We start from the raw sequence: 52,738 nt of genomic DNA, 5'->3' as shown, positions 1-52,738 counted from the left end.
TGCTGACTACAGAAAAGTTGCCAGATAACCATCACATCAAACAGCGCGTTTTCTCGAGCTGATATTTACATAATAAAGAGTCACTCTCAGCTGTTCGGGCTTGTTCAACACTTGGGATAAGGACGCAGCTTCGCGCGGCCTATCCTTATTTGTTAGCAGTTTACTCAGCCGAGCATACGACTCACAAAACCTTGAGTTTCTTCGCTAAAAAGTTGAAGCTTCTCGTCACTCAAAACACCATACTTTTTTAAAGAAACTATTTTCAACAACACATTGTTACGAGTCGGGTTATTAAACATTTCAGCTATTTTTGCATCTTCAGCTTCAATCAAACGATACAAGTCCAAATATGATTGATGCTCTTTACCAACTCGATCATTGGTTATATTTTCAACTTTCTTAAAGACTAAATCACAAGCTTTTGCAGTTAATTCCACTTGTAGCTTCCGAAATAATTTCCAATCTTTCTCTGGTACAGAAGACATATTAAATTCTCACTGACTGCTAACAGCTTATTGATTAATAACATCCTACATTTGCTAACTTATTGTTGTAAAGCAGTTTTATTTAGATCCTCTGGCAAATAAAAACGAGGTTGCTCGTTAAAAGTGGACCCAAGATTCTACAATAAATAAAAATCCATTTATTTCAGTGCATTAAAAAATAAAAAAATTATTTATCGTACTACTTTAGTTTACTTTTTAGCCGATTAAACTTAAAAAAGCTAAGAACCATTGCCGGGACGACGAGAAAGTAACTAACAAGCTTCTATCCAAAAATGAGTTAGATGCCTCAGCTTGAAATGCTTAAATTCAACTCTGAACTTGAGGCCGTTGAAGACTCTTTACAAGTAAATACGTGAGCTGGCATAAGTACAAAAGTACAAAAGTACAAAACAAACACCTGGATCCCGGCTCAAAAACATTGCCGGGACGACGAGCGGGTTGCAACAGGCCTTTTGGCCCGAGTAGAATTTAGCTGGACAAGCGGAAAGTAATTATTAAACAATAGCTTATAGGTATTATTTGTTTTTGTAAATGAATTTTCATTTCTTTAAAAATGCCTAAATTCAACTCCGAAATTGAGGCCGTTGAAGAAAATGACGTAAGCTAGCCATGGATGGCGAGCTAGCTTTAGAGGGGAAGGGACGCCCCATCTGAAGCGTTAGCATTTTCGAATAAGGCTGAAGAACACCGAAACGCGGTCAAAAGCTGGATTCAACCACGTCGCGAAATTATCGCTTTTCAGATAATTTTGATGTGGCGGCTGGGAGTTCCAAGAGGGAACAGCCGTTGGTTTCCTCTTGGTCTGGTGTGAGCGAAGCGCCACGACGTTAGTGGCCGTAGGCCATAAAACAAAAAATACCCACCAATTATTCAATTGACTCTATTCTATTGGCAATGCTGCATCTCCGCCCCACACCGCCCATGAGCCATCGTATAACGCGGCTTGATGATGGCCTGCTACATAAGAGGCTAAAATCAAAATACATGCGGTGATACCAGAGCCGCAAGTGAACACGCGCTGGGCATTATTACTGGTATCTAGGTTGGCAAAAATCGTGTGTAGCTCTTTAGTCGATTTCATTTTAAAACCCTTGAGTACCTGAGCAAATGGCAAGTTTAACGACCCAGGAATATGACCACTGCGCATGCCAACGCGTGGCTCGGGTGACGTACCATTAAAGCGCCCTGCTGCGCGGGCATCAATAATATCCACATTGGCATGGCCCAGGTGAGTTAATACAAATTCAGTGTCACATACTTTATGTTGTAATAAACGCCCTTTTATATCGCCAGCCTGAGTTGGGCTGGCAAATTGGCGTACTGTGTCTTTACCTTCTGCACGCCACTGCGGCAACCCGCCGTCAAGCACAAATACTTTTTCAAAGCCCATGGCTTTAAAGGTCCACCAGGCGCGTGGCGATGAATAAATACCTTGGTCATCGTAAATAACCACGGTGCTGTTATGAGTAATCCCTAAGATTTGTGCCGCCTCTGTAAATTGCTCTGGCGTTGGCATAGCATGAGTTTGTGGAGAATGATGATCAAAAAGTAGTTTATCAATTTGGCACGATACCGCACCGGGGATAACATAAAGCTCATCGTAAACGAGGGGTTCTTTACCTAGCACAACTTCCATGCTGGCATCGAGTATAACAAGGTCTGGATCTTCAAGATGTAACGCTAACCAATCTGTGCTCACTAAAGGAGAATTCACATTATACCTCTCTATTATTTACGATAAAACTCAGTCAAATTAATCCTAACTCAGGCTGTGACACCTCGCTTTTTGTCGAGAATGCGCTGAGTTAAGCAGCTTAAATAACTGAATAAAGTAATCCCTACAGCATCGGCAATTAAGTCGACGATATCTAATGTTCTTGATGGAATAAATCCCTGGCTGATTTCTTCACTCAAGACGAATATTGACACTAGCACAGCACCGTAATAAAGCGGAATACGTCCGAGCGAAAAGTGTCGACTCAGTAACGCTAAATTGGCTACATAGGTTAATAAACCAAATAACAACATATGGCCAACTTTATCGCCATAAGGAATATGACGGATTAAGTCGAAAAAAATACTGTTGCCGCCTGTGTTGGCTAAATAAATGATCCATAAAATAAAACCGAAAAAACCAGAGCTAATAAAGATGGCTAATCGAGAAAATAGAGTATGAGTCATGTAGCATCATCCATGCATAACGATTGAAAATTTAGGTTATGTTCGAAATTTCAGTGTACGCGAAGAGAGCAAAAAGAGGCGTTAATTTTACTTAATAAAAAAGCCCTTTATTGCTAAAGGGCTTTGTTTACATCACTGAGATAATTACCGTTATAAAGCAATCCAGGTGGCTTTTAATTCAGTGTATTTATCAAACGCATGTAATGACTTATCACGGCCATTACCTGACTGTTTATAACCCCCAAAAGGTGCGGTCATATCGCCGCCATCGTAGTGATTAATCCACACCATACCACTGCGTAATGCTTTTGCGGTTTTATGTGCTTTGCTTAAGTTTGAGGTCCACACTGCTGCGGCTAATCCATAAATGGTGTCGTTTGCAATCTTAATCGCTTCGTCCATACCATCAAATTCGATTACCGATAACACAGGGCCAAAAATTTCTTCGCTGGCGATGCGCATGTCATTTTTGACATTACTAAAAATAGTCGGCTGAACAAACATGCCGCCGGTTTCTGCCATCACCTGCTTGCCACCCTCAACGAGCGTTGCACCTTGTTCGGTACCCGTTTTAATGTAGTTAAGCACATTGGTTAATTGCTGCTGATCGACCACCGCGCCACACGTGGTATTAGGGTCAAGTGGATGCCCTGGCTGCCAGCCTTGCATTTCTTTGATAATAAGCTGAATGAGGTCATCTTTAACACCAGATTCAACTAATAAACGTGAACCCGCTGTACACACCTCTCCTTGATTAAAAGCAATGGCAACTGCGGCGGCTTCTGCAGCCGCTTTTAAATCAGGTGCATCGTTAAACACAATATTAGGGCTCTTACCGCCCGCTTCTAACCACACGCGTTTCATGTTCGATTCGCCCGCATAAATCATCAGCTGTTTAGCTATTTTGGTTGAACCGGTAAACACCAACGTATCAACATCCATGTGTAAGGCTAATGCTTTACCCACGGTATGACCAAAACCAGGCAGCACGTTTAATACCCCTGCAGGAATACCTGCCTCTAGCGCTAACTGCGCCATACGAATGGCCGTCAATGGCGACTTTTCTGAGGGTTTTAAAATCACACTGTTACCCGTTGCAAGCGATGGCCCAAGCTTCCAACACGCCATAATCATGGGGAAGTTCCACGGTACAATGGCCGCCACCACACCAACCGCTTCACGGGTGATCATGCCAATTTCGTTGTGTGCTGTTGGTGCAATTTCATCGTAAATTTTATCAATGGCTTCGCCAGACCAACGAATGGCGCGCGCGGCCCCCACAACATCAACGCCTTTTGAGTGTTGAATGGGTTTACCCATGTCTAGGGTTTCAAGCAGTGCAAGCTCGTCTGCGTTTTCTTCTAGCAAATCTGCAAATCGAATCATGATTTGCTTACGTTGTACCGGCGGCAGGTTAGCCCAGGTACCCGCCTCAAAAACTTCACGAGCATTGGCAACGGCTACGTTGGCGTCAACTAAGTCACAACTTGCCACTTTGGCTAATACTTTGCCATCAATCGGGCTAATGCAATCAAAGGTTTCACCAGATGCTGCGCCTTGATACTGACCATTAATAAATGCATTTCCATTAATTTGCAGACTGGCTGCCAATGCTTGCCAATCGCTAAGACTTGTTGGAGTACTCATTGTGACCTCGATTTAATAAATGGATTGATAAGCACCACTCCATGTGATGCCAAACAACGTAATTAGCTTGTGCTATTCAATATATTTACTGTGAATATTGTCACCTGATGAGGCTAAACAGCAAGAAGTTTTCAATATATTTTACAAAATAGTCTAATTTAGTATAAATAAATGCACACACCCCTTTTATGTTCATTATTTTTGACATAGCATAGCAAATATCAATCACTCATAATTTAACCATTATGATTTGGCCAACTGACTAATTTGTTACCTATGTAGAGTCTATTTATGAACGAAATTCAGCGCAAAGGAACGGGCGACTCATCGCAAACATGGCCGAATATGGCGCATTTTTGGATGCCATTTACTGCCAATAAGCAATTTAAAACAAATCCACGCTTGTTAGTGTCGGCACAAGGTATGTATTACACCGACATTGATGGTAACAAGGTGCTCGATGCCACCGCAGGATTATGGTGTTGTAATGCCGGTCATGGCAGGGCTGAAATATCTGAAGCGGTAAGCAAACAAATTAGCCAGATGGACTTTGCACCGTCTTTTCAAATGGGCCATCCATTGGCGTTTGAATTGGCCCACAAACTCAGTGAAATAAGCCCTGATGGACTGGACCATGTATTTTTTACTAACTCTGGTTCAGAGTCTGTCGATACCGCATTAAAAATGGCGCTTTGTTATCACCGCGCCAATGGTCAAGCGAGCCGTACACGCTTTATTGGCCGCGAATTAGGCTATCACGGTGTTGGTTTTGGCGGCATTTCGGTTGGCGGTATCAGTAATAATCGCAAATCCTTTAGCCAACAATTGCTACAAGGTGTTGACCACCTGCCCCATACACTCGACATTGCCAACAATGCCTTTAGTCATGGTCTGCCGCCACACGGTTTAGACAAGGCTGAAGTGCTTGAGCAGCTCATAACGTTACACGGCGCAGAAAACATTGCCGCTGTTATTGTAGAGCCCATGTCCGGTTCTGCTGGGGTAATTTTACCGCCAGAGGGCTACCTTAAACGCTTACGCGAAATCACCCAAAAACACGGTATTTTATTGATATTTGATGAAGTCATTACCGGGTTTGGCCGCGTTGGAGCCGCTTTTGCCAGTGAACGCTGGCAAGTGACGCCAGACATGATCACCACTGCAAAAGCCATTAACAATGGCGCTATTCCTATGGGGGCGGTATTTGTTAGTGATGCTATTCATAATACCTGCATGAATGGCCCAGACGAGTTAATTGAGTTTTTCCATGGTTACACTTATTCAGGTCACCCAGTTGCCGCGGCATCAGCCCTAGCAACCTTGTCTATTTATGAAAATGAACAGCTATTTGAACGCGCGCGCGAGCTTGAATCTTACTTTGAACAAGCAGTCCATAGCCTCAAAGGCCTGCCAAATGTGATTGATATTCGCAACACAGGTTTGGTTGCGGGCATTCAGTTTGCCCCAAGTGATAAAGGCGTGGGTAAACGTGGTTACGCCATATTTGACCATTGCTTTAGAAACGGCGCATTAGTGCGGGCAACGGCTGACATCATTGCCCTGTCGCCACCATTAATTGTCGAAAAATCGCAAATTGATGACATGGTAAATCAACTAACCGATGCCATTAACGCCGTGGATTAATTCATTTTTAGTTTATAAGAAAGGACTGCAAGCATGCTTAACATTACCCATTTTGTGGATGGACAACTGACTCAAACCAGCCAGCGCCAACAAACGATTTACGACCCAGCAACCGGTGAAGCCCGCGGCCAGGTGTCATTAGCCAGCCAGGATGAAGTCGCCACTGCCATTGCTGCGGCTAAAACCGCGTTTGACACTTGGTCACAAGTGACGCCACTCAATCGTGCTCGCGTGTTATTTAAATTTAAAGCGTTAGTCGAGCAGCATGTCGATAAATTAGCAGAACTGATTACCCTAGAGCATGGCAAAGTGCTTGATGACGCCAAAGGTGAAATTACTCGAGGCCTCGAAGTGGTTGAGTTTGCCTGTGGTATACCGCACTTATTAAAGGGCGAACACACCCAGCAAGTCGGTGGTGGTGTTGATGCTTGGTCTGTTAATCAAGCATTAGGTGTTGTAGCCGGTATTGCACCGTTTAACTTCCCGGTAATGGTGCCGATGTGGATGTTCCCGATTGCCATTGCCTGTGGTAACACCTTTATTATGAAACCGTCTGAAAAAGACCCTAGCTCGGTCATGTTCATTGCTGAGTTACTCAAACAAGCAGGCTTGCCTGACGGAGTATTTAACGTCATCAACGGCGATAAAGAAGCGGTAGACGCTTTGCTCACCCACCCAGATATTAAAGCGGTCAGCTTTGTTGGCTCAACTCCTATTGCGGAATACATCTACACCACAGCGTCTGCCCACGGCAAGCGAGTACAAGCATTGGGCGGTGCTAAAAATCATATGTTATTAATGCCAGATGCTGATTTAGATCAAGCTGTTAATTCTTTAATGGGTGCAGCATATGGTAGTGCGGGTGAACGTTGTATGGCTATTTCAGTCGTGCTGGCTGTCGGTGATGTGGGCGACAAACTGGTCGATAAATTATTACCACAAATTAGTGCCTTAAAAGTGGGTAGCGGTATCACCCCTGAAATGGACATGGGACCACTTATTTCAGCACAACATTTAGCCAAAGTGCGGGACTACGTTGAAGCAGGCATTAATGAAGGCGCTAAATTGGTTGTCGATGGTCGCGATATTAGTATTAGCGACCATCAGCAAGGCTACTTTTTAGGTGCCTGCTTGTTTGACCATGTGACACCGCAAATGAGCATTTACCAACAAGAAATTTTTGGCCCAGTGCTCGCAATCGTGCGAGTCGACAATTATGCCGACGCACTGGCGCTAATCAATCAACACGAGTTTGGTAATGGCACGGCAATTTTCACTCAAAATGGACAAGTGGCACGTCACTTTTGCCACCATGTAGAAGTGGGTATGGTTGGCGTTAATGTGCCCATCCCGGTGCCAATGGCCTTTCATAGCTTTGGTGGCTGGAAGCGTTCACTATTTGGTCCACTGCACATGCATGGTCCTGATGGCGTGCGTTTTTACACTAAGCGTAAAGCCATTACCGCCCGTTGGCCACAAGCTAAAGTCGACGCGAACGAACCGTCGGCCTTTATTATGCCAACCATGAAATAAGTGAGCATCATGAATAAAAGCATCAGTGATATCACCCTATTGAGTGGTCAATCTACCGAGGTTGAGTCGTACCACTTAGCCGATGAAAAAAGAATCACGGGTAACCCACTACAGTCGGTGCAAAATCATTTCGAAAGCCCTTGTAAGCAATTTAACGTTGGGGTTTGGCAAAGTGAAGCAGGCAGCTGGTCGGTGAGTTACAGCGAGTATGAGTATTGCGACATTCTAGAAGGCAGCAGCATTATTACCGACAGTAAGGGCCACAGTTTAACGGTTAAGGCTGGCGATAAATTTGTTATTCCATCTGGGTTTATCGGTACATGGGAGGTCGTTGGGTTTTGTAAAAAAATTTACGTTATGTTTGAAGAGCAAGCTTGAGCAAACATAGTGTTTAACCGCCATGCGGTACAGGTAAAACCTATTGGTTTTGACTCTGATAAATGGCATACGCAGTGACTGAATAGTGTAATAACGAGCCACTGTATTATATGTAAATGGAGATGATATCGTGTCGAACACATTAAAAAGAACGCGAATTGCACTGTTAAGCGGATTAACATTATCAGCTACCCTACTCGCTCCGTTAGCGACGGCAGAAGTCTCTGGCGCAGTGAGTGTAACTAATGATTACCGCTTTCGTGGTGTATCACAAACCGCTGGCGACCCAGCCCTACAAGCCAATATTGATTGGAGCCATGATAGTGGCTTCTTTGTGGGTGCTTGGGGCAGCAATGTCGACTTTGATGAGCCAGGTTATAACGGCCCAGACGTCGAAATAGATTTGTACGCCGGTTACTATGGTGAAATTAACGACGACACCAGTTATGACTTCACCTTGTATCGTTATAACTACCCTGGCGACAGTGAGTTAGATTATCTCGAAGTCAGCGCAGGTATCGATTATAGCGGCTTTAGAGCAGCGTATTGGTATACCGACGATTATGGTGGAAGTGATTTAGCCCTGCATTACACTGAAATTAACTACAGCTGGGGATTTGCCGAAGATTGGAGCCTAGATTTACATTATGGCTATAACTTTGGTGACGGCATTGACGATGGAGAAGGCTTTGACAGCTACTCAGATTATTCGATTGGCGTATCAACCGAGTTTAGTGGCTTTAGTGTTTCAATGGCTTATTTAGACACCGACATAGATGGTGATAATGAGGTTAATTCTGGGGTTTATAAAAACTCTGGCACCTTATTAGCTAGCGTAAGTTACGCATTTTAAATACTTAAAGTTTATAAACGGGCTTTAAGACCTAGCTTAGCGCTGGGGCGCTAAGTTATTAATCATAAAAAACCGCCGTTGGCGGTTTTTTTATTATCCGCAATGCCATAATAAGCTTGAACAATGCAATAGCATATACCGTAAAGAGCTTAAACAATGCTCAGCAAGGCTTTTAACAGTACAGTTTGATCAAGGATTAGACCTTGCTCATAGATTTCAACAAAATAGCGTTGCATACAAGCATGACCGGAGTATCTTAAAGCCATAGACTGTATAACATTAATCGCCACCAAGGAGTGCACCATGGCAGACAATATCATCAAAATACTGATCATTGTGGGGTTGTTTTTTCTCGCCTATAAACTGATTTTTACCAGCAGCCGTGGATTAACGATATTTGAAATGCACTTTAAAGATGGCAAGCTAACAAATCACAAAGGCAAAATTCCAGAACGCTTCGAACGCGAATGTCGGGCAATTGCAAAATCAAACAAACTGACCTGCACCATTAGAGCTGAAAAATCAGGTCATGTACGTCTGCATGTGTCCGCTAATGTGGGTGATAATTTAATTCAGCAAATTCGTAATCAATTTCCGTTTGAGTATTACGATAAAAAACAACAAGACTCATCAAAGTTGAAGGGTTAATCGTTATTGACCACCAACAAAAAATGGACTCATTCGAGTCCATTTTTTGTTATTGGATATAAGGTTAATTAGCTTGCTTAGAAATCACCAAAGTGACCTCGGCAACCGTAATACCAAACTTGATAATATCGCTTTTATTAATAATGGTATTTTGATCGACTAAAAACATCCAATCGTCAAAATGTACTTCATATTCGCTATCATCAACCGCCAATAGCATGTCGTAGCGCCAACGCAGTGCACTGCCTTTAGATTCACCTTGTGCGATACCTAAAATGTCATTCGCGGTGCCTAAATAACTGCCGTTACCTTGGTCGATAATGGTCCACACTCGAGTTTGTTTTTCACCATCATCATACACAAACCACTCGTTAATCACCCCTTGCTTACCTTGTGGGGTATCGCTCCAATGCGCCTCCATGGTGACGGTAAATTTACGCGTCACCTTGCCAGAGAAATCTTGCACTATGCCGGCTGCGGTTAATTTGCCATCAAAAAACTCGGCTAAATCAAGCTTTGGGTTGGTGTTGGCATAGTCATCAATTGATGCTGATGAGCATGACATTAACCCGAGAGCCAATAATGCCAGCACAACGGTTTTACCTAACGGCTTAAGCCCTTTTTTCAACAAGTGCCTTGCGGTAAATGCAGAGGATAATTTCGATAACATCGTTCAACCTTAGTTGGAGTTAGTTCATACCAATAAGCTGCTGGCGCAGTTTAGGACGGCTAGTATTTTCAGATAACCAAATCGCTAAAAAATCTTGCGGAAACTCGATATTACTCACTTGAAAATACGGTTTGTCATTAAACAAAAACTCAGCTTTTGCACGGTTGTTGACCATAAATGTTAGCCTGTCGCCCTCTTTTACATCGGGCCAGGCATTAACGAGCTGTTCACGGTATTGGTCAATTTGTTGCTCAGATAAACCCAGATGCAACCATTGGTCGACAGTGGCATCGATTAAGTCTTCAGCATCAATGTCACGGTGGTATTCAATTTCAAGCTTTAATGGCCATTGTTCTGCCTGATACTTACCGTCTATTGAATATAATGTTGCGCTGTAAATGTCGAACCACATCATGCTCATACTGGCTGAACCGACTTGAATCAGCGTTGCAGATGGCTGCGACATCGTTAAAGCCGGCAGTGCTTCAGTGCTGTGCGTTGTTGACGATTGATTGGCTAAAGCATCACTCATACTGAGCGTTAAAATCAGCATAACCACTGCCGCACCCACAACACCAAATGTGAGATCAACCAACCATTGATAAGCATTACTGCTGACGTTAACCGCCCGGTTTAGCGTTTTCATTGCCGACTCTCCTGGGTAACAACCCTAGTGTATTCGCCGCGACTTATCATTAACAATACGGGAAACAACACACTCCAGATCACTGCCAGCACAATTGCACTCACCCACTGACCGTAAGGCAAAACAACTGCATTAAACTCAGCACCCGCAATGTAACTTAAGGTACCAAACACCGCGCCAAATAAGGCTTGTAAGCTTACGGCTATCCGTTGAAAAAACACCAGACTGTATCTAAGGCTTAGGGCAAAGACTAACCATAACAACGCTAACCAATAAGGTGTGTCGGCAAATACAAACACACCAGCCCAAGTAAGCAAAGTGTCAACACTCATGCCAATCACGGCGCACAAACACATTAATTGAAAATCGAGTCGCTGCGATTGAGACAATAAAAAATGGCTCACCACCAGCACAATAGACAATAACAGCAGTTGGTTGCCAGCAAGAACGCCAGCCCACCACACTAATTGAAAAGATAACGCATTTAAGATGATAAATAGCTTTGGATTAGGCATAACTACCTCGTCGCATAAGCAAGCTTGCTCGCAGGATGCGAGCAACGCATCATGAGCGATATTGCGGTCTAACGGCAACCAGATGGACTGTACTCGTGGTTCGTTCTAAAAAGCCGCCTTCGCAGTAACTTAAATAAAACTTCCACATCCTTATAAAGTCATCGCCATAATTTAATGCTTTAATCTTGTCGTATGCCGCATCAAAGTTTTCATGCCAGTGCTTTAATGTCCGCGCATAGTCTTTGCCCATATCACTCACAGACCAGGTGACCATGTCAGTCTTTTTAGCGATGTGTTTGGTCATTTCACTAACCGAAGGCAGGCAACCACCAGGGAAAATATAACGCTGAATGAAATCAACGCTTTTGCGGTAGCTGTTATAACGCTGGTCGGCAATAGTAATCGCTTGAATGAGCATGCGGCCATTAGGTTTGAGTAAGTGCTGCAGCTTTTCAAAAAAGCCGCCCAAGTATTCATGACCTACCGCTTCAATCATTTCAATTGATACAACGCGGTCATATTCACCGGTGAGCAGTCGGTAGTCTTGCTTAAGTAAAGTAATCTTGTCTTCTAGGCCTTCTTGCTTAACGCGTGCAACGGCATAGTCGTATTGTGCGTCTGAAATGGTTGTGGTGGTGACATTAACGCCAAAGTGCTTAGCGGCATAAATGGCTAATGCCCCCCAACCGGTACCCACTTCAAGTAGGGTTTGCCCTGGCGTTAAATCTAAACGCTCACAAATAGTGTGTAACTTGTGGATTTGCGCCTCATCTAACGTACTGTCATCATTAGGATATAACGCACTTGAATACATCATTTCTGGGTCTAAAAACTGCTGGTACATGTCATTACCTAAATCGTAATGCGCTAAAATATTGCGTTTAGAACCCGCTTCAGAATTTCGATTTAATACATGCTTTAAGCGGCTAACACCATTGCTTAACCATGAAAAATACCGCTCAATATTGTCGAGTAATGCTAAATTACGCGCAAACACTTGCACAACTTTAGTTAAATCAGGGCTGCACCAGTGACCTTGAATATAGGCTTCACCGGCACCAATTGAGCCACCAAACACCACCTGGCGGTAAAAATTAGGGTGTATGACCTGCATCGTTGCATGGACATCACTTTTTACATTGCCAAACTCTGTAGTCTGGTTGCCGTCAACAATCGTTAAATGACCTTCTGCAAGATGTGCGAGTGCACGTAATAAAATTTTTCTTGCCAGACTGTCTGATAAACCAGCTTGAGCCATGCTACTTTGTGTGGCTGTATTATCCATTTTTTGTCTCCAGTTCATCACTGCGTAGGCTAAATCACCTTATTCACAGTCAATACGTTGCATCAGTCCATTTGGTTTACAATTGCTTTTACTTACTCGTTAACTATGTTGATTAGATGGCTTTGTCGGCTGCTTACTCACAAAGGGAATACGCTTAACAAACAGCTTGAGTGCTTGCCAATAAATACCCACCATAATATTGGCTGTCATGAGCGGAAAGTGCAGCATAAAACCTCGCATATTTTTCGCGCTGATCTCCTGGCGTTTAAGCACAACACCCGCATCAAACAGTTTATCGTTGCTCGCATTACGATTTTCAATAGTGACCTTTAGAAACTTAGCTGGCGCGGTAATTCGCCACAAGTAATGCATGTCTAAATTCATAAACGGCGACACATGAAACACCTTGTCGGTGTGGGTCGTATTGGCCATATCCACGAGATAGCAATGGCGTTCATTCCAGGGGGTATTACTGACCTCAGCCAGCATATAAACCATTTCGTCATTGTGATAACAAAAATAAAAATTCACCGGGCTAAAATAAAACCCACAATGGCGAATTTGCCCTGAAAAAATCACCTTATCGCACACTTGGTCTGCACCTAAATGCGCAATGGTGGCAAGCACCCGCTGTTTTAACGCGCTAGCGTCATCACCATGGCAGGCTGTTGGCAACACTAATGCATCAGCAAATTGCTTATCCAATTCATTTAAGTAGTCGCTAGGTTTAAATTTTAGTGGGGTAAATCGGTCTGTAGAAAACAATTTACTGGTGGCACATATGGCATCGACTTCGTCTAAATCAATTGCCATCATCGCCAGCTTGTAGCCAAAACTGTGCACTTTAGGCACGTGGCGACGATGGCTCACGGTGCCGGTATAAATGCCGCTATGTAAGGTCTGTGGCGATGAAGTTAATGTCATAAGGTGATCCCAAAAAGATTACACACGTCTACCGCGCTGCGCACGCCGTCTTCATGAAAACCGTTGTGCCAATATGCGCCCGCATAATAAGTATGGCGCTTGCCGTTGATTAGCGATTTTTTAGCTTGCGACTTCATGCTGGCGTCATTAAACACCGGATGGGCATAATTAAATTTACGTAAAATTTTAGTTTCGTCAATTAAATCAGTTTGATTTAAGGTGACACAAAAGGTTGGCGCATCTTTAGGTAAACGCTGCAAAATGTTCATATTATAAGTGACACTCGCAGGGCGCTGGGTGATATCAAGTTCATTTTCACCGTCTAAACGGTAGTTCCAACTGGCCCACGCGGCTTTGCGTTTTGGCAGCACATTAATATCAGTATGCAGTACGACCTCATTATTTTGATAAGCCATTGGGGCAAATATTTCTGTCTCGGCCTGGCTTGGATCGGTAAGCATAGCGAGTGCTTGATCGCTATGACACGTCAGCACCACATCATCAAACTGTTGCCACTCGCCATTAGACACCTGTACCTGCACGCCATCGTCACTGCGTTTAATCCCGGTGACAGGCGAGTTAAGATGAATACGCTCTTTAAAAGGTGCGGTTAATGCTGGAATGTAGCTGCGTGAGCCACCTTCGAGCACATGCCACTGTGGGCGGTCGTTAATGTTGAGTAAGCCGTGGTGCTGAAAAAAGCGGATAAAAAATCGCAATGAAAAGCCGCGCATGTCATCAATACTGGACGACCAAATCGCTGCGCCCATGGGCAAAATATAATGCTCACAAAAAAAGGCAGAAAAGTCATTTTGGTCTAGGTATTCACCCAGCGTGGAATTGGGGTATTTGTCGGCATCATAAATCGCTTTACAGCCGTTGTTAAACCGTACAATTTCGCCAAGAAATTTGTAAAAGCTGGGGCGAAATAAATTACGGCGCTGAGCGAACAAGCTCCATAAATTATGACCGTTATATTCAAGCCCGCTAATAGCGTTGTTCACGCTGAAACTCATTTCTGTGGGCATGGATTTAACCTTAAGCTGATCCATAAGTTTTTCAAATCGAGGGTAAGTACGGTCGTTAAATACAATAAAACCGGTATCAATTGCGTACGACTTGCCTGCCACTTCAACATCGACCGTTGCGGTGTGTCCACCAATATAATCATTGGCTTCAAACACGGTAACCTTGTGTTTACGGCTCAATAAATGTGCACAGGTTAAGCCTGAAATGCCCGTACCAATCACGGCGATATTTTTCATTTAATCATCCTTACTGAAAGCTATTTTAGTTATTTTTCTTTGCTAGCAAAGACACCAGCAATGACTCTGGTAATAACGAAGCCAATTTAAGTAGCCAGGTAAACTTACCTGGAAAGTGAATTTCATTACGTTGGCGTTGCATGCCGTTATAAATGGCCACTGCCGCTTGCTGAGCCGTAATTTGCATTGGCATCGCAAAATCGTTTTTATCGGTTAATGGTGTCTTAACAAATCCGGGGCATATGACACTCACGCCGATGTCGTGTTTAGCTAAATCCACCCGCAAACTGCGGCCTAAATAGCTGATGGCGGCTTTTGATGCACCATAGGCTTCAGCTCTAGGGAAGGGTAAATAGGTGGCACTTGAACTCATTAAGCCAAGTTGGGCACCACTACTGAGCAATGGCAAAAAATGTTCAAGACAATAACCCATTGCAACCACATTGGTGTTAATGACTCGGGCAAATAATGCCGAGTCAAAATGCAATGCATCGTCGATATATTCACAACTGCCCGCATTAAGTATCACCTGTTGTAATTGCCAGTGATTATCGAACAGCAGTTGTTTAAGCTCGGTAGCTGCGGTTTGCACTTGCGCACTGTCGGTAATGTCAAAATCAAGTGGCGTCGCGCCGCTAATGCCTTGCAGCGCCTCGCGGTTACGGCCACAGGCAATCACTTGCATGCCTTGAGCAAGATAATACTCGGCCAACGCAAGGCCGATGCCCGAACTGGCGCCAGTAATTAACACTGCCGGCGTTTTAGCGGTTGTCATTACCATTACTTGGCCGCCCGATTTTTTAACAAGCTAATCAAACCACCTAAAAACGGCACTTGCTCATACAACATTTGCCCAAGGTCAAAATAGTCTCGATGGGCATAGATTTTGTCGTCAAACTTGAGTTGTGACATGCCTTCTACCTGAATATGTTGGCCTTTATTTAACTTAGGGTGCGAGTAAGTCATGGTCCAATATAATGCTGCCTGGCTATTGCTGTGGCTCACGACCACTTCTTTAATATCAAACTCAATGTGGGTGACGTTAAGGTACATGTTGGCAAAGTAACGCGTGAGATCGTCAATGCCATTAACCTGATGCATAGGATCGCGAAAGCCAATATCGTCACGATATACTTGTTGTAGTAAATGTAAGTTATCTTTATTAAGTTGCTGATAAATATTAATAAATGCATCTACAATAGCAGGATGGTCATGGCTAGACGTTGTGTTTACGCCATTTGATGGTTCAGCTGAAGTATCAACTACCGACTGTGCACCTTGCATTAACGAACTCCTCTTATGCCTACTTTGTGAGCATAAAAACAACAATGCCTTATATCACAATAAGATAAAAGTGTTTCATGCTATCAAATTCAGACTTATTCAATTAAGAGATGATACGAGATAAGGTAAAATGCAGATCACTATGGTAGGTAAAAAGCAAAACGCCCAGGCTAAGGCCCGGGCGTTTGTGGTTCAATGGCTCAATAAAACAAATTAATAACCGGTTTTAGCCACCGGATGCCAATGTTTCTCCACTTCTTCTTTAATAAAGGCTTGCTTAGCTTTAACAGCGTCGGCCTCAACAAATCCAATGGCTGCATGGGCTTTTTCTTTAGTGCTGTAGTCTGGATATTCGACTTTTTCAACCGACAATTGGCTCAACACTCTGGCTAATGCTTCACGGCCATAAGTAATTTGTTCGGTTGCCATATCGAGTAACTCAACACCTTCTTTAGGGTTGTGGGCAAATAAACCGTGTGAAGCCATGGCAAAATCCCAACGCCACTGCGCATGGCGAATCGCCATAATAGAATCGTTCATTTGTGGCCATGTTGCACCCGCGTCCCAAGCCGCCTTAGCTTCATAATGGGCTTGAACTAATAAAGACTCTACATTGCGCGCTTTAGCATCAATATTGGCTTTGATTTTATCGAGTTTTGTGACCATAGCCGCTTTGCTACCATGACAACTAGAACAAGCTTGCTCAAAGTTATCCATGGCAGAAGCCACTTTATGATCGGTAAATGCATTACCTTGCTCGTCTTTGGTTTCTGGCATATGACAGGTTATGCAAGTCACGCCTTTTTTAGCATGAGTAGACCGGCTCCAGTGCTCAAATTCTGGGTGACGCGCTTTTAATATCGGGGTTTTCGAAATCGGGTGGATCCATTCGTAAAAACGACGGGTGTCATAATACTTTTCAATGGTGTCAGCGGTATTGCCAAAAATCCACGGGATATTAACCTTGTTATTATTTTCTGGTTGAAAATAATAACTCACATGACATTGCCCACACACTTGGGCGCCTTGCATGGTGCTGTCTTGTTTATCAAATGGCAGTTTAATTTTTGCCATCGCATCTTGAGCATGAGGACGAGGTAAAGCTAACTCCGCACTACCATCAACATGGCAATCACTACAATACACTACCGATTTTATCTCGCGGCCTAAGTCGACAAAATTAGCACCTGAATAACCTTGAATACCCATTTCTTTCATCAGTCTTGGGGCGTCTGGGGTTTTACAGGTCCAACAACTGGCAGATAGCCCTTTATCGCCTTCAGCTATTGCAACACCAGTACGTAAAGTATGAGTGACGTCGGCTACCGCGAACTGATGGCCACGCGGACTATGATATTCTTTTGCAAACGATGAGCCGGCCCACAAAATAATACTGGCAGGATATTGCGCCAACATATCTTCGCGCTCTTCCTGCTCTACGGTTGCCTCCCAAGAAGCAAATTGATTGGGAAATTTAATCTGATTAGGGTCAATTTCAGCGCTTTGCAGTGACCAGGAGGTCAGTGTCAATAATGCCAGTCCGCTAACAATAATACCTAAGCCCGTTTTACTGCGTAAAGGACGAGTGGCTTTCATCATCACGTCTATTATTGGATTAATCATATGCTTACCTTAAACAGAATTTACTCAAATCAAAAGAATGCTACCCAGGACGACCATCAAGTCTTGGGCGGGTTAAAATGGGGGCGTAAAACCACACAAACAAACCAAAGCCAATAAACCAAAACATCCCAGCAATCCATAACCACATTTGGGTGTGCTCAGGCATTAGCAGTGGCATAATCGCTCGAAATATTGCCGCGATCGCAATACTTAAAAACGCAAATGCCATATTGGGGCCTTGGTAAATATTACGACTAGTATGGCCAAGCGAAACACGAGAGATCATCGATAAACACAGTGCCGCTATGCCGCCTACGGCAAAGAGGTGCAATAACGTGCGATAAGCATATTCGTTATCAATGTTTATCGCCATTAAGACTAACGTGACAGGCAATGATAAATACGCCAAATGCAAAGACCATAACATGGGCTCTTTTAAGGTTTTATGCGCTTGCCAACGGGCAAAACGAATAAAATGCAATCCACCGGCCACAGCCAATAAAACTTGCTCAATCCCTTTAGGCATCCAATGAGTTATTGCTTGTATAAACAAGACTCCCATAACTAATAATAACGCATTTTCTAATATACTAATGGGATCTGGCTTAGGTTGTTGAATACGCATGGCGGTAAAAAATGGAATAACCCGACCACCCACAATGGTGATGATCATGGCAACCCACCAAATCATACCTTGCCATAACTGAGTTGAAAGCGAAAAGTCACGTTGTTGTAGCGCATAGTAACTTGCAAGATTGACCACTAATGCCACCACAAGTAACAACGGAAAGCCGATATTGCGCCACTGTTTTACTGGGTAAATACAGCGCCACAAGGCAAAAGCACTTAACCCTAAAAATAAGCTGTCAAATAACGCGGGCACTACTAGCGGAATGTTCATTGGCAATAACAGCGTTAATCGGGCAATGAGCCAACATGCAAAGGTGACAATCAAACTGCGGCCTTTAATGGTGGGTTGATTGGTCCACGCTTGCACTGCTGTCAGTAAAAAACCACACACGATAGCCATGGCAAAACCAAATAACATTTCATGCGGATGCCACCATAACGGCACGACATTGGCCCAAAACTCAGCGCTAAATAAACTATATTGTGGGGTAAACCAGCCCATTAGCCACAGCGGAATATACAAAGCCGCCACTACAGCGCCGCCAAGAAAAAACGGCCTAAAACCTAAACGCCAGATTGCAGGGGTGTTATCAATTTCAGCAGGGTCATCAATATTTAGCATAAGCAGCACACTCATTTAGTGAGTTAAGAGCAAGAAGATTTAAACATGCATAATAAATAAATCTTTAATTAAGGCTATTGTATGCTGCCCATCTTATTACTTCAATCATTACCCTTCGCTAATGCAAACCAAGCTCGCCATACTGTGATCTAACGCAAAAAAGCCAACACCGAATAACGGCATTGGCTTTTATGTAAAACAATATATTGAGGAGACTAACCGCGCTTTAACGCACTTAATACTTCAATGGCTCTTAAGCGCGCCATTTTGTGTTCAACAATCGGCTTGGGATAACCTTGATTATCCGGTTGGGCAAATAAGTCGTGTACGTTAACCGATTTAGGCTCATGGATATCTTTAAATGACCAAGTTGCCAGCTCAGGAATATAGCGTTTAATAAAGCTGGCATCGGGGTCAAACTTGCTGCTTTGGGTCATCGGATTAAACACCCTAAAGTATGGCTGGGCATCACAACCGGTTCCGGCCGACCATTGCCAGCCGCCGTTATTAGCGGCTAAATCACCATCGATCAATTGCTGCCTAAAGTAACGCTCACCCCAACGCCAATCGACCAGTAAATGTTTGGTTAAAAAGCTCGCCACTACCATGCGTAAACGATTGTGCATCCAGCCTGTTTGATTTAACTGACGCATTGCGGCATCCACTATTGGGTAGCCGGTTTTCCCTTCACACCAGGCTTGAAACTCATCAAGGTTATTACGCCATGCAATGCCATCGCCTAACTCATTAAAGTTATGTGCCATCGACAACTTTGGAAACGCCACCAGCAAATGACGATAAAACTCTCGCCAAATAAGCTCGTTAAGCCAGGTTTTCGCTGGGCAGGTATCATCAACTAATGCTTCAGGGTAGCGCGCTAAAATGGCGGCAACACATTGGCGCGAGCTTATCACCCCAAGGGCTAAAAAAGGCGATAAACGGCTGGTTCCTTCAAGGGCTGGAAAATCTCTATCGGTTTGATAGTCTGCCACTTGAGTTGCTAAAAACTGATCTAAAATCCGCTTGGCCGCACCCTCGCCTGCTGCCCATTGCTCACTACTGCGCTTGTTGCACTCAAAAACAATCGCCTCAGGTTGCATTAATGCTGCGGCGACAGGGGCCGGCGCTACAACTGGCACTATGGCTCGTTGGCTCGCAATGCTTTTCCATTTTTTTGAAAACGGGGTAAACACCTTATACACATCACCCGACAAGTTAAGCACCTGCCCTGGCGCTAGCAGGCAATCCTGATCAATAAGTGTCAGTGGTACCCCTTGGGCAATTAACAGGGCATCACGGCGCCGTTCGTTAATTTCGGGTTCGCTGCCAGCAAATACCGCATCAATGTGGTGTTGCTGTATATAGTCAGTTAATGCAGCCTCGGTATCAGTAAAAGAGTGTAAGTGCAGCACATCTAAAGCAATACCTAACGCCGCCAGCGACTGGGCTAACAAATTGACGTGCCGCTCAATAAAATCAATTTGGATTGGCGCAACATCATGCTGCGTCCATTGCGACGGTGTCACAATATATAGTGCCCTCACATTACCTTGATGTTGCTTAGCAAACTCACAAGCAGCCACCAACGCAGGGTTGTCGGCAACGCGCAAATCTTGTCTAAACCACATCACGCTATTCATAGTACTCATTGATACTCGACCTAGTAGGCATAACGAAGCTTAAGCGCTTCTGGATGCGGATTTAAATACACTTGCTCTTCAATATATGGTGTATGAAACTCACGAACATAGTGGTTAATTAAGGTGATTGGCACTAACAAAGGTAAGAGTCCTTGGCGATATTTTAAAATCGATTCGCTCAACTCTTCTTTTTGATCCGCACTTAATTGCTTCTTAAAATAACCTTGAATATGCTGCAATGTACTGGTGTGGTTTTTACGCGTAGCAATGATTTTAAGTGCCGTCATAAAGCCTTCAAAATACTGCTGTGCTGTGTGCTCTAAATCTTGAATGTCGGCCAACATTGGGCCTAAATCGCGATACCACTTTGGGCTGTGCGCCATGAGTAAGTATTTATAACGCGAATGAAACTGCATCAGCTTGTGCTTGGTTAAGCCCGACTGATTCATTATTCTCCAGTCGTTATAAGCAAATACCCGAGTAAAAAAGTTTTCTCGTAGTGCAAGGTCATGCAAACGCCCTTCTTCCTCTACTGGCAATAATGGGTAACGTTCCATTAACGCTTTGGCAAATACGCCCACACCGGTTTTAGAGCCATTATTGGTACCGATTTTATACTCAGTCACCCGCTCCATCCCGCAAGTTGGCGACTTTGCACATAAAATATAACCGCCTAAATAATCAAGCTCTTCAACTTTGTTTTTACAATATTCATTAAGTTCATCGGTCACGTCTAACGATCCATCTGCACTGCGGATATGCACAATATCGCCATCACGAATTTGACGAACACTTTTGCGCGGTGCGCCCATACCTATCGCCATTTCAGGGCAAACCGTGGTGTATTCAAAAAACGGTTCTATTTCTTGTTTGCAGTAGTAAGAGTTTTTATGGCCGCCATCGAAACGAACTTGATTGCCCAATAGGCAACTGCTGATCCCAATTTGGATTTTCTCTGGCACAAATGTGACTGTATTTGGCATGGTTTGATACTCCTGAGACCGAATAATCTTTGCCTATGGTTGGCAAATAATTTAATGATTCTAAATAATATATTTATTATGGCTGATAATACGAAACTGAAATCAAATAAGTTCATTATTTATAGAATGTTTTTACTTAAATTTGAAGCAAGAAAAAGCAGAACCGAGGTTCTGCTTTTAATTTAATTAAATCCTAAGGTATTACGTATTAAGCAGCCTGCGCTTTGGCGTTTCGGCCAACGTACTCTAAGCCCCACACTAGCCCAATCCCAATCAATGCACACACTATTGCCATGACAATTTGCGACGACTCACCAGTGACTTGCTCAAACTGAAACGGCGATAAGTTTTGCTCCAATAAAGGCACTTGCTGGCCTTTACTGTTTTCGCGCCAGCTAATCACTTCTTTCCAGGGCCAAATTTTACCTAATGTGCCAAGCATTAATCCGGTTAAAAATAGCACTGTGGCATCGTGAAACTTACGCAGCAAGGCCGACAACACATGGCTAAAGCTGAGTAGACCGATAGCTGCGCCGATGGCAAAACACGCTAAATAGACAATCTCGAACCCTTTTGCTGCCGCCAATACCGCTGGATACATGCCTAGTAGAAGCAGAATAAAGCTGCCAGAAATCCCCGGTAAAATCATCGCGCATATTGCAATGGCGCCGCAAAAAAAGAAGTTAAGGTAGGTAATCTGCAGTTCAATGGGGTGCAATACAGTAATGGCCCACGCAAAGGCCACGCCGCCAATAAACATCAATATTCTTAACGCGGTAAACTTTTCGACCTGTTTTACCATGTGCACCACAGAGTAAATAATTAAGCCAAAAAAGAACGACCATACCGGGATAGGATGGGTTGCTAATAACCACGAAATCAATTTAGCCAAAGTAAAAATACTGGTTAATATGCCGCCAAACACGCACAACAAAAAGGGCCCATTAATGTGCATAAAGGCCGCTTTAATTCCTTGTTGCTTAATCATGCCAAACAAAGATAAATTGATTTTGCGGATACCGTCTAATAGTGGGTCTAAAATTCCAGTAATAAAGGCGATGGTTCCGCCTGATACGCCAGGGACAACATCTGCCGCGCCCATAGCCATACCTTTGATATAATTCAACAACAGGTTAGATTTCAAAATTTATCCTTAAATATTCATCACGGGCAAAATTATACCTGTCACGGCGCAAATGAGCGATCAAAAAGAGTAGCCAGCACTTCACCCAAGGTTACAACAATGTTAATCTCATCCGACCAGACAAATCATTTATACCATAACCCGAGTTTTCATATGACACCTACAAAACCTAATAAAGTCATGTCACTGTATAAAAAAGTGACCTCATATCCATTTGGCAAACATATTTTTTCTAAAATGGTGGCCCGCATGGCACCCTATTTTGGCACGGTTCACCCTTACATTAGCGATTTAAAAGTCAATCGTTGTGAGTGTTTAGTTAAAAAACGTAAAAAGGTGCAAAACCATATTGGTACCGTGCATGTGATTGCGATTTGTAATGGGTTGGAGATGGCAATGGGTACTATGGCGGAGGCATCTATTCCAGCTCATTTACGTTGGATTCCTAAAGGCATGTCAGTAGACTATACCGCTAAAGCTGGGACTGATATTCTGTGTGTCGCAGAGGTAACACCAGAGCAGTGGCAAGTCGGTGATATGTTAGTCGACGTTAAAGCCTACGACACTAATGGTGTGGTGGTGGTACAAGGCCACATTAAGCTGTGGATTTCTGAAAAACCAAAAAAGCAGTCATAAAACAGTTGTAAGATTATCCTAAAATCATGTTTATTATATTTTTGCTAGGGAAGCACAATGTTAAAAAACGATATATCAAAACAAACTACTAACCACCTCAATAAAATCATTTTGGTGTCAATTTTACTGATACTGATGATCAGCTTATATGGTAGCTGGTACACGATTGACCAAGGCGAACGCGGTGTATTATTGCGTAACGGTAAAATCATCGACACTGCAGAACCCGGGCTTGGCTTTAAAATTCCATTAATGGATACCGTGGTTAAAATCTCAACTCAAACGCACACTGCCAGCTACCAAGCATTACAAGCCTATAGTCGCGATCAGCAGCCAGCAACCTTACGCGCATCAGTGACCTTTAGCGTGCCGCCCGATCGCGTTGAAGAAGTGTATGCCAAGTTTAAAGGTATCGACTCTATGGTTTCACGCTTGCTCGACCGCCAGGTGCCGACTCAAGTTGAGAACATTTTTGGTAAATACACTGCTATCTCCGCGGTTCAAGAGCGTATTAAGTTTGGTATTGACGTGACAGATGCCATTACCAAGTCAATTAAAGGTCCGGTAACGATCACCTCAGTACAGATAGAAAACATCGACTTTTCTAATGCTTATGAGAAATCGGTAGAAGACAGAATGCGCGCCGAAGTTGAAGTGCAAACCCAATTGCAAAATCTTGAAAAAGAACGTGTTAGCGCGCAAATTGCGGTGACTCAAGCACAGGCTGAAGCAGACTCACAGTTAGCGCGTGCTATTGCAGAAGCCGAAAGTATTCGGATTAAAGGTAATGCTGAAGCCTCGGCAATTAAAATCCGAGCCGAAGCTTTAGCGCAAAACCAAAACTTGGTTGAATTAACCAAAGCTGAGCGCTGGGACGGTAAGCTGCCCACCACCATGCTACCGACGGGAACAATTCCGTTTTTAGAAGTACAGAAAAAGTAAACAATGGAGTCGCGTTAAAAGCACGTTTAGCCCAAATTGATTAACTGCCTAAAAAACCAAGCACAATGCTTGGTTTTTTATTGTCTCACGCGTACATTATCTCAACAATGCGCCTCAAACTGAACAATCTGAGTGGCTCTGATTGGTCACATAATTAATGGAATTGGTATAAAAGGACTTCTACGATTAACAGTGCAACTCACATGGACGAGCAATTAGCTTCGACTCAACCACAACGCTTAGCCAACCTTGACGCCATTCGTGGTGTTGGTGTGCTGGGTATTTTCTTTTTAAACATCTACTTTATGGGCAATAGCTTTTTTGGCTATGCGCCACATGCTGTGCAGCCGATTAGCGACATTACGATTGAGCTGTTAAGTAACTTTTTCCTCGAAGGCCGTTTCTTTAGTTTATTCGCAATGTTGTTTGGCGCGGGTATGTTAATTCAATTTCAAAAATATCAATCTCAGTTAGCACAGCCATCATCACATAAGTACCTCAAACAACAAAAGTGGCGTTTATATTGGCTGATTCTATTTGGGATTATTCATGGAATTTTTATCTTCCCGGGTGATATTTTACTGTCGTATGGCGTCAGTGGATTACTGGCTTTTAAGTATCGCTACCTCGATGCTGATGCGTTAATTAGGCAGGCAAAATGGTTTATTTTTATGTCGCTTATTCCAATCACCTTGATATCGCTCTCGCCAGACGACCAAGTATACTTGCGTGACTCAACGTTATTTATGGAGCAACTATCAGCCTGGACGGGCAGTTATTCAGAACAATTAATGTTGCACCTGACGATGTTTGGTTACATGATTTTGGTGATCCCACTGACGCTGATGTGGTTTATTGCCGGGCTAATGCTAATCGGTATGGCACTGTATAAACGCAACGTTTTTAGCCAAGGATTAGACAATAAGCTGTTAAAGCAATGTCTTTTTTGGGCGTTAGCATTGTCACTAATCGATTCAGCATTCAGTTTTAGCGGTATGGCATTATTAGTGGCGCTGTCGGACGTAGTATTACTGTTAAGCGCCATCGCCTGTGCTTTGGTGTATATCCACATTATTTGCTTATTATGTCAAAACAACTCACAGCGTTTAACCGCGCTGCAAAACGTGGGTAAGTTGGCGTTTAGTTTATATATTCTCCAATCCATTGTCGGGATTATACTGCTGCGCTACCTTGCTCCTGAGTGGCAACAACAGCTAGATAGAACGGGCTATATGTCTATCGCCGTCTTTTACACCATAGTGCAGTTCTTATTAGCCTATGGGTATTTACGCTATTTCAAACAAGGCCCATTGGAAAAGCTGTGGCGATATTTAGTGCTAAGACGTGGCTAATCGCTGTAGGCATTGAGAGAAACAACACCTCGTCACCTATAATCGCATCATCTGAAAAGTGAAAAACGCCCATATGAACAAATTTGCTTGGCTAATGTTAACCGTGCTCTCCATGGTGAGCGCATTGATCCAACCCTGGATAACCGCAGTTTTTTTAGCCCTTAATGTGTTAACCGTGACCTTGTATTACCTCGATAAACGCGCGGCAATCAATGGCGCTGGTCGCATCAGTGAAAAAACCTTACAACTGTGTGCGTTATTGGGTGGTTGGCCCGCAGCCTTGCTGGGCCAACATCATTTTCGCCATAAAACCCAAAAGATACCTTTTATTCGGCTACTGTGGTGCTGCATTGTGGTTAATATTGCCGTGATAAGCGCTGCGGGCTATGTCTATTTTGATTGGACCACAGTGCAAATGTCATAAGGTGTTAAACCGCCTGTCGCCAAACAATAACCCGCTGGCAAAATAGATTTGGCGTTGTTTGATAGCGTTTATCATTTTGCGGTAAACTCATGCCACTAAAACTATTTTATTGAGAAAAATTATGCGTATGATTTTGGCCGTTGTGGTCATTGCTGGAGTAATATTTTATTTTTTCAGCCAGATGAATAACTCCAAGGCAGCAAAAGAAAACATCGAAAAAGGCAAACTGTTTTTAGCCGAGAACGTTAAACGCGAAGGTGTAATACAAACCTTGTCAGGCCTGCAGTATGAAATCCTCACCAAAGGCGACAATACTGAACACCCAAAAGCCAACAGCAAAGTGACTGTGCATTACCATGGCACCTTAATCGACGGTACAGTATTTGACAGCTCGGTTGAACGTGGCGAAACCATTAGCTTTGGCTTAAACCAGGTGATTAAAGGCTGGACTGAAGGTGTGCAATTAATGAGTGTTGGCGATAAGTTCCGTTTTTATGTCCCAAGCCAGCTTGCCTACGGTAACCGCTCAACCGGTAAAATAGTGGGTGGTTCAGTACTGATATTTGATGTTGAGTTGTTTGCGATTAACTAGCCTCAGCGCAGATAAACAGTTATCAACATAACAAAGCCTCCGAGATGGAGGCTTTGTTTTTTAACGCATGTGCGTTTCAAGTAATCAGCTTTAACCCAAGTAAAATGGATCATCAATCGATTTGGCTGGTTGGGTAAACCACTTTGGCCCTTCACTGGTCATGTAAAAATGATCTTCATGGCGAATACCAAACTCACCCGGCACGCACAGCATTGGCTCATTACTAAAACACATGCCACTGGCCAGTAACGTTGAGTCATTACCAACTAAATACGGCCATTCATGAATGTCTAATCCTATGCCATGTCCGGTGCGATGCGGTAAGCCTGGTACCTGGTAACCTGGGCCAAAGCCTGCATCTTGTAATACTTTGCGCGCCGCGACATCAACATCACAGCATGGCGAGCCTATTTGCGCGGCATTAAAAGCGGCAATTTGTGCATCTTGTTCTAACTGCCATAACTGGCGCTGACGCTCATTGGGCTCACCAAATACATACGTACGGGTAATGTCTGAGTTATAGCCGTGCAACTGACAGCCGGTATCAATCAGCACAGTGTCGTTAATCTCCAATGGTTTTGGCGACTTAACCCCATGTGGATAGGCGGTGTCTTCGCCAAATAACACAATGCAAAAATATGAACCTTGTGCCGCGCCAACGGCATAGTGTGCCTGATCGATAAAGCTTTCGACCTCTGCCGTGGTGATACCTTCACGTAATATACTCGCAGCGGCTTTATGCACTTCAAGCGTCATGTCTTTAGCGCGTTGCATTAAAGCGATTTCGGCAGTGGATTTAATCATACGACAACCCGCTGTTACGGTTGTTGCACTGGTAAAGCGATGCTGAGATGCCGCTTGAGCGATGCCGTCGCTAATAAAAAAGGGCGTCGATTCATCAATGCCAATCTTGGCTTGCTTAAGGCCCATTTTATCAACAACATCGGCAAATAATTGATAAGGGCTTTGATCTTCATGCCAGGTGTTTACTTGGCCTTTAATGGCCATATACCCTTGCAAGGTATCGAGTTCAAATGCAGGCGCAATGTACTCAATCGCGCCCACTGCAGGAATAATCGCCCCCACCATGCGTTCACTTGAATACCAACGGGTACCGCTAAAATAGTACAAGTTAGTGCCTGCATTAACATAAATGGCATCTAAGCCATGTTGCACCATTAACTGCTGCGCGCGCGAAATACGCAGCGTAAATTCATCATCACTGATTGCAGCCACGCCCTCAGCCATGTGGATTAATTTAGCTAACGCCTGTTGTGGACTTACACCGCCAACACCGATTGTCATAACACTTCCTTTATTGTTGTTATTGTCAGATAAACGCCACCAAGCATAACGTATGGCTACTATTGTACAATATAAGTTTACAATTTAAGTCGAGCAATTCTTAGCAACTTCACTTGCAAGGCTTGTGCTGCCCTTGCGATAATTGCGCTTCATTTACAGAGCTGAGTTCATCAGTCGCCTCCCACGGAGAAACCATGTCCAATATTATTGCTACGCGCCTCAATGCCATTCGCCAACAGCTTGAAATTAACCAAATCGATGCCTTTATCATTCCCCGCGCCGATGAATACTTAGGTGAATACGTGCCTGCCCGCAATGAGCGTTTACATTGGGCTACTGGTTTTACCGGTTCTGCTGGTATGGCGATTGTATTAAAAGACCGCGCCGCTATTTTTACCGACGGGCGTTACACTGTGCAGGTGCGCCAGCAAGTGAATGGCAATTTATTTGAGTATTTAAGCCTGTATGACGATCCGCAAATTGATTGGCTCATTGACACATTACCCGCTGGTGCCAGTGTGGGGATAGACAGCCGTTTACATACCCTTGCCTGGTACCAACAGACTAAAGCGCAGTTTGATAAAGCCCAAATTAATCTGGTTGAAGTGAATGACAACCCCATTGATGTGAGTTGGTTAGATCGCCCTGCAGCGTCTGCATCAACGATGACTTTATTTAGCCATGAGGGTGCAGGGCGTAATAGCATTGAGAAACGCCAACAAATTGGGGAGTTAGTTAAAAAACAAGGTGCTGACGTGGCTCTTATCGCCGCATTAGATTCATGCTGCTGGTTGTTGAATATTCGCGGTAATGACGTGCCACGCTTCCCTGTCATACTGGGCTGTGGCCTATTATCGGCCAATGGCGACATGACCTTTTTTACCGATTTAGCTAAAGTACCGCAAAATATTGCCGAGCATGTAGGCGCTGGTGTGAGCTTTAAAGATGAAGCTGAATTAGCCACTGTGTTAACCCAAATGGAAGGCGTTAAGTTATTAGCCGACCCGCATTCAGCCAATGCATATTCACAATTACTGGCACAAAAGAGTGGTGCTAAGCTGATTGTTGGTACCGACCCAGTTGCATTACCTAAGGCGCAAAAAAATAGTGCAGAACTTGCGGGTATGCGCGCATGTCATATCCGTGATGGTGTTGCCGTTAGCCGCTTTTTAGCCTGGTTAGACAGTCAGGTTGAGCAGAACATCATGCACGATGAAGCGCAACTGGCAGACAAATTAGAGAGTTTTAGATTACAAGACCCACTGTATCGCGAGCCAAGTTTTGACACCATCTCAGCCACAGGTGCCAATGCTGCCATGTGTCATTACAATCACAATAATGGCACCCCAAGCACCATGACCATGGACAGTATTTATTTGGTTGACTCTGGCGCACAGTATATCGATGGTACGACCGATGTGACCCGCACTATTGCCATTGGCAAAGTGACTGACGAGCAGAAAAAAATGGTGACCTTAGTATTAAAAGGCCATATTGCATTAGATACTGCACGCTTTCCTAAGGGCACTTCTGGTCAGCAACTCGATGCTTTTGCACGCCAATACTTATGGCAACATGGTTTTGACTATGACCACGGCACCGGCCATGGTGTAGGCCATTTTTTAAGTGTGCATGAAGGCCCGCAACGCATTGGTAAAAACGTTAACGGCGTTGCGCTGTTACCTGGCATGGTGTTGTCAAACGAGCCCGGTTATTACCGCGCCGACGGTTTTGGTATTCGTATTGAAAACTTAGTGGCGGTACAACCATGCCAGGCACTACAAGGTGCTGAACGTGAAATGTATGAGTTTGATGCATTAACTCACATCCCAATGGATGCCCGCTTAATAGACAAGTCATTATTAACTGATTTTGAAGTGAATTGGTTTAATCAATACCAGCAAAAAGTGCGTCAAACCCTTGCACCATTAATGCAAGGCGACGAGCTAGCCTGGTTAAATAAAGTCACAGTGGCGATTTAAGCGCTAGCGCTTCAAGCACACGTGATTATAAAAGGCTTAGGGCGATTCAATCCCCCTAAGCCTTTTTGGTTTGTTACTGTAAATGATGTTACTGCAGACCCAGCAATGCTTGTGGGTATCTAAAGTGTTCCAGTTGCAGGAATGTTCAGCTGTGCCTAAATAGTTCAAAAAAACGCAGGCTTTTTAAACCTGCGTAAAAATAAAGCTATGTCGAAAATGAGTCTACATCGTGTCGTTAATCTATATCACGCACTAAACGAACATAGTTGTAGATACGTACGCTGTCGTATTGTGGGCCTGAGCCACCAGAGTAATCTTCGCCGTCCCATGTTTTAGGATCGCTTCGCTGTGCACCTGCGCCATGCACATCGACCCAACGTCCGACATCACTGTCGTAGCCAAGGGCTTTACCAAAGGCAACATAAGCGGCGGCATTACCATAGGTTGTATTTAAATCTGTATCATCAGAATCAACGCCATCTGTAGCATGGGTTGTACTGCTCCAATAAAGACCATAATCTGCCTCACCATTCTCGTCGGTAATCGTGGTAATGTTAAATACATCGTCAATGACCGCATAGTCGGTATCGGCTAACTCTTCGGTGTATTCAACGAGGCTATGCAACTCTTTTATGTTAGGTAAACGCCAATCACTATAGCCTAAATAATTGGCCGCATTCATAGTTGTTACATAGGTAAAGGCATCTTGCCATAACATAGCACCGGCTAAATCTGTGTCATCAGCAATGATTAAGCCATTGCCGTCGGCATCGGTCCAATCAAGCTTGGTGTAGTCAAAGCCTGTAGATTCTGTCACAACACCAGTGGTTTCATCATAATCTGCACCACTGTCAGATTGCGCCCACATTAAACTCGTCGCATTGTCAGTAATGGTGTTATCACCATTGTCGGTAAAGTCGTTGGTGGCGTAATTAGTATTACTGCGCATGCACATAACGAAATAGGTTTTATCGCCATTAAAGAATGCTTCGGTATAACCTTTAATACGACCATCGGCAAAGTTCACTCCGAACATCATTTCGGTGCCTTGACCATTATAAAATTTTGATGTTGTGGCATATTGAGAGTCGATAATACGCTCGTCATCTGTGCTACCGTAGGCAAAATCAAAATACTTGGTATTAAGAAATGGCTGCAGATAGTCCACATCATCAGAGGTTGGGTCGGTTCCTTGAAAGTTCATCAAAGAATAAAGCTGTTTAATATTAGGAAGCTGCCAATCGGTTTGGCCTGCATAATCTAGGTTATTACAATATGTTACCGCATCATCAGAAGACATTTTGTCATCACTGGTGATCTCACCGTCATCGTTCATTTCTGGGCTTTGGGTCCAGATAATGCCCGTGACATTATCGGTAACGGTAATATCGCCATCATCGGTTTCATTGGTGGTATAACTTTGCTCGCTGCCATTGAGCGTTTGAGCATCTTGGCCATAAAAATCTTCTAATGACGATGCAGGGCAAGCTAATTCAATATTGTTGTCATAACAAATGCTTTGGGCAGAATCCGCAATGGCATAAGAATAGCTATTGTCTGTTGAGGTATCATCGTCTGTGGTGTCTACAGTTTCGGTCACTTCAACTGTGTCGGTGACATCATCTGATGATGAACTGTCGCAACCCGCAATAATTAAACCCAACATGATATAACTGACCATGGTTAAATGGGTATATTTGTTCATTTATAATCCTCTGCATATTAAGTGCTAAGCACTTTTATAAATTCATTAACAACAGGATTAACAATACCGTTTCAATGTGCAGAAAATGTGTGAAAATCATGTAAAGACGGTTGATGAGAGAACGAATAACGCAAAGCTGAATCTGGTTCACATAATTTAAGTAAAACCAGCTTGAATAAAGCTTTGATGAGGGAGTGATTGATGAAAAATGAGAAAGGAAGTCGACACTCAATTTAACTTAAGATCAACTCCCTGTGCTAGCGTCTAAAGGTTTTACCGGCTTAATGAAAATACACAAATGAGACAGTTAACTATTGCTGCCGGGTATATCGTTATTAATGATTATTTACGCTTGCTAAAACGCCCAATAACTTTAGCCACGGCCAGTGTCAACAACATTGGCACACCAATCAAAATCAGCTCTTTAACAAAGGGCAATATGTACCTCAATATGGAGGGCATTTTCCCCTTGCCTTCCCCATCGCCATGGGTAAAACCTTGCATGTTTATTTGCTCTGCCCAACTGGTCCACTCAAGTGATACCAGCATCATGCTCACTAAAATGGATATGGCTAATACATAAAATAAACGTGACTTCCATTGATATTGTAGGTATTTCATCGTTATGCCTTTTTGCTTACCATGCGTCTAGTCAGTTGCACCATCCAGTTCCAGTGTAACGCGAGGTGAATGCCAATCATTGGCATAATTAGCGTCGCGGAGTCATGGTGCACTTTAGACCAAAAGTCTTGAATATTAATGTCAATTTGCAGTGTGGGTAACAGCGCTACCGACACTAAAAAACCACTGACAGTTGCTAGCAACATCATTAAATACAGTAGATAGTTCCACACAGTATTAAAGCGTTCTTTCGCGGAGATTTTTGAAAACAATCGCTTAAAGCTGTGGGTTATCCAGTCCCAATGCAACAATAAATGGATTGCAAATGGCACAATAAACAACAAGCTTAACCATTCATGCAGTGGCACGCCGGTAGCCTGAGGGGCTGACACAATCATAAAACTCACCAGTAACAGGGCATCCATTACATAGCGGGTTTTCTGCAAGTTTTGTTTCCAATCGGACATGATTTTTATAACCTTTAAATCACTTATATTTATTGATATTGGGCACACTAGACAGCAAATAAACTACCCTAGAGTCGGTTGTAAATTTGCTGCCATTAACAACGGTTTTGGCTAGAAAATATAAGAGGCACTAATTTTAAAATTACGACCCGACTCATAGTCTTGAACCGTATCACTAGTGTATGAAGCATGTGAGTAATATTGCTCATCCAACAAGTTTTCGATGCCAAAGGTTAAAGTTAAGTCTGGCGCGCTAGCAGGAAGCCACTGGGCACTGATGTTGTGAACGTCGTAACCCTTTTTATTAATGTCAGCACCTCCGTACACCACGTCATCACTTAAGGTCACGAGGGTTGTCCAGTTAACATTTACGTCGTATTCGGTAAATTCATAACCTAGGCCGAGAGATAAGCTATCACCGACTTCGTAGCGTAATACTTCACCGGTTTCTTGGCTTTCAGAGTTTGAACTTGAGTAAGTTAACCGCGCATTAAAATCATCTTTGCGCATAGTTAGCGTTGATTCAACACCCTTGATGACATAGTCACCTGAGTTGGCATATTCGCCTGTTGGACTGCCTTTGCCCACCGACCAATTATCAATGTAATCGTTGATTTCAGTTCTAAACACATCAACAGAAAAACCTATACGATCTAGCCCGAACACATTGTATTGTTGATACGCTGCGCCAACCGTATAGTTAACACCCGTTTCGGCTTTTAAATCTTGATCAAAAGTGGTGTCGTAATCCGTGTATGTTTCACGTAGACCTGGGCCCTGGAACAACTCAGTAGCAGCGGCAGTCACGGTCCACTGATCGTTAACTAAGTATTTTGTCGCCAAGCCAAAAGTGAAGTCTGTCCATGTTTTATTAAGAGAATCACCCGTGCCCGGCGAGAACATATCCGCTTTGTAGTGGTTATATCTAATGCCTGGAGTGACCGACAACTTGTTGGTTAATGCAATTTCATCTTCAAGGTAAATAGCATGAGAGTCAGCGGTTTCTTCGTTGCTGGTAATACCTTGTTCAATAAGCTTTGACTTCTGCTCGTAACCCTCCGCACCATAACGCAGAGTGTGAACTAAATCGCCCTGCACAACCGATTCAGCCAGCACGGTATAACCTGTATGTGTAGACTGACCTTCAGTATCTGTTGGCATGTAGCTAAGTTCATTTTGATATATGCTGGTGCGTAGATTTAGCATGTCGCCAAGATCAAGCTCATAGGCTAATGATACTGTGGTACGGGTATATTCAATCTCTTGGGTTTCGAGTTCATTACTTTCGTTATAGTTACTACCAAAGTTGGTTTTGATGTAGTAATCACCTTCATCGGTATACTTGTCGTAAGACAACTCAAAGCGACTATGGTCATCGACATCCCAGCCTAACTTCATTATGCCGTTAGTGATTTCCCCTTCGTTTCCTTGAACTTCGTTTCCATCACCATCATCAAAATTGTGGCGGTCGGTATAAGTAAGATAACCTAAGGCGTCGATACTGTCGGTAAGCTGAGCATAAACCGTCGCAGAACCGCCGGCAGAATCGTTGCTTGAATAATCAGCGTGTAAGCGGGCACCAAAGTCTTGTTGTGGGTCAAGTAAATCGGCTGCATCTTTGGTTTCAAACGCTACACCACCAGAGAGACCACCAGTGAGTACAGAATTGGTACCAACGTTGATATCAACCGCTTTTAAAATATCAGCATTGATTAACAAGTTTCCTGAATGGTGAAACATGTTGTTGTTTTGGGTAACGCCATCAACGGTGATGTTTAAATCTAATTCATCGACACCACGAATATTGATGCCTTGCACCATGGAATGTGAGCCGCCAACATCAATCCCTGCTTGGTCGCGTAATAAATCACTTAAATGGTCTGCTTGTCTTTTTTCAATATCATCTTGCAATAAAGAACCATTGGTAATGGTGGTACCCCACACTTCAATTTTTTCTATTTTGTCTGTGGTATCTGCAGCTATGGCATTAAAAGAAAAACTGGTTAACAAGGTACTGATGACAATGGCTAAATGAGTTCGAGCTAAAGGAGAAGAATAAGTCGTTTGCATTAGTTTAACAACACCAATCTAAATGAGAATGGTTACCATTAGACTTATCATTGAGGTGTTATGCAACTAACAATGAATACCCTAGTTGCATAATAACTATTTAATTATTGAATAACTGTTCGCTTATTAAACTCCTGAACCATTTGCATACAGGGTCGTTGTGATAGCGTTGATGCCAATATAAGCAAACTTGTGATTGGTTGATTTTAAGCTCATTGGGTGCAGGACGTGATATGAGTGAGTAATGTTGACATAACTCATCAGCAAAATGGTTAGGCACATAAAAAATTACATCGCTGTTTTCGGTAATAGTACCGATATTATCAAAGTTTTTTAGGCGTATTGGCGTGGAGATATTGTCAAACCCAAGGGCTTCAAAACAATGGGCAATTGATAACGATTTTTCACCCTGAACCGAAATTTGCCCAAAATGACACTGACTTAACCGTGCGATAGTGAATGGCGCGTTAGCCAGTTGATGGGTTTTCGCCATCAATAACACAAATTCCCTTTTAAATAGCGGGATTCGATACAGTTTATCTTCTGCAACCGATGGTTGGTGCCCTGTTACCACAAAATGCACATCACCTTTTAATAAATCGGCAAATTGTGGTTTCGGGCTGGTATCGATATCAAGTGTCATATTAGGTGCTTCACGTCTAAACGCCCCAATGATGGCTTGTACTATGAGATTCATTTGCGGTGGTAAGCCAAACACTTTAATTGTGGCCTCACTGGTTAGAGGATCAAAGTCTTGCTTGTTCACTAGCCGTTCTACGTTGCTTAAAATGCTATTTAAGTCGTGATAAATCGACTCAGCCTTGGGGGTCAACTCATAACCACCAGACATTCTAATTAACAGCGGATCATCAAAAATCGCTCGCAACTTTGCTAAAGAACGACTAATTGATGGCTGACTAATGCCTAGCGTCAATGCCGTATTACTGACATGTTTTTCTTCGAGTAACTGTTTTAAAATGATCAGAAGATTGAGATCGAGTTGATTTATATTCATAAAAGGATTGTTAGCGACGTCGATGATGTACTCAATGTATTATTCTATCATTGAATAGCCCTATAAAATTATCAACCACTTTTATCCTGAGGATTTTGAGCGCAATATGCTCGACTGACTCGCTTTTTAAGCGATTTTGTCAGCCTGTTACAATACGAAAAAAACGACTTAATGCCTACAAAGTAACAAAACCCCTCACCTAAAAAATCTTATGGCTAAACACAGATAAAGTTCAGGATTTATACAAAAGTTTGTTATACTCCGCGACCGCTTATCAATGGCTCCTTATTGGGGATATCATTCAAGCTTAATGTTTTTCAACTATCCTAAAGGGTTAATAGCACAATTAAGCATGAATAACGCCATTTTGATCAGGCTATTTAGGCCAAATTATCCAGATTGACCTTGTGCGGCTCATTCAGCTTGTCGCAACTAAATCGCTTTGTTTTGATGTACATACAGGAACTGCACCATGAAATTCGAATCTTTTAGCTTCGCCCCAGAAATATTACGCGCGATCGCTGAGTGCGGTTATCAATCTATGACGCCAATTCAACAACAAGCGATCCCGGCCATCCGTCGCGGTGAAGATGTACTGGCTAGCGCGCAAACCGGTACCGGTAAAACCGCCGCGTTTGCTTTGCCAATTTTACAAAAAATGTGTGAAGCGCCTAAAGAGACAATGCCGTCGAATACTCGTACGTTAATTCTTACGCCTACTCGCGAGCTCGCTGCACAGGTTGCTGACAATATCAGCGCTTACAGCAAACACCTTAACTTTACCGTGTTAACCATATACGGTGGTGTAAAAATGGACTCGCAATCGCAAAAGCTTAAACGCGGTGCTGATGTCATTGTCGCCACTCCAGGTCGTTTACTTGAGCACATTGTGGCTTGTAACTTAAGTTTATCTAACGTTGACTTTTTAGTGCTCGATGAAGCCGACCGTATGTTAGATATGGGCTTTAGTGCTGACATTAAAAAAATCTTACAAGCGGTAAATAAAAAACGTCAAAACATGTTGTTCTCGGCCACCTTCTCAAACGAAGTGAAAAAACTGGCTAACGACATGCTAGAAAAACCTAAAGTAATCAGCGCAGATAAACAAAACACCACTGCGGCAACCATTAGCCAAGTTATTTACCCAGTTGAACAACGCCGTAAACGTGAATTACTGTCTGAATTAATCGGCACTAAAAATTGGCAACAAGTATTGGTATTTACTGCGACTCGTGATGCTGCAGACAAGTTAGTGACAGAACTAAACCTAGATGGGATTCCATCTGGTGTGGTACATGGTGAAAAAGCCCAGGGCAGTCGTCGCCGTGCATTACGCGAGTTTGTTGAAGGCAAAATCCGAGTATTAGTTGCCACCGAAGTGGCGGCACGAGGTCTTGATATTCCAAGCCTTCAATATGTAGTTAACTATGACTTACCGTTTTTAGCAGAAGATTATGTTCACCGTATTGGTCGTACAGGCCGTGCGGGTAAAACCGGTGTTGCTATCTCGTTTGTGAGCCGTGAAGAAGAACGCACATTAGCTGACATTGAAAAGCTAATTGGCCAGCAAATTCGCCGTATCACAGTACCGGGTTATGAAGTCGGCAGCCGTGAAATGCTACTTAAGCAAATTGAAAAGCGTCGTAGCTTCGCCAAAAAACAGCAACGTAGCGACAACGTTGGCGCCCAAATGATTGCTGAGAAAAACATGGATGGCCGCCGTGTTAAAGTCGGTAAAACCAGCAGCCCGGTAAAATACAAAAAAATTAAGTAACCTCGGTTAGGTGCATTTTACCAACCCGTAATAAAGGGTAGGCAAACTAAAAGACGCTTCGGCGTCTTTTTTGTCTTTGAATGAAATTAATTTTGTTATTTACAGGTCTGTTTTGTAACGTATACGTACTCATATGACATCGAGTACGACAGGACAACACCACACAAGGACTTATCATGTTAAAAACTCTGCTAATTGCTAGCACTTTAATACTAACCAGCTTTGCCAGCATAGCTAAACCTATCGCCAGTGACGAAAACAATGTCATGCCGTTACTCAATGGTCATCAAATTCCTGCTGTCACCTTGCAGGATGTAGATGGTAACGCCGTTGATTTAGCAAAATTAGTCGCCCAAAAACCGACTATTTTCTTTTTTTACCGTGGCGGTTGGTGCCCATTTTGTAATTCACAAATGGGACAACTAAAAGCCATTGAACCTAAGCTTATCGAAATGGGTTTTCAGCTTGTGGGGATTTCGCCCGATACACCTGAAAAAATGCGCGCCTCATTAACCGATCAAAAACTTGATTATTTATTGCTATCAGACAGTTCAATGGCGGCGTCACAAGCCTTTGGTTTAGCGTATTACACCAGCGCTGATATCACCAAAAAATACACCGCCAGTGTGGTGACCAATGAATTGTTTACCACACCACAAGGCGACAAACGCCTAGTGCTGCCTGTACCTGCGGTGTATTTAGCGGATACAAAGGGCTTGATTCATTTTCAATATGTCAACCCAAACTACAAAGTGCGCCCAGCTCCTGAGCTTATTTTGGCCGCTGCGGGTCTTTTGGCTAAATAAGCTACACGCAATAATTTAGTCTTAATAACAAGCCAGTAATAGCATTGCTGGCTTGTTATTATCTCCCCTTGTTAACTCACTCGTACCAAGCCTCCTCAAGCCACTTATCGTAATTAAACACAATCTTACATCACAAAAAACCATACCTATTGCGATAAAATAACGATTTAGTGGTTTTTCTATTGGATTTTTTGTCCTAGGGATCGTTACACTGTTCGGCATATAAAAATATCCCTACATAAAGGCTATAAATCATCATGTCCATTCCTACTATATTCGGCACAGCAAACACACCTGGCACAGTAAAAGCCATGTTATTAGGTTGCGGAGAGCTTGGTAAAGAGGTCGCCATTGAATTGCAACGTTACGGTATTGAAGTCATTGGTGTTGACCGTTACCCCAACGCCCCAGCAATGCAAATCGCTCATCGATTTCATGTGATTAATATGCTCGACGCTAACGCGTTAAAAGCGGTGATTGAGTTAGAGCAACCCGATTTTGTTATCCCAGAAATTGAAGCCATTGCCACTCAAACCCTAGTAGAACTTGAACAGCAAGGTTTACATGTGGTGCCAACCGCTAATGCCACTAAGTTAACCATGGACCGTGAAGGTATTCGCCGCCTTGCAGCTGAAACCCTTAATGTACCGACCTCAAAGTATTACTTTTGCGATACCCAAACCGAGTTTGAACAAGCCGTGGCCGACATTGGTATTCCATGCGTGGTTAAGCCAGTGATGAGCTCGTCGGGTAAAGGCCAAAGTGTGATTAAGTCAAGCGATAGCATTGCCAAAGCCTGGGCTTACGCACAAGAAGGTGGCCGTGCGGGACAAGGCCGGGTGATTGTTGAAGCCTTTATCCCATTTGATTATGAAATCACTCTATTAACCGTTAGCGCTATTAATGGTATTCACTTTTGCGACCCGATTGGCCACAGACAAGAAGACGGTGATTATCGTGAGTCTTGGCAGCCACAAGCCATGTCTGAAGTTGTTTTACAAAAAGCCCAAGCTGTTAGCCAAAAAGTGGTTGAAGCACTAGGTGGCTTTGGTTTATTTGGTGTCGAACTGTTTATCAAAGGCGATGAAGTGTATTTTTCTGAAGTGTCTCCAAGACCTCACGACACTGGCCTAGTGACATTAATTAGCCAGGACATCTCTGAGTTCGCCTTGCATGTACGTGCCATATTGGGCTTACCAGTCAGCAATATCGTTCAGCATGGCCCAAGTGCTTCGGCAGTGATTTTAGCTGAAGGCACCTCAACCAATATTCGTTACCAAGGCATGGCACAAGCATTAGCGCCAGCCGACACTCAATTACGTTTATTTGGCAAACCTGATATTGATGGACGCCGCCGTTTAGGTGTAGCTCTAGCACGTGACACATCGGTAGAAAGCGCCATTGAAAAAGCCAAGACTGTCGCCAGCCACATTAAAGTATTATTTTAATCTGCACAGCCTTGAGCTAGGTTGAAAGCTTTTAGCAGGGGAAATAGCCTTGAGCTAAACCCAAAAGAAAGCCGCAAATCATTGCGGCTTTCTTATATTCAGCAAACATCTTTTAACCGTTTACGCAATTAACTACATTCCCCTGCTGGAACTGCTTTACATTATCAACAGCAATGTTGAGCAGGTTTTGTCTTGCTTGCAAGGTTGCCCAGGCAATGTGCGGCGTAATGGTAATATTGGCAGCACTTAATAACGGATTGTCAGGGCTTGGCGGCTCTGTAGATAACACATCAACGGCAGCAAAGCCGTTATTTTGATTAAGCCATTGCGCTAAATCAATTTCATTAATTAAATCGCCGCGAGCGGTATTGACTACTAAACACCCCGGTTTAAGCAGACCTAAACTATCATTGTTTATCATGTATTGGGTGGCCGCAGTAAGCGGACAATGCAGTGAAATAATGTCAGCTTGTTTAAGTAAGGTGTCGCGCTCACACCATTGAATTGAAGGTGGTAACCCCGTTTTAGGCTTGGCACTGGTCACCAACACTTTCATGCCAAATGCGGCACCTAAATTAGCCACTTGCTGGCCAATATCACCATAACCGACAACCCCTAAGGTAAGCCCTTTCAATGACGTTAACGGCGATAACGTAAAACAAAAATCGCGGTTGCGACTCCACTGCCCTGCTTTTACAGCTTGGTCGTGTAATGCCACTTGCTGATGGTGATGTAAAATATGGGCAAACACCATTTGCGCTACGGCATCAGGGCCGTAAGCAGGAATATTGGTCACGCGAACGCCATGTTGGCTGGCACAGGCGATGTCGACCACATTGGTGCCTGTTGCTAGTACACCGATATAAGTTAATTGCGGAAGTTGGCTGAGGGTTTGGGCATTAAGCGGCGTTTTGTTGGTTAATACTATTTGCGCCCCCTGGCAGCGCGTTACAATCTCATCGGCTGGGGTATGCTCATAAATAGTACACTCACCAAGTGCCTGCAATCCTTGCCAATCTAAATCACCTGGATTGAGCGTATAACCGTCTAATACCACTATGTTCATCTATGACCTCAGTCCGTTGTTTGCATAAATTGAAGCGCCCTAAATTTAGCGCATTCCTCGAGATGTTTTAATACATTCATACGCAGCTTGAATATCTTGCGCTTTGGTTTTGGCCAGGGCCATCATTTCTTCTGGCAACCCTTTAGCCACTAATTTGTCGGGGTGATGCTCATTCATCAATTTACGGTAAGCACGCTTAATATCTTGATCGGAGGCCGAATCAGCAAGGCCTAACATCACATAAGCGTCAGTCAATGGCATTTTATTGCCTTGCGGCGATTGATGATGGCTAAACTCAGCTTGCCAACGAGCTAATAACGCATCAAGTTGCGATGCCATCCCGAGCTTATTAGCGATAATTGATAAAATGTGTTTCTCATTGGCGTGTAATTCACCGTCAGACAATGCCGTTTGAATTTGGATCTCTAAAAACATTTGCGATAATTCAGCACGACCTTGAGTGACATGACGAAATTGCTCTAACTCTTTAGCTAAATCAAAGTCGGCCTGGCGACCATGCCTAAACGCTTTTTGAGCATCGATACGCGATTGCCCAGTTAACTTCATTTGATCCATTAGCATGGTGGCAATACGAATGTCGTTTTCAGTGACACGGCCCGACGCTTTCGCCATGTGTCCCATCACTGCAAAGGTGGCGTTAAAAAATATAGCCTGACGTTCGCTACCCTTACGCATTAACGACGCCAAACCCTGGCGTTTATCGTATGCATGCCCAAGCCACAATCCTAAAAATGCGCCAAAAAAACGGCCGAACATAAACCCGATAATAAACCCGAAAACTTTACCCCAAATGCGCATTTTACCTTCCGCTTTATTTAATAATTAACTTTTTATACCACTTTCATCACGTTAGCGCTGAGCCTGTAACCTTATTTGTAATTGCTCAAGCCTTGCAATGGTACCTACATCACACCAATAACCACTAAAGTGTTCACCTTCAATACGTTGCTGCGCTATCGCATGTTTCAGTAAAGGCCCTAACGCTTGCTTGCCTGCTGGCAAAGCGTTAAATAATGTCGGATGATAAATCCCTAATCCCGAAAAGGTAAACCTTTGCTCATCGCTAAGGTTAAGCTTTGCCTGTGCACTAATGGCAAAATCCCCTAAAGGATGATGCTGCGGATTATCAACTAACCATAAAAATGCATCAGCTTGATGTTGGGCAACCCGTTGGTAAGCCACACTCAGATCAGGTAAATAGTCGATAAAAACATCACCATTAATCACTAAAAAGGGCTCATCACCTAAAAAATTAAGCGCCTGTTTAATACCGCCTGCGGTTTCTAATGCTTCGGTTTCAGCGCTGTAGTTAATTTGCAGCCCCCAACGTTGTCCATCACCAAGCTGTTCAGGCAGTTTATGTCCTAACCATGCATGGTTAATCACCACCTGTTTAACCCCTAAGGTGGCGAGCTTTTCAAGATGATATTCAATCAAAGGTTTACCGGCAACATTAACTAAGGGCTTTGGCAAGGTGTCGGTTAACGGGCGTAAACGCTCGCCTCGGCCTGCGGCCAAAATCATCGCTTTCATGGTTAATAACCTGTATTGGTTGTGTCTAATTGCTGTTTAACGGCAGTTTGCTCAACTAACGGGGCGATTACCGTTTTAACCCAGCCACTAAACTCGGTAATTTGAGGATATTTAACACCAATATCAACAATGTATTGCAAGGTTAATGGGATATCAGCCAAATAACCGCGCTTACCATCACGATGATATAAACGCGCAAAAATGCCAGCAGCTTTGATATGGCGTTGTAGCCCCATTAAATCAAACCATTGCTGGTATGTCGTAAAATCAACCTCATCGCCGAGTAGCTTGTGCTGCTTGATTAATTGATAATGATATTGCATCAATTGTTGCACCTGCCCATCAGGCCAGCGTACATAGCAGTCGCGCAATAACGACACCGCGTCGTAAGTGATTGGCCCTAATACCGCATCTTGAAAATCAATCACTGCAAGCTCATCGGCATTGATGAGCAAATTGCGGCTATGGTAATCACGATGCATCCCCACTTTAGGTTGCGACATGGCACTGTCTGTTAACGCGGCAAATGTGGCGTTGATCATTTGTTGTTCATTGTTCGTTAACCTGTAATCTATGTGCTTATTTACCAACCAATCAATGAAGATCATTAATTCTCGCTGCACAAACTCACCATCGTAGTCGATTAACGGGCCCAGCTCAGTGTCTGTGACACTTGCAATGGTGGGTAATAGATTAAGCGCTTGTTGGTAATAGCCGACAACATTTTGCAGGTTGAGCACGGACAACAATTGCTGCTCACCCACATCCGTTTGCAACACAAACCCTTGTTCATTACAGGTTGCAAGCACTTCTGGCACACATAAGCCTGCCGCATGGTAAGCTTTGGCAATAGCCACAAACGGTGCAATAGGCACCAGGTGTATTGGTGAATCTGACACGATGTAATGTTTGCCAAAATGCTGAATACGAAAGTAACGACGAAAACTGGCATCACCACAAATTAATGAAGGCGTCACCTCTGCTTCAAAATAATGGTTTAACCAGTGGCTTAAGGCGACAAATCTTGGATCGGATAAACTCATCTCAATGGCTCTTAACGAAAAATTGCTTTATTATAGCCAGCATAACATTTGGAAACAGCTAATGAATGGAATGTTTTATTTAGCTGAGTATCTTTTTCTCTCCAAAACTTTTCCTGAATATGAAATCATAAATTATTGACAACAATGCAGATCCGTTATTTTCTGGCACTATGCCTACTCCCCAATATCGTTATAGCTGAAGAAGCTGACACGACTGAACTGCCAACATCGCAATGCTTTGTTACGCCACCGGTTTCCCGCTCATTTGATGACAGAGCTGCATTAACAGGGATCGATGACGAAGAAATCGTGATTATCAGTGACTTTTCTAACGCTGCATTTAACGCGCAAGCCGAATTTACTGGTGATGTGAGTTTTAGCCAAGGGCAGCGACATATTGCGGCTGACAGCGCGATTTTAGATCAAAAAAATCAACAATTAATCGCTAACGGCAACTTAATTTTTAAAGACGATTTATTTACCGTGACCGCCGACTCACTTGAAGCCCAAATGAGTACCAACAGCGCCACATTGCAAAAAGCCCAGTACTGGCTGCATGGTCAACAAGTCCATGGTGATGCAAGCAAACTGCAAATTACCTCAGAAAACAATTTATTACTGACCAAAACCAATTTTACCACTTGTCCTCCGGGCGATGAATCATGGCTGCTAGAAGCCGACATGATTAAAATCGACAGTACAGAAGAATGGGGTGAAATTTGGAATGCAAAATTACGGATTGCCGATGTCCCTATTTTGTATATTCCATACATGACAGTCCCTGTATCTGACAAACGTAAAAGCGGTTTTTTGTTTCCAAGCTTTAGTACCAGCACCACCAACGGCATTGAAATCAGTACACCTTATTATTGGAATATTTCACCCGAATATGACCTAACCTTTACGCCTCATTACATGTCATCTCGCGGTTTATTCACAAAAACTGAGTTTCGTTACCTTGCTGGTGAACAACAAAATGGTCAATTTAATGTTGAATACTTAGACAGTGATGACAACTTAAGCACAAAAGCCGACCGTTATCTTTATCACTGGAGTCACCAGGGTGCAGTTAATGCTAATTGGCGAGTGAGAGCTGACTACACTAATGTGTCAGACAACAATTATTTCAACGATTTAGATTCAGACGTTAACCAGTCAACGGACAACCAATTATCGCGTATTGGCGAGGCGAGCTACTTTGAACGCAATTGGGATTTCAATATCCGCGTTCAAGATATTAAAGTGTTAGGCGAAGATGAAAAACCGTATCAGGTCATGCCGCAGTTAAACTTTAATTACCGCACAGAAGATATTATTGACTCAATTGATTTTAAATTTAACTCTGAGCTGACTAATTTCCGTCACCAGGATGATGATTACAATACCGCTAACCGCTTGCATTTAGTGCCGAGTTTAATCTGGCCAATTCAAGGGCCTGCTGGCTCATTCACCAGCGAAGTCAAATTGATGCAAACTCAATATTGGCAGCAAAACCTAGACGACGATTCAACCTTAGATAAAAGCGTCAGTCGCACCATTCCAGAAGCACGCTTGCACGGTCAGGTTAACTTTGAGCGAGCAACACAGATGTTTGGTGAACAATATCGTCAAACATTAGAGCCGCAAGTGCAGTATCTATACGTAGGTTATGAAGACCAATCAAACATTGGTATTTATGACACCGCAGAGCTTCAAGAAGATTACTACGGTTTATTCCGTGACCGTCAATACTCAGGGTTAGACCGTATTGCCGATGCCAACCAGTTTACGTTAGGTTTTACGACCCGCTTATTTGATCACTCAAACCGTGAAAAATTTAAATTCAGTGTTGGCCAAATTATGTATTTGGAAAGCTCTAAAGTGAGTATTGATGACACCTATGAAGAAAGTTCACCATCAACGTCAGTATTAGCTGCAGAATTAGATGCCCAGTTATATGACGATTGGTTTATTAGTGGTTCAGTACAACATGACACTGAAACAGGCGAAAACAAAAAGAACGAAGTGACTTTAGATTTCCGTCCAAGCAATGACAAATTATTGCAGTTAAGTTATCGTTACGTGCCTGATTTATTGAACACTAACACCAATGACCAGGTCGATATTTCACAGGCTGGCTTTAGAACATCATGGCCAATCAGCGATGATTTGTATTTTGTCGGTAACTACTATTACGACCTAAATGAAGCTCGTAACATTGAAACCTATACCGGTTTTCAATATGAGTCTTGCTGCTGGGCAGTTCGCTTAAGTTACCATTACCGCATTAAAACCAACTATGACGATGATTTAACAGACATCGACAGCACCAGTGAAGAGTTTGAAAGCGGCGTATACCTCAACTTTGTTATTAAGGGTTTAGGCGGTTCTGGCCCGTTAGGTGTCGCAGACATGCTAAACGAAGGCTTATTTAACTACCGTAAGCCACTTTACTTGAGGAATTAGCATTCTTTTGTGATAGATTGCTGAACCTAGCGATAAACTCATAGTCCAATAACAACAAACATGCTGTTGAGTATGAAGTAGTAACCTTATTTTGGCGATGTATCGCCAGTTTATATTGAATTGAATGTGCCAAGGATTTTGTGGATGAAACACAGTAAAAAAATGATTTTTGCATTACTTGCGCTGGCAATAAGCCACACCAGTGTTGCAGCACCAGTACAATTAGACCGCGTATCTGTACAAATTAATGATGGTATTATTCTCGAAAGTGAAATCAAAAACATGATTGTCACAGTAAGAGCTAACGCAAAAGCGGCCAATCAAACACTGCCTTCTGAAGACGCGCTTCGCACCCAGGTGATTGAACGCCTTATTTTAACCCATTTACAAATGCAAATGGCTGAACGTATTGGTTTGCAAATTGGTGATTTACAATTAGACCAAACCATTGAAAACATCGCTAAAGAACAAAAAATGACTGTGGCTCAAATGCAACAGACTATCGAAAGCGAAGGTAGCAGCTTTAGTCAATACCGTGAGCAATTACGCCAAGAAATCACCCTAGGTGAGATTCAACGTATTCAAGTTCAACGTCGTATTCAAGTGTCGCCACAAGAAATTAGCGGCCTGGTTAAACTGATTGAAGAACAAGGTTTGAAAGATGTTGAGTTTCAAATCGGTCACATTTTAATTGAAATCCCGAGTAACCCAAGCAGCGAACAGCTTGAAAACTCTAGCCGTCGTGCTGATATCGTATTAAAACGCCTTAATGATGGTGATGATTTCCGCAGCACAGCCATTGCAGCGTCATCTGGCCCTAAAGCGCTTGAAGGTGGTATTTGGGACTTTATGAACATTAACGAAATGCCAACTTTGTTTGCAGAAGTCGTTAATGGTGCTAAAAAAGGCGACATTATTGGCCCAATTAAATCAGGCTCGGGTTTTCACATCATCAAAGTTGTCGACACTCGTGGTCTGCAAACGCAAGAAGTGTCAGAAGTTAAATCTCGCCACATTCTATTAAAGCCGTCGCCAATTTTATCGGAAGAACGCGCTAAAGCGATGCTAGAAAACTTCTTAACTCAAGTACGTAGTGGAGAAGCAGACTTTGCTAAACTCGCAAAACAGTATTCAGAAGATCCAGGTTCAGGGGCTAAAGGCGGTGAATTAGGCTGGGCAGACCCTAACATTTATGTGCCTGAGTTTTCACAAACATTGGCTAACTTAAACGAAGGCCAATACAGCGAACCATTCCGCACTAGCCATGGTTGGCATATTGTTCAACTCGAGTCGCGCCGTAAAACAGACGCAACCGATCAATTCAACAGCAATCGTGCTCACCAGTTAATTTTCCGTCGCAAATTTAACGAAGAATTACAAAACTGGTTGGATGAAATGCGCTCAGAAGCTTATATTGAAATTATTGAGCCAGAAACGCAACGAGGTTAAGCAAGATCAATGACTAAACGTATTGCCATTACTCCGGGTGAACCAGCAGGCATCGGTCCCGACTTAGTCATCAAACTCGCTCAACAGGCCTGGCCTGTTGAGTTAGTTGTTTGTGCCGATCCAGATCTTTTGATGAGTCGGGCAAAACGACTCGGTTTACCGTTACAATTAAAAACCTATAACCCTAATCAGCCACCGCAACCACAAGCGGCGGGCACTCTGACAATTTCACCTTTTGCACTTGCAGAGCCTGCAGAGTGCGGCGTGTTAAATGAAGCCAACAGCGCTTATGTCGTCGACACCTTGCGTTATGCAGGTGAAAAAAACATGTCTAATGAGTTTGATGCTGTTGTTACAGGCCCTGTGCATAAAGGCATAATCAATCAAGCCGGTATCCCATTTAGTGGCCATACCGAATTTTTTGCCTTACAAGCAAACTGTGCCGACGTCGTGATGATGTTAGCCACACCAGGATTGCAAGTCGCTTTAATGACGACCCATATTCCATTAGCGTATGTCGCTAAAGCCATAACACGCGACAGACTGCATCACATTATCAGTATTTTACACCGTGAGCTTGTTAGTAAGTTTGGTTTAGGTTCACCCAAAATTTATGTGTGTGGCTTAAACCCGCATGCAGGAGAAGACGGCCATTTAGGCCGTGAAGAAATTGATACCATGATCCCCGCGCTTAACGAGTTACGAGAGCAAGGAATGGACATTGTTGGCCCACTGCCAGCAGATACTCTATTCCAGCCTAAGTACCTTGAACAAGCTGACGTGGTGCTCGCGATGTATCATGACCAAGGATTACCTGTGCTTAAATCATTAGGATTTGGCAAGTCGGTCAATATCACCTTAGGTTTACCTTATATCCGAACCTCTGTCGATCATGGCACTGCACTTGAACTTGCAGGCACAGGCAAAGCGGATAGCGGCAGTTTTACCTGTGCATTAAACAAAGCCATCGAATTGGCCTCAAAAAGTAAGTAACCCATTTTAATGAGCAATAAAGTACATTTAGGCCACACGGCCAGAAAGCGTTTTGGACAAAACTTCCTCACCGACCAAGGGGTTATCAGCAGTATCGTTGGCGCGATAGCACCTGATAACAACCATGTAATGGTAGAAATTGGTCCTGGTTTAGGTGCCTTAACTGAGCCTGTAGCAGACTCCATCGACAACTTAACCGTTGTTGAGTTAGACCGTGATTTAGTTGAGCGTTTGCAAGTGCATCCTGTCCTTAAAGATAAACTGACCATTCACCAAGGTGATGCATTACAGTTTGACTTTAAGAAGCTACAACAGCCAGGCAAAAAGATGAAAGTGTTTGGTAACTTGCCTTACAACATCTCAACCCCGCTAATGTTTCATTTGTTTGAGTTTGCAGAGCAAATTGAAACAATGCACTTTATGCTGCAAAAAGAAGTGGTATTACGTCTTTCTGCAAGCCCTGGCACTAAAGCTTATGGCCGCTTAACTGTCATGGCCCAATATTACTGCCAGGTTGTGCCGGTATTAGAAGTGCCACCACATTGCTTTACTCCACCACCAAAAGTGGACTCAGCAGTTGTGCGCTTATTGCCATATGAAGTTAAACCTTGGCCATGTAAAGACGTGAATGTATTACGTCATTTATGTTCTACAGCGTTTAGTATGCGCCGTAAAACATTACGAAATAATCTAAAAGCCTTGCTGTCTGATGATGAATTTGCGTCATTAAACATCGACTCCAGCATGCGGCCAGAACAAATTAGTGTTGAGCAATATGTCGCGATGGCTAATTTACTGTGCGATAAAAAAAATTAATAATAAGGGCATGCTAAGCATGCCCTTATTATTTTCCCCTACACAGGAACTCAAATGAGCCAAGTCGAATCGCCAATAAAAATTAAAATCGACACCCATTATTTAGAACAGCAATCGGATGTCGCTGAGAGCAAGTACCTTTTTAGCTATACCATCACTATCATCAATCTGGGTGATAAGAATGTGACCTTAAAAGACCGTCATTGGATCATCACTGATGCAAACGGTAAAGAGAGTGAAGTCAAAGGTCCTGGCGTGGTAGGTGAAACCCCAACCATTACCCCTAATACTGCATACCAATACTCTAGTGGTACCGTAATGGAAACGCCTGTCGGCTTTATGCGGGGCTTTTATGGCATGGAAGATGATAAAGGCGAGAGATTTCTAGCCACCATTCCAACATTTCGGTTAGCGGTACCAGGAATATTACAATAACCATGGCTCATTATTTTGTTGGCGATATTCAAGGCTGCTTTAACGAGTTAACCTTATTACTGCAAAAAGTCGATTTTAATCCCTCAAAAGATCAACTCTGGGCTGTAGGAGACTTAATTGCTCGTGGTCCTGATTCGTTGGCTACCCTGCGTTTTGTCGAGTCGCTACAAGATTCGGCCAAAGTAGTCCTAGGTAATCATGACCTTCACTTACTTGCGCTTCATGGAAAATTAAAACGCCCCCACCCGCAAGATCATCTTAGCGAATTACTTAACGCCCCTGATATAAACCAATTAACGGATTGGATTAGACTACAGCCATTAGTTCGTACATTGCCCGAACACAAAATCATCATGACGCATGCAGGTGTTCCGCCACAATGGGATATTGCCACCTTGCGACAAGAAGCAAAGCAGGTCAGCGTTGCCTTGCAAAGAGATGACTACTTAACGGCACTCATTGCACAGATGTATACCGAGGATTCAGAGCAGTGGTCAACGGAGTTGCAAGGCATTAATCGATTACGTTATTGTATCAATGCCTTAACCAGAATGCGTTTTTTGCACTCAGATGGTCGCCTTGATTTTAAATGTAAAACGCCACCACAACAGCAAACATCGACAGACTTAAAGCCATGGTTTGAATTTGATTCACTGTGCGCACCACAGAACACACTCGTATTTGGCCATTGGGCCGCACTAATGGGACAAACTCCTTATCCTCATTTTATGGCATTAGACACAGGATGCTGTTGGGGAGAATACCTCACACTATGGCATCTTGAAAATAATGAAAAAATTACCCAAAAAAGGGTCATTTAACGTTAAACTAAAGTAGCAGTTTGCCGATAGCAAACTATGGGATTTATTACATTTGCCTGAGAAACAATTGTCCGATAATAAATTCAGCTTCTATACCCAAATAAAATTAAAATCAGGATCAAATAATAATTACCGGAGTATTGTATGAAAATTAACGTAGCGACTAGAGTGATAGGTGGCTTTTCTGTCGTCACATTACTCATCGTATTCTTAGGCGTTGTTACCCTACTGAGCAACAACAGCATTAAAGACGGTACCACGATCCTTAAAACGATTAGCTTACCTGCGCTTGAAACGACCAGTGTATTAAATGAAAACCTCAATACCCAACAAATTGAAGCGTTAGTGGCTTATTACAGTACGCATTCATCAAATATCCCCACGATTGAGAAAAAACTATCTAACCTCAATAATAACTTCGAAAATGACTTATCTAACTTAAGGGACTTAGTCAGTAAACAAACACAACTTACAGCCCCCTTAAATGCATTAACCCAAAGTTATAACGCTTATGAAGCAAGCGCAAACAATATGCTTAATGAGCGCAAAGATGCATTAAGTTTACAAGAAACACTCAATGATATGCGCAGCGACCTTGAAAATGCCGCTGATGACTCTTCATCAATCTTACTCGACATTATCGATCTTGAAACCAGCGAAGATGCAACAGAGCGCAGTCTTGCAGCCTCTGCTAGCCTTGTTGATGGCACCTTTATTAATATCATTACCACCATTTATGATTTAGTTGCTACTACTGAGCAAAGTAAATATGACTTAATCATCAAAGAGTTGGATTATATGGTTAGTGAGGCCTCAGGCAAACTCGACTACATTAATCGTCAAGGCAGTGGTGTAGTCAGTGACTCGCTCCTTGAAGACTTAACAACAGAAAGCGCCAAAGTGTTTGCCTTGCTTAAAGGCAATAACTCAATTCTAAACCTTAAGCAGCAACAATTAACCCACAGCTTTGCCGCAACCAAACAACTCGCTCAAACCCAGAGTGCCGCAAAAGACGTCAATACCACAATGACCGAACTCGCTAAGTCAATAGACTCATTTGCAGGTGATATCAGTAACGAAGCGTTAAGCATCATTGACTCGGCATTTTATAAAACCCTCGGTGTCGTTCTTTTTGCCATTGTGGTCGCTATTGTGGTCAGTATTGCCGTTATAACCCCGCTCACCAAATCCTTAGAAAAAGTGAACCAAGCTTTAACAGTACTAGCCTCTGGCGATTTAACTCATAAGTTAGATGACACTGGCCATGATGAGTTTGCTGAGCTGGCCAAAAACTGTAACCGCTTAGTCGACAGCTTACGCAGTCTTATTGTGGGTATTGTTGACAGGGCAAATCAACTCGCCGCAGCAGCAGAACAAACATCTGCAATTACCTCGCAAACAACGATTGGTATTCAAGAGCAAAAAAGCCAAGTTGACCAGGTAGCAACGGCAACCACAGAACTGAGCTCTAGTGCTCAGCAGGTTTCAATGAGTGCCGATCAAGCGCTTAACGAAATCAAACAAGCAGACCAAGAAGCACAGCACATGCGCTCACTTGCAGAAGAAAGCAAAAACACGATTATCGCCCTTGCTGATGAAGTCGCTAAAGCGGGTATCGTCATTAACAAAGTGCATTCAGACAGTGCCTCAATTGGCTCTATTTTGGATGTTATTCGTGGCATTGCCGACCAAACCAACTTGTTAGCACTTAACGCTGCCATTGAAGCTGCAAGAGCGGGTGAGCAAGGCCGAGGCTTTGCCGTTGTTGCTGATGAAGTACGCAATCTCGCATCACGTACTCAGCATTCAACCAGTGAAATTCAGCAAATGATTGAAGTATTACAAGTCGGTACTCAAGAAGCCGTTGCCGTAATGGAGCTCGGTCGCAATCAGGCAAACAGCTGTGTTGAAAAGAATGAACAGGCAAACATTGCCCTAGAGACAATCAGCCAGTCAGTTCACAAAGCTTTCGACTCAGGCAACCATATTGCCCACGCAGCACAAGAGCAAAATATTGTCAGTCAGCAGGTTTCTGAAAAACTAGAACACATTGCATCGATTTCAGAAGAAACCGCAACAGGTGCAGATCAAACGGCACAATCTAGCCATCAAGTAGCAGTGCTTGCTGAAGAGCTACAAGCTTCTGTACGCGAGTTTAAAGTGTAACGAGCACCAACACCTTTAACCCATCTCAAAAAAGGCCCATTAGGGCCTTTTTTGTCCCTCGTGAAAACATCGAGTAGGGTGAGGCGTCACCGCCCCATCCCTCTCACAGAACCGTACGTACGGACCTCGTATACGGCTCATGCATACTTCCATTCAGCATAGTTGCTGAACACATACCCTGTCCTATCAT

General features: G+C 43.3%; 48 protein-coding genes. 21 read left to right on the top strand and 27 right to left on the bottom strand.

The genetic code is table 11. The features are described from left to right. Positions 1-164: 164 nt before the first annotated feature. From IEY48_RS15065 to IEY48_RS15050, 4 genes are all read right to left on the bottom strand, one after another. The gene (locus IEY48_RS15065; RefSeq protein WP_188921758.1) at positions 165-485 is read right to left on the bottom strand and encodes a hypothetical protein; all 321 of its coding nucleotides are present in this window, start codon (positions 483-485) and stop codon (positions 165-167) included. A gap of 901 nt (positions 486-1,386) precedes the next feature. After that, positions 1,387-2,220 carry a sulfurtransferase gene (locus tag IEY48_RS15060; protein ID WP_188921756.1) on the bottom strand — a complete coding sequence of 278 codons (834 nt, stop codon included), beginning with the start codon at positions 2,218-2,220 and terminating at the stop codon, positions 1,387-1,389. A gap of 50 nt (positions 2,221-2,270) precedes the next feature. Next, positions 2,271-2,687: a VanZ family protein gene (locus tag IEY48_RS15055; RefSeq protein WP_188921754.1), complete on the bottom strand. Its 417-nt coding sequence runs from the start codon at positions 2,685-2,687 to the stop codon at positions 2,271-2,273. A gap of 150 nt (positions 2,688-2,837) precedes the next feature. After that, positions 2,838-4,334 (bottom strand): aldehyde dehydrogenase, encoded by a 1,497-nt coding sequence (locus tag IEY48_RS15050; protein ID WP_188921751.1) that lies wholly within the window; start codon positions 4,332-4,334, stop codon positions 2,838-2,840. 291 nt (positions 4,335-4,625) lie between these two features. Here IEY48_RS15050 and aptA point away from each other — a divergent pair, with 291 nt between their 5' ends. From aptA to IEY48_RS15025, 5 genes are all read left to right on the top strand, one after another. Then, positions 4,626-5,978 (top strand): omega-aminotransferase AptA, encoded by a 1,353-nt coding sequence (gene aptA / locus IEY48_RS15045; RefSeq protein ID WP_188921750.1) that lies wholly within the window; start codon positions 4,626-4,628, stop codon positions 5,976-5,978. Between the two features lie 33 nt (positions 5,979-6,011). After that, a complete protein-coding gene (locus tag IEY48_RS15040) occupies positions 6,012-7,511 on the top strand; it encodes a CoA-acylating methylmalonate-semialdehyde dehydrogenase (protein ID WP_188921747.1) in 1,500 nt (499 codons plus the stop codon). A 9-nt stretch (positions 7,512-7,520) separates the two neighbouring features. Beyond that, complete coding sequence (locus IEY48_RS15035; RefSeq protein ID WP_188921745.1) at positions 7,521-7,889, top strand: cupin domain-containing protein; 369 nt, start codon at positions 7,521-7,523, stop codon at positions 7,887-7,889. Positions 7,890-8,019: 130 nt separating this feature from the next. Continuing rightward, complete coding sequence (locus IEY48_RS15030; protein ID WP_188921743.1) at positions 8,020-8,742, top strand: TorF family putative porin; 723 nt, start codon at positions 8,020-8,022, stop codon at positions 8,740-8,742. 303 nt (positions 8,743-9,045) lie between these two features. Next, positions 9,046-9,390 carry a DUF3634 family protein gene (locus tag IEY48_RS15025; RefSeq protein ID WP_188921741.1) on the top strand — a complete coding sequence of 115 codons (345 nt, stop codon included), beginning with the start codon at positions 9,046-9,048 and terminating at the stop codon, positions 9,388-9,390. Between the two features lie 64 nt (positions 9,391-9,454). Here IEY48_RS15025 and IEY48_RS15020 read toward each other — a convergent pair whose 3' ends face one another. The 13 genes from IEY48_RS15020 to IEY48_RS14960 all read right to left on the bottom strand — a co-directional run bounded on the left by IEY48_RS15020 (position 9,455) and on the right by IEY48_RS14960 (position 22,621). Then, a complete protein-coding gene (locus IEY48_RS15020) occupies positions 9,455-9,955 on the bottom strand; it encodes a DUF3833 domain-containing protein (RefSeq protein ID WP_229786502.1) in 501 nt (166 codons plus the stop codon). 124 nt (positions 9,956-10,079) lie between these two features. Then, positions 10,080-10,706 (bottom strand): chalcone isomerase family protein, encoded by a 627-nt coding sequence (locus tag IEY48_RS15015; RefSeq protein ID WP_188921737.1) that lies wholly within the window; start codon positions 10,704-10,706, stop codon positions 10,080-10,082. Continuing rightward, the gene (locus tag IEY48_RS15010) at positions 10,703-11,221 is read right to left on the bottom strand and encodes a DUF2878 domain-containing protein (protein ID WP_188921735.1); all 519 of its coding nucleotides are present in this window, start codon (positions 11,219-11,221) and stop codon (positions 10,703-10,705) included. The genes IEY48_RS15015 and IEY48_RS15010 overlap by 4 nt, the downstream gene beginning before the upstream one ends. Before the next feature lie 49 nt (positions 11,222-11,270). Further along, positions 11,271-12,506: an SAM-dependent methyltransferase gene (locus tag IEY48_RS15005; RefSeq protein WP_188921733.1), complete on the bottom strand. Its 1,236-nt coding sequence runs from the start codon at positions 12,504-12,506 to the stop codon at positions 11,271-11,273. Positions 12,507-12,605: 99 nt separating this feature from the next. Then, complete coding sequence (locus IEY48_RS15000) at positions 12,606-13,430, bottom strand: DUF1365 domain-containing protein (RefSeq protein WP_188921731.1); 825 nt, start codon at positions 13,428-13,430, stop codon at positions 12,606-12,608. Continuing rightward, on the bottom strand, positions 13,427-14,695 hold the full coding sequence (locus tag IEY48_RS14995; protein WP_188921729.1) for an NAD(P)/FAD-dependent oxidoreductase: 1,269 nt from the start codon (positions 14,693-14,695) through the stop codon (positions 13,427-13,429). Before IEY48_RS14995 ends, IEY48_RS15000 begins: the two co-directional genes overlap by 4 nt. Positions 14,696-14,720: 25 nt before the next feature. Continuing rightward, on the bottom strand, positions 14,721-15,476 hold the full coding sequence (locus tag IEY48_RS14990) for an SDR family NAD(P)-dependent oxidoreductase (RefSeq protein ID WP_188921727.1): 756 nt from the start codon (positions 15,474-15,476) through the stop codon (positions 14,721-14,723). Then, positions 15,476-15,979 (bottom strand): nuclear transport factor 2 family protein, encoded by a 504-nt coding sequence (locus IEY48_RS14985; RefSeq protein WP_188921725.1) that lies wholly within the window; start codon positions 15,977-15,979, stop codon positions 15,476-15,478. Before IEY48_RS14985 ends, IEY48_RS14990 begins: the two co-directional genes overlap by 1 nt. 213 nt (positions 15,980-16,192) lie before the next feature. Next, entirely contained in the window at positions 16,193-17,602 is a 1,410-nt protein-coding gene (locus tag IEY48_RS14980; protein WP_188921723.1) for an ammonia-forming cytochrome c nitrite reductase subunit c552, read from the bottom strand. A gap of 40 nt (positions 17,603-17,642) precedes the next feature. Beyond that, positions 17,643-18,854: an NnrS family protein gene (locus IEY48_RS14975; protein ID WP_188921720.1), complete on the bottom strand. Its 1,212-nt coding sequence runs from the start codon at positions 18,852-18,854 to the stop codon at positions 17,643-17,645. A gap of 215 nt (positions 18,855-19,069) precedes the next feature. Beyond that, positions 19,070-20,503 (bottom strand): deoxyribodipyrimidine photo-lyase, encoded by a 1,434-nt coding sequence (phrB, locus tag IEY48_RS14970; protein ID WP_188921718.1) that lies wholly within the window; start codon positions 20,501-20,503, stop codon positions 19,070-19,072. Between the two features lie 11 nt (positions 20,504-20,514). Continuing rightward, on the bottom strand, positions 20,515-21,477 hold the full coding sequence (locus IEY48_RS14965) for a YbgA family protein (RefSeq protein ID WP_188921716.1): 963 nt from the start codon (positions 21,475-21,477) through the stop codon (positions 20,515-20,517). Between the two features lie 208 nt (positions 21,478-21,685). Further along, entirely contained in the window at positions 21,686-22,621 is a 936-nt protein-coding gene (locus IEY48_RS14960; RefSeq protein WP_487250741.1) for a polyprenyl-phosphate transporter, read from the bottom strand. Between the two features lie 153 nt (positions 22,622-22,774). Between IEY48_RS14960 and IEY48_RS14955 the strand changes: the two genes are divergently transcribed. From IEY48_RS14955 to bamJ, 5 genes are all read left to right on the top strand, one after another. Beyond that, complete coding sequence (locus tag IEY48_RS14955) at positions 22,775-23,257, top strand: hotdog fold domain-containing protein (RefSeq protein WP_188921762.1); 483 nt, start codon at positions 22,775-22,777, stop codon at positions 23,255-23,257. 57 nt (positions 23,258-23,314) lie between these two features. After that, a complete protein-coding gene (locus IEY48_RS14950; RefSeq protein WP_188921714.1) occupies positions 23,315-24,199 on the top strand; it encodes a prohibitin family protein in 885 nt (294 codons plus the stop codon). Between the two features lie 203 nt (positions 24,200-24,402). Continuing rightward, on the top strand, positions 24,403-25,551 hold the full coding sequence (locus IEY48_RS14945) for a DUF418 domain-containing protein (RefSeq protein WP_188921712.1): 1,149 nt from the start codon (positions 24,403-24,405) through the stop codon (positions 25,549-25,551). Positions 25,552-25,624: 73 nt separating this feature from the next. Next, positions 25,625-25,975 carry a DUF1294 domain-containing protein gene (locus tag IEY48_RS14940; protein ID WP_188921710.1) on the top strand — a complete coding sequence of 117 codons (351 nt, stop codon included), beginning with the start codon at positions 25,625-25,627 and terminating at the stop codon, positions 25,973-25,975. 121 nt (positions 25,976-26,096) lie between these two features. Then, complete coding sequence (bamJ, locus tag IEY48_RS14935) at positions 26,097-26,567, top strand: BamJ family beta-barrel-assembly machinery protein (protein ID WP_160054121.1); 471 nt, start codon at positions 26,097-26,099, stop codon at positions 26,565-26,567. A 90-nt stretch (positions 26,568-26,657) separates the two neighbouring features. On the opposite strand, the gene IEY48_RS14930 is transcribed toward bamJ, so the two are convergent. Beyond that, entirely contained in the window at positions 26,658-27,872 is a 1,215-nt protein-coding gene (locus tag IEY48_RS14930) for a M24 family metallopeptidase (protein WP_188921708.1), read from the bottom strand. 194 nt (positions 27,873-28,066) lie between these two features. Here IEY48_RS14930 and IEY48_RS14925 point away from each other — a divergent pair, with 194 nt between their 5' ends. Continuing rightward, the gene (locus tag IEY48_RS14925) at positions 28,067-29,854 is read left to right on the top strand and encodes an aminopeptidase P family protein (RefSeq protein WP_188921706.1); all 1,788 of its coding nucleotides are present in this window, start codon (positions 28,067-28,069) and stop codon (positions 29,852-29,854) included. 235 nt (positions 29,855-30,089) lie between these two features. On the opposite strand, the gene IEY48_RS14920 is transcribed toward IEY48_RS14925, so the two are convergent. From IEY48_RS14920 to IEY48_RS14900, 5 genes are all read right to left on the bottom strand, one after another. Next, positions 30,090-31,559, bottom strand: coding sequence for an Lcl C-terminal domain-containing protein (locus IEY48_RS14920; RefSeq protein WP_188921704.1), 1,470 nt, complete (start codon positions 31,557-31,559; stop codon positions 30,090-30,092). Positions 31,560-31,901: 342 nt separating this feature from the next. Next, positions 31,902-32,180 carry a hypothetical protein gene (locus IEY48_RS14915; protein WP_188921702.1) on the bottom strand — a complete coding sequence of 93 codons (279 nt, stop codon included), beginning with the start codon at positions 32,178-32,180 and terminating at the stop codon, positions 31,902-31,904. A gap of 2 nt (positions 32,181-32,182) precedes the next feature. After that, on the bottom strand, positions 32,183-32,647 hold the full coding sequence (locus IEY48_RS14910; RefSeq protein WP_188921700.1) for a DUF4405 domain-containing protein: 465 nt from the start codon (positions 32,645-32,647) through the stop codon (positions 32,183-32,185). Between the two features lie 111 nt (positions 32,648-32,758). After that, positions 32,759-34,717 (bottom strand): TonB-dependent receptor domain-containing protein, encoded by a 1,959-nt coding sequence (locus IEY48_RS14905; protein ID WP_188921699.1) that lies wholly within the window; start codon positions 34,715-34,717, stop codon positions 32,759-32,761. Between the two features lie 100 nt (positions 34,718-34,817). Then, the gene (locus IEY48_RS14900) at positions 34,818-35,732 is read right to left on the bottom strand and encodes a LysR family transcriptional regulator (protein ID WP_188921697.1); all 915 of its coding nucleotides are present in this window, start codon (positions 35,730-35,732) and stop codon (positions 34,818-34,820) included. Positions 35,733-36,204: 472 nt separating this feature from the next. Here IEY48_RS14900 and IEY48_RS14895 point away from each other — a divergent pair, with 472 nt between their 5' ends. The 3 genes from IEY48_RS14895 (at position 36,205) to purT (ending at position 39,760) form a co-directional block, all read left to right on the top strand. Continuing rightward, positions 36,205-37,506, top strand: coding sequence for a DEAD/DEAH box helicase (locus IEY48_RS14895; RefSeq protein WP_188921695.1), 1,302 nt, complete (start codon positions 36,205-36,207; stop codon positions 37,504-37,506). Positions 37,507-37,682: 176 nt separating this feature from the next. Further along, positions 37,683-38,312: a peroxiredoxin-like family protein gene (locus IEY48_RS14890; RefSeq protein WP_188921694.1), complete on the top strand. Its 630-nt coding sequence runs from the start codon at positions 37,683-37,685 to the stop codon at positions 38,310-38,312. 272 nt (positions 38,313-38,584) lie between these two features. Beyond that, positions 38,585-39,760, top strand: a complete 1,176-nt coding sequence (gene purT / locus IEY48_RS14885) for a formate-dependent phosphoribosylglycinamide formyltransferase (RefSeq protein ID WP_373293742.1) — start codon at positions 38,585-38,587, stop codon at positions 39,758-39,760. Positions 39,761-39,872: 112 nt separating this feature from the next. Here purT and IEY48_RS14880 read toward each other — a convergent pair whose 3' ends face one another. The 4 genes from IEY48_RS14880 to IEY48_RS14865 are packed head-to-tail and all read right to left on the bottom strand — an operon-like array spanning position 39,873 to position 43,423. Further along, the gene (locus tag IEY48_RS14880; protein ID WP_188921690.1) at positions 39,873-40,826 is read right to left on the bottom strand and encodes a D-2-hydroxyacid dehydrogenase; all 954 of its coding nucleotides are present in this window, start codon (positions 40,824-40,826) and stop codon (positions 39,873-39,875) included. A 45-nt stretch (positions 40,827-40,871) separates the two neighbouring features. After that, positions 40,872-41,645 (bottom strand): co-chaperone DjlA, encoded by a 774-nt coding sequence (gene djlA / locus IEY48_RS14875; protein WP_188921688.1) that lies wholly within the window; start codon positions 41,643-41,645, stop codon positions 40,872-40,874. A 51-nt stretch (positions 41,646-41,696) separates the two neighbouring features. Then, complete coding sequence (gene murU / locus IEY48_RS14870; protein ID WP_188921686.1) at positions 41,697-42,380, bottom strand: N-acetylmuramate alpha-1-phosphate uridylyltransferase MurU; 684 nt, start codon at positions 42,378-42,380, stop codon at positions 41,697-41,699. Positions 42,381-42,382: 2 nt separating this feature from the next. Beyond that, on the bottom strand, positions 42,383-43,423 hold the full coding sequence (locus tag IEY48_RS14865; protein ID WP_188921684.1) for an aminoglycoside phosphotransferase family protein: 1,041 nt from the start codon (positions 43,421-43,423) through the stop codon (positions 42,383-42,385). Positions 43,424-43,567: 144 nt separating this feature from the next. Here IEY48_RS14865 and lptD point away from each other — a divergent pair, with 144 nt between their 5' ends. From lptD to IEY48_RS14830, 7 genes are all read left to right on the top strand, one after another. Beyond that, on the top strand, positions 43,568-45,868 hold the full coding sequence (gene lptD, locus IEY48_RS14860; protein WP_188921760.1) for an LPS assembly protein LptD: 2,301 nt from the start codon (positions 43,568-43,570) through the stop codon (positions 45,866-45,868). 144 nt (positions 45,869-46,012) lie between these two features. Next, positions 46,013-47,317: a peptidylprolyl isomerase SurA gene (gene surA, locus IEY48_RS14855; RefSeq protein ID WP_188921682.1), complete on the top strand. Its 1,305-nt coding sequence runs from the start codon at positions 46,013-46,015 to the stop codon at positions 47,315-47,317. A gap of 9 nt (positions 47,318-47,326) precedes the next feature. Beyond that, a complete protein-coding gene (pdxA, locus tag IEY48_RS14850; protein ID WP_188921680.1) occupies positions 47,327-48,310 on the top strand; it encodes a 4-hydroxythreonine-4-phosphate dehydrogenase PdxA in 984 nt (327 codons plus the stop codon). A gap of 9 nt (positions 48,311-48,319) precedes the next feature. Beyond that, on the top strand, positions 48,320-49,126 hold the full coding sequence (rsmA, locus tag IEY48_RS14845) for a 16S rRNA (adenine(1518)-N(6)/adenine(1519)-N(6))-dimethyltransferase RsmA (RefSeq protein ID WP_188921678.1): 807 nt from the start codon (positions 48,320-48,322) through the stop codon (positions 49,124-49,126). A gap of 54 nt (positions 49,127-49,180) precedes the next feature. Next, a complete protein-coding gene (gene apaG, locus IEY48_RS14840; protein WP_188921676.1) occupies positions 49,181-49,561 on the top strand; it encodes a Co2+/Mg2+ efflux facilitator ApaG/CorD in 381 nt (126 codons plus the stop codon). A 2-nt stretch (positions 49,562-49,563) separates the two neighbouring features. Beyond that, positions 49,564-50,382 (top strand): symmetrical bis(5'-nucleosyl)-tetraphosphatase, encoded by an 819-nt coding sequence (locus tag IEY48_RS14835; protein ID WP_188921674.1) that lies wholly within the window; start codon positions 49,564-49,566, stop codon positions 50,380-50,382. Between the two features lie 144 nt (positions 50,383-50,526). Next, positions 50,527-52,548, top strand: coding sequence for a HAMP domain-containing methyl-accepting chemotaxis protein (locus tag IEY48_RS14830; RefSeq protein ID WP_188921672.1), 2,022 nt, complete (start codon positions 50,527-50,529; stop codon positions 52,546-52,548). The last annotated feature ends 190 nt before the right edge of the window (positions 52,549-52,738 follow it).

The sequence above is a fragment of the Shewanella saliphila genome (assembly GCF_014648295.1).
Taxonomy (GTDB): Bacteria; Pseudomonadota; Gammaproteobacteria; order Enterobacterales; family Shewanellaceae; genus Shewanella; species Shewanella saliphila.
This window is presented reverse-complemented; position numbering and strand designations above follow the sequence as displayed.

Coding starts and splice junctions, on each gene's coding strand:
- IEY48_RS14925 (WP_188921706.1), top strand. CDS start 28,067: ATGTCCAATATTATTGCTACGCGCCTCAATGCCATTCGCCAACAGCTT.
- IEY48_RS15000 (WP_188921731.1), bottom strand. CDS start 13,430: ATGACATTAACTTCATCGCCACAGACCTTACATAGCGGCATTTATACC.
- IEY48_RS15050 (WP_188921751.1), bottom strand. CDS start 4,334: ATGAGTACTCCAACAAGTCTTAGCGATTGGCAAGCATTGGCAGCCAGT.
- surA (WP_188921682.1), top strand. CDS start 46,013: ATGAAACACAGTAAAAAAATGATTTTTGCATTACTTGCGCTGGCAATA.
- IEY48_RS14945 (WP_188921712.1), top strand. CDS start 24,403: ATGGACGAGCAATTAGCTTCGACTCAACCACAACGCTTAGCCAACCTT.
- IEY48_RS14865 (WP_188921684.1), bottom strand. CDS start 43,423: ATGAGTTTATCCGATCCAAGATTTGTCGCCTTAAGCCACTGGTTAAAC.
- IEY48_RS15065 (WP_188921758.1), bottom strand. CDS start 485: ATGTCTTCTGTACCAGAGAAAGATTGGAAATTATTTCGGAAGCTACAA.
- IEY48_RS14985 (WP_188921725.1), bottom strand. CDS start 15,979: ATGCAAGGTGCACAGTCGGTAGTTGATACTTCAGCTGAACCATCAAAT.
- IEY48_RS14930 (WP_188921708.1), bottom strand. CDS start 27,872: ATGACAATCGGTGTTGGCGGTGTAAGTCCACAACAGGCGTTAGCTAAA.
- IEY48_RS15010 (WP_188921735.1), bottom strand. CDS start 11,221: ATGCCTAATCCAAAGCTATTTATCATCTTAAATGCGTTATCTTTTCAA.
- IEY48_RS14835 (WP_188921674.1), top strand. CDS start 49,564: ATGGCTCATTATTTTGTTGGCGATATTCAAGGCTGCTTTAACGAGTTA.
- IEY48_RS14830 (WP_188921672.1), top strand. CDS start 50,527: ATGAAAATTAACGTAGCGACTAGAGTGATAGGTGGCTTTTCTGTCGTC.
- IEY48_RS14880 (WP_188921690.1), bottom strand. CDS start 40,826: ATGAACATAGTGGTATTAGACGGTTATACGCTCAATCCAGGTGATTTA.
- IEY48_RS14965 (WP_188921716.1), bottom strand. CDS start 21,477: ATGCCAAATACAGTCACATTTGTGCCAGAGAAAATCCAAATTGGGATC.
- IEY48_RS14905 (WP_188921699.1), bottom strand. CDS start 34,717: ATGCAAACGACTTATTCTTCTCCTTTAGCTCGAACTCATTTAGCCATT.
- aptA (WP_188921750.1), top strand. CDS start 4,626: ATGAACGAAATTCAGCGCAAAGGAACGGGCGACTCATCGCAAACATGG.
- IEY48_RS15055 (WP_188921754.1), bottom strand. CDS start 2,687: ATGACTCATACTCTATTTTCTCGATTAGCCATCTTTATTAGCTCTGGT.
- IEY48_RS14910 (WP_188921700.1), bottom strand. CDS start 32,647: ATGTCCGATTGGAAACAAAACTTGCAGAAAACCCGCTATGTAATGGAT.
- IEY48_RS14915 (WP_188921702.1), bottom strand. CDS start 32,180: ATGAAATACCTACAATATCAATGGAAGTCACGTTTATTTTATGTATTA.
- pdxA (WP_188921680.1), top strand. CDS start 47,327: ATGACTAAACGTATTGCCATTACTCCGGGTGAACCAGCAGGCATCGGT.
- IEY48_RS14975 (WP_188921720.1), bottom strand. CDS start 18,854: ATGCTAAATATTGATGACCCTGCTGAAATTGATAACACCCCTGCAATC.
- IEY48_RS14900 (WP_188921697.1), bottom strand. CDS start 35,732: ATGAATATAAATCAACTCGATCTCAATCTTCTGATCATTTTAAAACAG.
- IEY48_RS15020 (WP_229786502.1), bottom strand. CDS start 9,955: ATGTCATGCTCATCAGCATCAATTGATGACTATGCCAACACCAACCCA.
- IEY48_RS14995 (WP_188921729.1), bottom strand. CDS start 14,695: ATGAAAAATATCGCCGTGATTGGTACGGGCATTTCAGGCTTAACCTGT.
- lptD (WP_188921760.1), top strand. CDS start 43,568: ATGCAGATCCGTTATTTTCTGGCACTATGCCTACTCCCCAATATCGTT.
- IEY48_RS14920 (WP_188921704.1), bottom strand. CDS start 31,559: ATGAACAAATATACCCATTTAACCATGGTCAGTTATATCATGTTGGGT.
- IEY48_RS15005 (WP_188921733.1), bottom strand. CDS start 12,506: ATGGATAATACAGCCACACAAAGTAGCATGGCTCAAGCTGGTTTATCA.
- IEY48_RS14950 (WP_188921714.1), top strand. CDS start 23,315: ATGTTAAAAAACGATATATCAAAACAAACTACTAACCACCTCAATAAA.
- bamJ (WP_160054121.1), top strand. CDS start 26,097: ATGCGTATGATTTTGGCCGTTGTGGTCATTGCTGGAGTAATATTTTAT.
- IEY48_RS14955 (WP_188921762.1), top strand. CDS start 22,775: ATGACACCTACAAAACCTAATAAAGTCATGTCACTGTATAAAAAAGTG.
- IEY48_RS15025 (WP_188921741.1), top strand. CDS start 9,046: ATGGCAGACAATATCATCAAAATACTGATCATTGTGGGGTTGTTTTTT.
- IEY48_RS14980 (WP_188921723.1), bottom strand. CDS start 17,602: ATGATTAATCCAATAATAGACGTGATGATGAAAGCCACTCGTCCTTTA.
- rsmA (WP_188921678.1), top strand. CDS start 48,320: ATGAGCAATAAAGTACATTTAGGCCACACGGCCAGAAAGCGTTTTGGA.
- IEY48_RS14940 (WP_188921710.1), top strand. CDS start 25,625: ATGAACAAATTTGCTTGGCTAATGTTAACCGTGCTCTCCATGGTGAGC.
- djlA (WP_188921688.1), bottom strand. CDS start 41,645: ATGCGCATTTGGGGTAAAGTTTTCGGGTTTATTATCGGGTTTATGTTC.
- IEY48_RS15035 (WP_188921745.1), top strand. CDS start 7,521: ATGAATAAAAGCATCAGTGATATCACCCTATTGAGTGGTCAATCTACC.
- murU (WP_188921686.1), bottom strand. CDS start 42,380: ATGAAAGCGATGATTTTGGCCGCAGGCCGAGGCGAGCGTTTACGCCCG.
- IEY48_RS15040 (WP_188921747.1), top strand. CDS start 6,012: ATGCTTAACATTACCCATTTTGTGGATGGACAACTGACTCAAACCAGC.
- IEY48_RS15015 (WP_188921737.1), bottom strand. CDS start 10,706: ATGAAAACGCTAAACCGGGCGGTTAACGTCAGCAGTAATGCTTATCAA.
- IEY48_RS14890 (WP_188921694.1), top strand. CDS start 37,683: ATGTTAAAAACTCTGCTAATTGCTAGCACTTTAATACTAACCAGCTTT.
- apaG (WP_188921676.1), top strand. CDS start 49,181: ATGAGCCAAGTCGAATCGCCAATAAAAATTAAAATCGACACCCATTAT.
- IEY48_RS14990 (WP_188921727.1), bottom strand. CDS start 15,476: ATGGTAATGACAACCGCTAAAACGCCGGCAGTGTTAATTACTGGCGCC.
- IEY48_RS14895 (WP_188921695.1), top strand. CDS start 36,205: ATGAAATTCGAATCTTTTAGCTTCGCCCCAGAAATATTACGCGCGATC.
- phrB (WP_188921718.1), bottom strand. CDS start 20,503: ATGAGTACTATGAATAGCGTGATGTGGTTTAGACAAGATTTGCGCGTT.